The organism is Glycomyces sp. NPDC049804 (genome assembly GCF_040674615.1).
Classification (GTDB): Bacteria; Actinomycetota; Actinomycetes; order Mycobacteriales; family Micromonosporaceae; genus Glycomyces; species Glycomyces niveus.
In genome coordinates, this window is sequence record NZ_JBFAMQ010000002.1 from 56,899 (window position 1) to 113,618 (window position 56,720).

Consider the following 56,720-nt stretch of genomic DNA (forward strand, 5'->3'; position numbering starts at 1 on the left):
AAGGCCGCCTCGTGCTCGCCGACGCGATCTCGCGGGCGCTCGAGGACGAGCCCGACGCGCTCTACGACGTGGCGACGCTCACCGGCGGCCAGCTCATCGCCCTCGGCCGCCGCACCATGGGCCTCATGGGCACCGACACCGAGACCGAGCGGCTGCGCCGCATCGGCGAGACCACCGGCGAGCACGGCTGGCCGATGCCCTTCCCCGAGGACATCGTGAAGCTCATGGAGTCCTCCATCGCCGACGTCTCGCAGTGCGCGACCGGTCTCAAGCGCGACGGGCACATGGTGCAGGGCGGGATCTTCCTGTCCAAGTTCGTGCCCGAGGACCTGCCCTGGGCGCACCTCGACATCGCGGGCCCGGCCGACTCCGACTCGACCTACGGCTACATCGCGAAGGGCGCGACCGGGTTCCCGGTGCGGACCCTCGTGGCGCTGCTCGAGGAGTTCGCCTCGTAATCACCGAGATGCGAAGAAGGGCCCGGCGGCTGCCGGGCCCTTTTTCGCATTCGCGTTCCTCACCACCAAGTGGCGGGACAGTGCGGTGAATATTGCGCAATCGTTGCGTAAGCGAGGGGTGGAAAACCTATTGGCGACGCTGCTGCTCGAGCTTGCGGCGCGCGTCGTAGTCGCGCTTACGCTGCGGATATCCGGTCTTGGCGACCTCGTACACCGGGGTGTTGTACTTGCGGCCCAGGGCGAACGCGCCCGCCGGGCCCTCGACGCGGCGCCGCGTCCACTCGCCGTCGTGGGCGATGAGCATGACCGTCGTCTCGGTGACGGTGGTCTTCGGCTCGAGGTAGGCCTCGACGCCGACGCGCGTCTTGATGAAATCGATCAGGTGCCGCTGGTCAGCGTTGTCAGAGGCACGGTCCAGCGTTCCCTTGCCCTGTTTCTTCTTCCGTCCGAACAAGCCCACGGCCGCTCCCTCCGCACCAGTTGAGGCGTGATTTCCAAGCGTACACACGCGTTGGGACACCTGTGTCCAGCCGCACACGAAGGGGACTTTCCGAATGCTCGCAGCAAGCGGTTGAATGGTGTTGCACACTCCAACCACAGGGTCTGGACGATCACGAGTCGCCCCCGGTGGAAGGATGGGCTCCGAACCTAAGCAGTCACGGCGACGCTTGCGGAGCCGTACATGTGCACCGACTAAGTGGGGAGAGCAATGAGCGACCCGAACGCAGGATACGACGTAGTAATCCTGGGCGGCGGCAGCGGCGGCTACGCCAGCGCGTTCCGCGCGGCTGAGCTGGGGCTGTCGGTGGCCCTGATCGAGAAGGACAAGGTCGGCGGCACCTGCCTGCACCGCGGCTGCATCCCCACCAAGGCGCTGCTCCACGCCGGCGAGGTCGCCGACACCGCGCGCGAGTCCGAGCAGTTCGGCATCCTGGCCGAGTTCAAGGGCGTCGACATGCCGGCGGTCAAGAAGTACAAGGACGACGTCGTGTCGAAGTTGTACAAGGGCCTCCAGGGCCTGGTCAAGGCGCACAAGGTCGAGTTCATCCAGGGCACCGGCACGCTCGTCGGCCCGAACACGATCCAGGTCGACGACGGCACCACGGTGACCGGCCGCAACATCATCCTCGCCACCGGCTCCTACTCCAAGACCCTTCCCGGGCTTGAGATCGACGGCGAGAAGGTCATCACCTCCGAGCACGCGCTCGAGCTCACCGAGCTGCCGAACAAGGCCATCGTCATCGGCGGCGGCGTCATCGGCGTCGAGTTCGCCTCCGCCTGGAAGTCCCTGGGCGTCGAGGTCGAGATCATCGAGGGCCTCCCCCGCCTCATCGCGGCCGAGGACGCCGACTCCTCGAAGCAGCTCGAGCGGGCGTTCCGCAAGCGCGGCATCAAGTTCCACACCGGCAAGTTCTTCGAGAAGGTCGAGAAGTCCGCTTCGGGCGTGCAGGTCACGATCCAGGGCGGCACCGTCGTCGAGGGAGACCTGGTGCTGGTGGCGGTCGGCCGCGGCCCCGTCACCGACGGCATCGGCTACCAGGAGCAGGGCGTCAACATGGACCGGGGCTTCGTCCTGGTCGACGAGAACCTGCGGACGAACCTCCCGAACGTGTACGCCGTCGGCGACATCGTCCCCGGCATCCAGCTCGCGCACCGCGGCTTCCTGCAGGGCATCTTCGTGGCCGAGCACATCGCCGGCCTGAACCCGGCCCCGATCGACGAGACCGGCATCCCGCGCGTCACCTTCACCGAGCCCGAGGTCGCCTCCATGGGCCTCAACGAGGACAAGGCGAAGGAGAAGTACGGGGCCGACAAGATCAAGTCGGTCAACTACAACCTCGCGGGCAACGGCAAGTCGAACATCCTCAAGACCCAGGGCTTCATCAAGCTCGTCGCGGTCGAGGACGGCCCGATCGTCGGCGTCCACATGGTCGGCGCGCGCATCTCCGAGCAGATCGGCGAGGCGGAGCTGATCTACAACTGGGAGGCTTACGCGAACGACGTCGCCCAGCTGATCCACATGCACCCCACCCAGAACGAGGCGATCGGCGAAGCGGCGATGCTGCTGGCCGGCAAGCCGCTGCACGCCCACGACTAATCCACAACCGCAGGAGTTGAACGAACGATGCCGACATCGGTAACGATGCCCGCTCTCGGTGAGTCGGTCACCGAGGGGACTGTCACCCAGTGGCTCAAGAAGGAAGGCGACACCGTCGAGGTCGACGAGCCGCTGCTTGAGGTCTCGACCGACAAGGTCGACACCGAGGTGCCTTCGCCGGTCGCCGGTGTGCTGCTGAAGATCGTGGTCCCCGAGGACACGGATGTCGAGGTCGGCGGCGAGCTGGCGATCATCGGCGACCCGTCCGAGGCTTCCGGGGACGCCCCGGCCGCTCCGGCCCCCGCGCCCGCGCAGGAGCCGCTGCCCGAGCCCGAGGCCCCCAAGGCCGAGGCCGCTCCGGCTCCGGCCGCCCCCGCCGCGGAGGCCCCGGCCTCCTCCGGCGGTGCCGCCGAGGGCACCGAGGTCCTGCTCCCCGAGCTGGGCGAGTCGGTCACCGAGGGCACGGTCACGTCCTGGCTCAAGGCCGTGGGCGACACCGTCGAGGTGGACGAGCCGCTGCTGGAGATCTCGACTGACAAGGTGGACACGGAGATCCCGTCCCCGGCCGCGGGCACGCTGCTGGAGATCCGGGTCGCCGAGGACGAGACCGCCGAGGTCGGTTCCGTGCTCGCGATCGTCGGCTCCGGTGCCGCCGCGGCCGCCGCTCCGGCCCCGGCCGCCGAGCCGACCCCGGCCGTGAAGTCCGAGCCCGAGCCGGAGCCCGCTCCGGCCCAGGCCGAGGGCACGCCGACCAAGCCGGCCCCGGCCGAGCCCGAGACCGCTCCGGCCCCGGCCGCCGCTCCTGCGGCTCCCGCCGCGTCGAAGCCGTCGGGTTCGTATGTGACGCCGCTGGTGCGCAAGCTCGCTTCGGAGAACGGCGTGGACCTTTCCGAGGTCACCGGTTCCGGTGTGGGCGGACGCATCCGCAAGGAGGACGTCCAGGCCGTCATCGACGCGAAGAAGGCCCCGGAGCCCGCTCCGGCCGCCGCTGCCGCTCCCGCGAAGGCTGCTCCGGCTCCGGCCGAGGTCAGCCCGCTGCGCGGCCGCACCGAGAAGATGAGCCGCCTGCGTCAGGCCGCCGCGAAGGCGCTGCTGAACTCGATGCAGTCCACGGCGCAGCTGACGACGGTGCGCGAAGTGGACGTCACGAAGGTGGCGAAGCTCCGCGCGGCGAAGAAGGACGAGTTCCTGGCCCGCCACGGCGTCAAGCTCTCCTTCCTGCCGTTCTTCTCGATCGCCGCGATCGAGGCGCTGCAGCAGTACCCGGTCGTCAACGCCTCCATGAACATGGAGGAGAAGACGATCACCTACCCCGAGGCCGAGCACGTGGGCTTCGCGGTGGACACGCCGAAGGGCCTCATCGTCCCGGTCGTCAAGAACGCCGGCGACCTGAACATCCCGGGCCTGGCCAAGCGGATCGCCGAGATCGCCAAGAAGGCCCGCGACGGCGGCCTGGCGCCCGACGACCTGTTCGGTGCGACGTTCACCATCACCAACACCGGTTCGGTGGGCGCGCTGTTCGACACGCCGATCGTCCCGCTCGGCCAGTCGGCGATCCTCGGCACCGCCGCGATCGTCAAGCGCCCCCGCGTGATCAACGACCCTGAACTGGGCGAGGTCATCGCGGTGCGCTCGGTCATGCACCTGACGCTGAGCTACGACCACCGCCTCATCGACGGCGCCGACGCGGCCCGCTACCTCGAAGCGGTCACGAAGCGGATCGAAGAGGGCAACTTCGAACACCAGCTGGGCCTGTAAGGACGGCGAGCGACACCGGAAGGGGCGCGGCGGGATCCTCCCGCCGCGCCCCTTCCGCATGCGATCGCCGCCGTCCTGCAGCTGCAGGCGGCCTCCACAAGTCGCCACACCTACCCGTAACCGGCAAAGCGTGTCCTCGTTGTTCCTACAACCCACCTTTTGTGACCCCACGCGGAAGTTAGGAACTCGAATGTCTATCGAGTACAACGAACTCCTCGCCATGCTGATGGAGACACGCCCCGAATTCGCCACCGAGCTGTACAACTGGACCGACGGGCCCGACCTCCCCGACCACGACGCCATCGCCGTCTCCCGCAGGACCATCACCCTCCCCGAGCAGCCGAACCGACTCCGCGTCTGCGTCGCCGCCGCGTACTCCAAGGGCGGCGAGCGAGTCGTCGCCCTCCTGTTCGACGCCGTCCTCGAACCCGACCCGGCGCAGGCCGAATCCTGGCTGCGGTTCATGACGGACGCGCAGCGGGCGCTGAGCTGCATGGTCGTGTTCGTGGTGCTGTGCCGGGACGCGCAGACCGCCGACTGGGCGCTCACCTACAGCGCCGTCGGCGACATCGGCTGCTATGTACTGCCGGTGGTGATTCCCTCCTTGCTCGCGAACGCCTAGAATGGAACCCGGCCCTCGCCGCCGTCCCCACCACGGCAGCGAGGGCCGCTCGCATTCCCGGCTCTCGAACCGCCGGGCACGCGATGTCGCACCCGTATGGGACCGTTGAAAACGGAGGCCTCCGCGTGCCCGATTTGATGGCTAGAGCCGGAAATGGAATGACTTCTCGCTTAAACTCGTTGCGGCACCGCCCCGCCCCGGCCACACTCTGACCATGTCCCGATTCGGACCCACGGTCCCCTACGACGCCACTGCCGTCCGCGACACCTGGGCCACGCTCCCGCCGATCGTCCAGGACCGCATCATCGCCGAACTCGGCGGCAAGCCCTCCGACATCAAGATGGCCGGCGGCGGCTTCAGCGGCGCCTTCGCCGCCCGTGTCCGCACCGAATCCGGCGCCGAGCTCTTCGTCAAGGCCGCGGGGCCGGACAGGCCCTTCTCACTCCACGCCCTCCGCCAGGAGGCCCGCGTCAACCCCGCACTCCCCCAAGGCGTCCCGGCTCCGCGCCTCGAGTTCGCCGCCGACATCGACGATTGGATCGTCCTCGGCTTCGAAGTCCTCGACGGCCGCGCCCCGACCCTCCCCATGAGCCCCCGCGACCTCGACCTCATGCTCGACGCCTGGGCCGCGGCCGCCGCGGCGCTCACTCCGGCCCCGCAGCAGCTCCTCGACCTCGGTGTCACGGCGCTCCCCATCCACGATCACCTGCGCCAGTTCAGCCTCATCGCCGCCGGCGACATCGAGCCGTTCCCGCTCCCGCCCGCCCTCGAAGGCCGCATCGACGAGCTCGCGCAGCTCGATCAGCACATCGAGGCCGCCCTGACCGCCGACTCGGTCATGCACTTCGACCTGCGCCCGGACAACATGATCGTCGGCGCCGACCAGGCCTGGATCTGCGACTGGAACTGGGTCCAAGTCCACTCGACCTGGTTCGACACCGCGTGCCTCCTCGTTGCGGCCCACGGCGACGGCCACGACGCCGACGCCCTCTTCTGGGCCCACCCGACCTCGGCGGGCGTCACCCCCGACCAACTCGACACGGGCCTCGCCTCGATCACCGGCTACTACCTCGGCCGCTCGGTCGAACCGCCGTTCCCCGACGTCTCGCCGTACATGCGAGCCCACCAGCGATGGAGCGGCCTCGCCGCCGCCGACTGGCTCGCCCAGCGCCGGGGATGGTCATGACGAGCCCGGTTCCGCTCGACTACGCCGCCACCGCGAACCGGCCCGCGTACGCGACGCTTCCGGATGCTGCGCGCGACCGCATCGCCGCCGAACTCGGCGGGGGTGCGGTCACGGTCACGGTGGCAGGCGGAGGCTTCACCACCGGCTTCGCGGGCCGAGTGCGATCGGAATCGGGCGCCGAACTCTTCATCAAAGCCGCAGGACCGAGGACTCCGGAAGTGCGCGAAGCCTACCGCGACGAAGCCCGCTGCACTGCGGCACTGCCGCCGGGCATTCCCGCCCCGGAAATCCGCTTCCATGCCGACATCGACGACTGGGTCGTGACCGGTTACGAAGCGCTGCAGGGCAAGCCGCTGACCCTGCCGATGACGCCCGCAACCGTCGACCTCATGCTCGACGCCTTCGCGGCCGCAGCGAAAGCCCTCAACCCGCCCACAGCAGACCTCATCGCGAGCGGCATCCGCCCCAAGACCGACGAGAACCTCAGCGTCTTTCGGCGCATCGCGAGCGGCGACGCCCCACCGATCGCATTGCCACCCGCGCTCGACGGCCGCTTGGCGGCTCTGGCCGACATCGAGAGCGGCATCGCCGAGATCCTCGACACCGACCAGGTCTCGCACGGCGATCTGCGCCCAGACAACTTCGTCTTGGGCGACGGGCGCGCCTGGATCTGCGACTGGACCAAACCCCGATATGTGCCACCGTGGATGGACACGGGGAACCTGCTGATCGTGGCGCACGGCGACGGCCATGACGCCGAACGGCGGTTCTGGGAGCACCCGACATCCGACCGCGTCGGCGAAGCGGAGCTCGACACGATGCTGGCCGCGATCACCGGCGCGCTGCTCGACGGCTGGGACGAAGCCCCGGCGAGGATCGTCTCCCCCGCGATCCACACGCACATGCGCTGGGCGGCTTCGGCGGCCGCCGACTGGCTCGCGCAGCGGCGGGGCTGGTGATCATTCGTCGTCGAGCAGTTCCGCTGCGGTCGATACGAACGGGGCCTTGAACAGCCACGACTCGACGAGGGCGTCATCGGTGCACGAGGACAGTCGGGCCCGCTCCTCGTCGCTGAGCCGCACACCGTTCCCGTCGAGGAATGCCAGCACCGCCCGCACGAGCCTCGCCCGCGTCTCGACCCGGACCGTCTGACGACCGGCCTCCCGGGCTTCGGCGCGCAGGTCCATCGGAATATTCACCATGGAATCACGTTAGGTGTCGACCCAACCAAGCCCGGGCATCGCGGCCCGTGTCGTTCGTCAGTTTCGCGACATTTGCGATCCGATTTGCATGATTCCATTATTCAGGAAGTCACTCCCATATAGTAAGCACTCTCCGCTAGAGTCCCCTCATGGCGAAAGAGACCGCGACCTACATCCACGGCCACCACGAATCCGTCCTGCGTTCCCACACTTGGCGGACGGCCGAGAACTCGGCGGCATACCTGCTGCCCGAGCTGCGGCCGGACAGCACGATCCTTGACATCGGCTGCGGCCCAGGCACTATCTCGGCAGACTTCGCCGCGCACGTCCCGGAAGGACACGTCACGGCGGTTGACTACGCACCGGCCATCGTGGACCAGGCCGCGCAGGAGGCCGAAGCCCGCGGACTGGCGAACACGACCTTCGCAGTGGCCGACGTCCACGCTCTCGACTACGCCGACGACACCTTCGACGTCGTCCACGCGCACCAAGTCCTCCAGCATGTGGGCGATCCTGTCCAAGCTTTGAGAGAAATGCGGCGGGTAGCCAAGCCCGGCGGCGTGGTCGCCGTACGCGACAGCGACTACCGGGCCTTCACCTGGTTCCCCGAATCCGACGGCCTCCGCAACTGGCTGGACCTGTACGAAGAGGTCGCCCGCGCGGGCGGCGGCGAACCGGACGCGGGCCGGCGCCTCAAATCCTGGGCGCTGCAGGCCGGATTCGAAGCGCAGTCCATCACGGCGACCTCTACGACCTGGACTTTCAGCGACGAGCGGGACCGAACCTGGTGGGGCGACCTGTGGGCCGACCGCGCCCTGCACTCCGACTTCGCAAAGCAGGCGCTCGCCGGCGGTCACGCCACTCAAGAAGAGCTGCAAGCGATCTCGGACGCCTGGAAGTCCTGGGGAGCGAGCCCCGAAAGCTGGCTGATGATCCCCCACGGAGAAATCCTGGCCAGAGCGTCCTGACACCCTCGGTGGGGGCGGAACGACGTCCGCCCTCACACGCATGCAACCCTCACCAACCCGAACTGTCGGTGGTCGCCTCTACACTTCCCGCAACGAGGCGCAACGCCTCACCACAACTGCACAACAACCGGAGGCCACGATGCCGGCAGTCTCTCCCGAACTCGACAACCTCGCCGAATCCATAACCGCGCTCGCCGGGGCCCGCAAACGCATCCCACTGAGCCACCTGCTCCGCGAGACCGGACTGAACATACTCATCCTCTCCCGCATCGCCTCGAACCGCCTCGAAGACCGCCTCCGCCGCGAGGAGATCGAATCAGCCGCCGACCACTTGGTCACCCAACTCCGCCACGCCGTCTGGGAACTTCCGCCTCCGCACCCAATGGAGGCGCCATCCCCACCCGACCCGGCACCGCCGCCCGCGACCTAGCGGCGGGTCACTGAGACGGCCGCGACTGCTTCGTACCGGCGATGTGGGTCGCGGCCGTCCACTCCAGCAGCCACTCCGGAACCTGCAGGTCGGCCGGGAATCCTCCGACGACCTTCTCCAGCTCGTCGTGCTCGACCGAGCCGCCTGACTTCTTCAGGAACCGCGTCCGTACGAAAGCCCGGGCGTACAGCGCATCGCCGACGCAGAACGTCTGCTCGAGGTACGCCCACCGCTCATCGAAGCCGAGCACCCGCGTCCGCACCTCGAACACCTGCCACGGCTGCAGCGACTTCTTGTACGTGATCGTCTGCCCGGCCACCACCGGATACCAGCCCTGCGCCTTCATCTTCGCCCAGAACCCGGACCGCATCATCAGATCGATCCGGCCCACGTCCATGATCGTCAGGTAGCGCCCGTTCGTCATATGCCCCAGCGGATCCAAATCCGTCGGCACCACCCGGAACCGCGTCACCGCGACATCCCAGAGCGCCAACGCCCCCGCCCGCCGCGAACGCAACCACAGCAGCAACAGCCGAAAGTAAAGATTCACCAGACCACCACCGAATCAACCCACAAGTTACCCGACAGTAGCATGGCTAAGGGCAGCCCTCGACCACCGCAACGCGCACCACACAACACGGCGAGACACCGCTACCTACCTTTCACGGGCCAGCCGACGAACCGACCTTTCTCTTCATAGACCAGTTCGAGACCGACGGACTCGATCAGTCGCTTGAGATCGTCATGGGGAGCCTCCGGAAGAAGGATCGCCAGCGCCGCCGGGCCAGGGTCGATATAGCGCCGGTAGTCGAAGAGCTGTCCGATCGCCAACCGAATCGAGTTCCGGTCGGCCTGCCCTTTGGCTTCGTAGAGGACATTGTCGGAGACATCGAAAAGATCACTCAGCAGCACCGCGTTGAGGCCTGGGATCGGAATCTGGCAGCGCTTCACCTCGTGGCCATCAGCTTCAAGCAGCGTCCGGAATCGATCGACCAGCTCCGCTTCGCGACGCCGAACCACCGTTTCTTCGATGGCCTTACGCACAAAGGCAGACGCGGCATTGTTCTCGGGCTCGACCAACTTGCTCGCGAGCACCTCAACCGGCTCAGGCTCGGCGGTTTCGTGGAAGTCGGTGTAGGTGATGCCTGGCATGACCGGAACCATTTCGATCGAGGGTTCAGCGGTCGGGCCGACCGGTCGAAGCTGGAAGACGATCACCTTCCGGAGCTCACCGTTTTCGTCAGGCGCTTCTGCGTAGATGTGCGTGTTTGACAGGTCGACTTGGTACTCGCCGAGATACTTGTGGAGCCGGGCACTGGACCCGTTGACGTAGCCGACCGCTTCGAAGAGTCGGATCGCGCGACCGTCTTCGTGGTGGTTCAGGATTGCGGCATTGCCGTTGGTGGGTTTCTGGTCGCCCGCGCGGCCTTCGCCGGTGTAGCGGACAAGCGGCCCCTCATCGTCGTAGAGGGCAAGGTCGTCGATATAGCCGTAGGGCCGGCCCTTGGGAGGATCGGAGAAGATCATCACGTTGGGCGTCTTCCTGGAGTGTGCGATCCCGCTGTAGCGGGAGCCTCCCCAGTTGCTGTGGATCTCGTCGCGGTCGTAGATACGGCCAAGTTCGAACTCGGGATCAGTCATGGGAAGTCATCACCTTGCGGGTTGCGACGTGAAGGGGTGCTTCAGCTTATTCGGGCTACGGGCTGCGCGGGGTTCGGGAACGCGACGTCGGTTTTCGGCCAGCACGCGAGGTGGTGGCGCGGGTTGGATTGAGATTCGAACGGAGGACTGGAGGATTTGATGCATGTGAGCGTGGATTTGAAGGTGTTGTACTTCGGGACGCCTGTGGTGCTGCTGGGCACCTGTAATGAGGACGGGTCGGGGAATGTGGCGCCGATGTCGTCGGCGTGGTGGTTGGGGCAGTCGGCAATGTTGGGAATGGGGAACCGGTCGAAGACGATGGGGAACCTGGTGCGGGAGCGGGAGTGCGTGCTGAACCTGGCGTCGTCGGATATGGCGGGGGCGGTGGATCGGCTGGCGCCGCTGACGGGGGCGGATCCGGTGCCGGAGCGGAAGGCCGCCAAGGGGTATCGGTTCGAGAAGGACAAGTTCGGGGCGGCGGGGTTGACGGCGCAGGCGTCGGAGGCCGTGCGGGCGCCGAGGGTCGCGGAGTGTCCGATCCAGCTGGAGTGCGTGGTGGAGCAGGTCCATCCGTTCGGGGAGGGGGCCAGCGCGGTCGAGGTGCGGGTGGTGCGGGCGCATGTCGAGGAGCGGCTGGTGATCCCGGGGACGGATTATGTGGATCCGGTCGGGTGGGATCCGCTGATCATGAAGTTCTGCGAGTTCTTCGGGGGCGGGACGAATGTGCACGCCTCGACGCTGGCGAATGCGTGGAAGATGCCGCACCAGGAGGTGCGCCTGGCGGCGGCTGGTTGACGGTTACGGGCCGTCCTGGCATATTGGCGCTACGCGCCGGTAGGCGTTGTATCTGCTGCTGGGGAGGCGCGGGCGATGGACAGTGACGTCATCGTTGTCGGGGCGGGGCTGGCCGGGTTGGCCGCTGCGTCGGAGTTGGTCCGGCTCGGGAAGACCGTGACCGTGATCGATCAGGAGGGCGAGCAGTCCCTTGGGGGGCAGGCGTTCTGGTCGTTCGGGGGGTTGTTCCTGGTGGATTCGCCCGAGCAGCGGCGGATGGGGATCAAGGACTCGCACGAGCTGGCGTGGCGGGACTGGCTGGGGACGGCCCAGTTCGATCGGCCTGAGGACGAGTGGCCGCGGCGGTGGGCCGAGGCGTATGTGGACTTCGCGGCCGGTGAGAAGCGGGCGTGGCTGCACGCGTTGGGGGTGCGGTTCTTCCCGGTGGTCGGGTGGGCCGAGCGCGGGGGTTATACGGCGCAGGGGCACGGGAATTCGGTGCCGCGCTTCCACATCACGTGGGGCACGGGGCCGGGGATCGTGGCGCCGTTCGCGGAGCGGGTGCGGCAGGCGGAGCGGGACGGCAAGGTGCAGTTCAAGTTCCGGCACCGGGTCGATGGCTTGGCGGTCACTGACGGGGCGGTCACGGGCGTCTCCGGGACGCTGCTGTCGCCGGACGAGTCGGCGCGCGGGGTGGCGACCACGCGGGAGGCGTTGGGCGAGTTCGAGATCGGCGCGGAGGCGGTGGTCGTGACGTCGGGCGGGATCGGGGGGAACTTCGATCTGGTGCGCGAGCACTGGCCGGTGCGGATGGGGCCGGCGCCGAAGCGGCTGATCTCGGGGGTGCCGGCGCATGTGGACGGCCGGATGCTGGGGATCGCGGAGGCGGCCGGGGCGAGCCTGATCAACCGGGACCGGATGTGGCATTACACCGAGGGCATCGAGAACTGGGATCCGATCTGGCCGCACCACGGGATCAGGATCCTGCCGGGGCCGTCGTCGCTGTGGCTGGACGCGACGGGGAAGCGGCTTCCGGCGCCGCTGTTCCCGGGGTTCGACACGCTGGGCACGCTGGAGCACATCATGACGACGGGCCACGAGTACACGTGGTTCGTGCTCACGCAGAAGATCCTGGAGAAGGAGTTCGCCCTCTCGGGCTCGGAGCAGAACCCGGACTTGACGGGCAAGGACGTGAAGCTGCTGCTCAAGCGGGTGCTGCCGGGCGCGCCGGGGCCGGTGGAGGCGTTCAAGAAGCACGGGGCGGACTTCGCGGTGGCGTCGACGCTGCCGGAGCTGGTGGCGAAGATGAACGGGATCACGGGCGAGGGCCTGCTGGAGTACGAGACGGTGCGGGCGGCGGTCGAGGCGCGGGACGCCGAGATGGACAACAAGTTCACGAAGGATTTGCAGGTGACGGCGTTGCGCGGGGCGAGGAACTACCGGGGCGACAAGCTCATCCGGGTGGCGACGCCGCACCGGCTGCTCGATCCGAAGGCGGGGCCGCTGATCGGGGTGCGGCTGCATGTGTTGACGCGGAAGACGCTGGGCGGCTTGCAGACCGATCTGGACGGCCGGGTGCTGCGGGCCGAGGGCTCGCCGCTGCCGGGGCTGTTCGCGGCGGGTGAGGCGGCCGGGTTCGGGGGCGGCGGGATGCACGGGTACCGGTCGCTGGAGGGCACGTTCCTGGGCGGGTGCCTGTTCTCGGGGAGGCAGGCCGCGCGCGGCGTCGCCGGGTGAGGTCCTCTGGGTGAGCGGAGTCACGGCCCGATGGGGGCGCGGGCCCGCGGCTGCGTGAGCAGGCGCGGCCCGCTTCGCGTCCTGAGACGGTGACGGTGTGTACCGGTTCGTCACGTGCGTGCCGGTTGCGGTGTGGCGCTAGCGGTCTAAGGTGGTCGATAAGCGGCCTCCCTCACCCGCGGAACCGAGCACTCCTCGCCTACCGGGCGTGGTCCGCTAACATCCAAGGTTCGGCGGGCGCCAGTCTAATTGCTCCTCAGCGGCGCTCGTCGAAGCCGGTCGCAGGCCGACGCCGCGCCCCGGCACCTCACAACTCGTGGATGGTTGAGCATGAGCGACTTTCAGCACCCTGCCCCGCGCCACCAGGCCGGTCCCCCCTCGGGCCCGCCTTACGGCCCGCCCGCGGGTCCGCCTGCCGGTCCGCCCGCGAACCCGCCGATGCGGCATCCCATGGGGCCGCCCGCCGGGGCGTCGCCTGTCGGACCGCCTCCGGGGAGGGTGCCGGCGGGTCCGCCCGCAGGGGGTCCGCCGGTGGGACCGCCCTCGGTGGCCGGCGGCGGCAACATGGGCCGCGCGTCGGTCGTCGGCGCCGCGAAGCCCAAGGCCGCACCCGGCGCGGCGAAGCGGGGCCGCAAGAAGAAGCGCATGTCCAAGCGCCGCCGCCGCGTCTACGCGGCCCTCATCATGGCGTGCCTGATGATGCTCGGTGCCGTCACTGTCGCCGGATCGTGGTTCTTCCAGCACGTGCCGCCGCCCGAGGACCTCGTCTTCGGCGAATCCACGACCTTCACGCTCAAGGGCAGCGACACCCCGCTCGCCGGGTACGGCGAATACACCCGCAAGCTCGTCGACACCTACGACCAACTCCCCGACGAGGTGATCTGGTCGCTCCTCGCCTTGGAGGACAAGGATTACTTCGAGCACGAGGGCGTCGACTACAAGGGCACCATGCGCGCCCTGGTCAACAACCTCAAGGGCGGCGACACGCAGGGCGCCTCGACCATCAGCCAGCAGTACGCGGGCATGGTCACCGACATCCGCGGCGACATCTCCTACGGCCGCAAGGCCAAGGAGGCCGTCATGGCCATGAAGCTGGAGCAGGACAACTCCAAGGAGACGATCCTCCTCCACTACCTCAACCTCAACTTCTACGGCCGCGGCGCGTACGGCATCGAGGCCGCCGCCGAAGTGTGGTTCAACAAGAAGGTCGAAGACCTCACGTGGGGCGAAGGCATGATGCTCGTCATGCAGGTCAAGGCCGGTGACGGCTCATTCGACCCGCGCATCGTCGGGGAGGAGAGCACCGCCCCGCTCGACCGCTGGACGCACGGCATGAACACACTGCTCACCCTGACCGAGGACCTCAACGACGAGCAGCGGGCCGAGGTCCAGGCGCAGCTCGACGCCGGCATGCCCGAGACCCTCAAAGCCCTGGAGAACCCCGGCACCTGGGGCCACGACACCCCCACCGGCTTCATCACGAACCCGACCGACGGCTACATCTGGGCCGAGCTGGAGAGCCGCTACGGGCTCACCAAGGACGACTTCTACGGCGAGAAGGCGGACACCGGCGGCTACACCGTGGAGCTCACCCTCGACCCCGAGATCCAGGCCGCCGCCCAGACGACCGCCGGGCGCGGCGACCTCGTGCGGAAGAAGAACGACCAGGACCAGTTCGTCGACGACAACGACCAACCGGTCGACGACCCGGCCGCCGCCGCGGAGTACGTCAACGAGGACGGCTACTTCGAGTTCGAGAACAACAACGACAAGGCCGCGCTCGCCGACTACAACCTGTCGATGGCCAGCGCCGTCGTCGCGGTCGAGCCGGGCACCGGCCGGGTGCTGGGCTACTACGGCGGCCAGAACGGCCTCGGCATCGACAAGGCCGGGCTCGAGAACCCGCACCCGCCGTCGTCGACGTTCAAGATGATCACGGCCGCGACCGCGATCAACAACGGCGCTTCGATCGACTCGTGGTGGAACGGCGAGTCGCCGCGCGAGTTCGACTCCCTCGCCGACTTCGAGGACCCGACGATCTCGAACTCGGGCTCGGACACGGGCGGCGCCGATCACATGACGCTCACCGAGGCGGTGCGCAAGTCCAAGAACACCCCGATGTACGCGATCGCCGAGAAGTGGGGCGCGACCGCGATCGTCGAGACCGCGGTCGACATGGGTGTGCGGCAGCTGACTCAGACCGAGGACGGCAAAGAGGTCACCTACCGGTTCTACCGGGACGGCGACGGCACGGTCACATACTCGCGCCACGGCATCATCGAGAACGAGGACGGCTCGTACGTGCTCGACGACCGGGGCAACATCGACATCGACGCGTCGCTGGACGGGTACGAGGACGACGGGAAGACGCCGAAGAAGACCGAGCTGGACGTGAACTCGAAGAACGACCCGTTCTACTACCACGTCAGCTTCGGGCAGTACCCGACCTCGGTGGCGTTCATGGCGAACGTGTACGCGACGATCGCGGCCGACGGCATGTACAACGAGATGCACTACGTGGAGGCCGTGTACGACCGCGACGGCAACAAGATGCCGGAGGAGCGGCCGCTGGAGTCGTACCCGGCCCTGGACTCGAGCGTCGCCCGGAACCTCCAGTTCGTCGGTTCGACCATCACCGGTGAGGGCGAGCAGATCGACGGCGGCCGCCAGCTGACCGGCAAGACCGGTACGTGGCAGGCGGGCGACCAGTACGAGGACGGCGCCAACGCGCACACCTGGTATGTGGGCGCGATCCCGCAGCTGAGCATCGCGGCGTGGGTGGGCAACGCGACCGCCGAGTCGGCGCCGCTGCTGAACACCGAGGGCACGATCGAGGGCACGTTCGGTTCGAAGCTGAGCTATCCGGTGTGGATCCAGTTCATGAACGACGCGATCGAGGCCGAGGGGTACGAGGCGAAGGGCTGGAGCGACGCCTCGCATCAGGGCAGCGAGATGGTGGACGACATCCTCAACGAGAACGGCAAGATCGACGCGAGCAGCGCGTACTGCGTCGCGAAGCCGGGTGACCCGAAATGCGAGCAGGCGCCGCCGCCGCCGGGCGGCCAGACCTGCGATCCGATCTCGGAGTTGATGGGCCTCTGCCAGCCCGGCGGCGGTGGGGGCGGCGGCGGTGGCGGTGGCGGCCGCAATGACGACTGATCGCTGACGAAGGGGCCGGCCCGGTGGGATTCCCACCGGGCCGGCTCTTTCCGTTGCGGCGCTTAGGCGAAGGCGTGGCCTTCGCCGCGGTAGGTGGGGGCCTCGTCGACGAGTTCGCCATTGCGGACCAGGTGGATCGTGTTGACGCGTTCGGCGAGCTCGCCGGCCTTGGCGTGGCGCATCCAGACGCGGTCGCCGATGGCGAGGGCGTCGGCGGCGCGGCCCTTGAGCGGCGTCTGGACCTCGCCGGCGCCTTCGGTCTTGGAGAAGCGCATCCCGGCGGGGAACGTCGGTTTGGGGAGGCGGTCGGGGCCGGGCACGCCGGAGGCGACCCAGCCGCCGCCGAGCGCGGTGACGATGCCCGGGCGCGGGCGGCGGACCACCGGGAGGGCGAAGAACGCGGCCGGGATCGGGCGTATCGAGCGGTAGCCGTCGAAGAGCGCGGGCGAGTACAGGCCGGACCCGGCGGCGATCTCCGTGACCGAGGGGTCGGCGGCGGTCGAGACGACCGAGCCGGTGCCGCCGCCGTTGACGAATTCGAGGTCGGTGACGCGGCGGACCGCGGCGACGGCCTCGGCGCGGCGCTCGGCGAGTTCGGCCCGGGAGACGCGCTGCATGAGCCGCACCAGCGGGTAGCGGAGGGCGGCGGCGGAGAAGGCGTCCTGGACGCCGGCGATCTGGCCTTCGTAGCCCATGATGCCGACGAGGTCGACCCCCGGGCGCTTGTCGATCTCGTGGGCCATGTCGAGGGCGTGCTCGGGGGTGCGCACCGGGGAGCGGTGGGCGCCGATGTGGACGCGGCCGCCGAGCAGTTCGAGGGAGACGTCGAGTTCGAGGCACAGCCGCAGGGGCCGGGACGGGTTCGGCTCGACGTGGCGGCGAAGGAAGTCGAGGTGCTCGACCGAGTCGACCATGAGGGTGATGCGGGAGGCGAGCTCGTCGGAGGCGGCGAGGGCGCGCAGCGCGTCGGTGTCGGCGGTCGGGTAGGCGACCACGATGTCGTCGAATTCCTCTGCGAGCCAGAGCGCTTCGGGGAGCGTGAAGCCGAGGACGCCCTTGAAGCCGGGCTGGGCGAGCGCGCGGCGCATGAGGGCCCGGCAGCGCAGCGACTTGCTGGCGAGGCGCAGGGGCTTGCCTATGGCGTTGCGGCGCAGGATGGCCGCGTTGGTGTCGAAGGCGCCGAGGTCCACGACCGCGAACGGCGGCTGGAGCCCCGCGGTGGCCCGGCCCAGTTCGGCGAAGCGGTGTTCGAGCGCGGCGGGGACATCGACCCCGGTAACTCGCTGGTAGCCCATCCGACTTCCCTTCGGCAGCTCAATTGGGGTTAGATGAAAGCTACCGTGAAGTTCGCCTCACATTCAACCGTCGTAGCTATGGGAGCTGCCGTGGGAATCTCGATCTGGCAGAACTGGTCGGGCACCGAGAACGCCGACCCCGCCCGCACCGTCAGGCCCGCGCGCACGGAGGAGCTGGCCGCCGCGGTGACCGCGGCCGCGTCGGACGGGCTGCGCGTCAAGGCCGTGGGGGCCGGGCACTCGTTCAGCGGGATCGCGGTCGCCGACGGCGTGCAGGTCGACATGAGCGGTCTCGACCAGGTCGTGGCCGTCGAGCAGCGGACCGGACTGGTGACCGTGGAGGCCGGGATGCCGCTGTGGCGGCTGAACGAGGTCCTGGACGCGCACGGGCTCGCGCTGGAGAACATGGGCGACATCGACCGGCAGACGATCTCGGGGGCGATCTCGACCGGGACGCACGGCACCGGGGACCGGTACCGCGGGTTCGCGTGGCAGGTCAAGGGGCTCAAGCTGGTCCTCGCCGACGGCTCGATCGTCCAATGCACGGAGTTCGAGCGGCCGGAGCTGTTCGCCGCGGCGCGGCTCGGCCTCGGGGCGGTCGGGGTGATCGCGGAGGTGACGCTGCAGTGCGTGCCGGCGTTCCGCCTCAAGGCGGACGAGCGGCCCGAGCGGCTGGACGCCGTGCTCGACAACCTCGACGAGCTCGTGTCCGAGAACGACCATTTCGAGTTCTACTGGTTCCCGCACACCGACCGCACGTTGACCAAACGGAACAACCGGTACGCGATGTCCGAGCCGAGCCGGGCCCCCGGCCGTCTCCAGTACTGGTGGAGCGAGGCGTTCACCGAGAACACGCTCTTCGAGGCCAGCAACCGGGTCGGGGTGCGGTTCCCCGGAATGGTCCCGGGCCTCAACCGCCTCGCGGGGCGCGTGTGGAGCGCCCGCGAGTACACGGACGTGTCGCACCGGGTCTTCGCCTCGCCACGCTCGGTCGTGTTCCGGGAGATGGAGTACGCGCTGCCGCGCGAAGCGCTGCCCGGGGTCCTGCGGGAGCTGCACGCGATGGTCGACCGGGAACGCCACCTCGTGTCGTTCCCCGTCGAGGTCCGGTTCGCCGCCGCCGACGACATCTGGCTCTCGACCGCGCAGGGCCGCCGCACCGCCTACGTGGCGGTGCACCAGTACCACAGGCACGACCACGAGGCCTACTTCAAGGACTGCGCCGCGATCTTCGACGCCGCCGAGGGGCGGCCCCACTGGGGCAAGATGCACTCGCTCGACGCCGAGCGCCTGGGCGAGCTGTACGAGCACTTCGACGACTTTCTCGCGGTGAGAAAGGAAGTGGACCCGGACCGGCGGTTCTCGAACCCGTACTTGGAACGCGTCCTCGGCGACTGAGCTAGTCGCTCCAGTCGAACGGGAGGATCTCGAAGGCGTCGAACCCGGCGGTGATCGGTTTGATGGCCCGGAAGTCGCGCTGGTCCAGGGTGAAGATGCGGTTGGTCTCGTATCGGTCGGCAAGCGCGACACCGACAGTATCGGCCAAGTCGAGTTTCAAGCCCCGATAGTCAAGGCGGAGCCGGTTGGCAGTCGCGAAGTCCTCGTAGCGGATCGTGGCGAGCTGGTAACGACCGCGATCGAACCGGACCAGCAGCGACTCGGCGACTTGAACGGCGAAGTCGAAGCCGCCTTCGCGGCGGGCCAGATGATCGAGCTCGGTCATGACGAGCGGTGAGACGAGCAGCGACTCGGTCTCCATGATCCGTTCGGCCGCTTCGTGGAACGGCTGGCTCTCATCGAAGGCGGCGAGCACAGCGGAGGTGTCGGCGACGATGATCATCGCTTCTGTGCGCGCCGTTTCATGCTCTGGTAGATCGCTTCGTCCATCTCTTCGACGGTGAGCGGTCGCTCGCTGCGAAACTTCGGCAGCGGGGGCAGCGGGGGCTCGCTTTCACCGGTGCGGAGCAGTCCTTCGTCAATGAAGCGCCGGATGAGCTCGGCCTTCGAGGCGCCGAGTTTCCGAGCGGCGGCTTCGAGACGCATGTCGGCGGCTTCCTCGATGTAGACGGTGCTCTTCTTGCGACTCATGCCACCGATGGTACCACCCATGAGCTTCCAGCCGCGGCGTTGTCGGGGCCGTGGGCTACGTTGTGGCCGTGGCTGAGGTGGTCTTCCGAAAACTCGATGAACTGACCGACGACGAGGTGTACGCGGCGTACGCGCCGCCCGCCCCCGACTGGCTCAGGGTCAACTTCGTCTCCAGCGCCGACGGCGCGGCGACCCTGGAGGGGCTGTCCGGTCCCCTTTCGGGTGAAGAGGACAAGCGCGTGTTCAAAGTCCTGCGGGCGCGCTGCGACGTGCTCCTGACCGGATCGGGGACCGTGAAGGCCGAAGGGTACGGGCCGCTGGTCCTCTCCCCCGAGCGGATGGCCTGGCGCCGGGCGCAGGGCCTGCCGGAAGTGCCCGTGATGGCGGTCGTCTCGCGCAGCCTCGCGGGGCTCGACCCCGCGATGGGGATCTTCACGCTCGCGCCGAGGCGCCCGATCGTCGTCGTCCCCGCCGATCTCCCCGAGGCGACGGTAGGACCGTTCCGTGAGGTCGCCGACGTGATCGCCGCCGGGACCGGCGCGGTCGACCTCCCCGTGGCGCTCGCGGCGCTGCGCGAGCGCGGACTGCGGCAGATCCTGTGCGAGGGCGGGCCGCGCGTCTTCGGCGAACTCATCGCCGACGACCTCGTCGACGAGCTCGACCTGACCGTCTCCCCGCTCCTGGTCGGGGCCGGTCCCGTGCGGGTCGCCGAAGGGCCGGCCGCGAAGGACGCGCGGCCCCTGGAGCTGCGACACGTCCTCGAAGCCGGGGGCAACCTCATCCTGCGGTATCTGCGAGGATCGACCGATGAGTGAATCGGTGGGCCGCGTGCTCGGCACGGAGGACGCGACGCCCCTGTCGTTCTGGGTCGGGGTCGGGCCCGAGGCGTACGCGCAACTCGACGACGTGCTCACGACCGAGCGCCAGGTGCCCGGGGTCGGCACGGTCCGCATCTCCGGCGTGGTCACCTCGGTGCGCTCGCGCCACGAAGGGGCGCAGTTCGACTCGGACGTGTTCGACATCGCCGGGGGCCTGCTCCCCGCGCAGGTGCAGGAGGCCGCCGAGGTCACCGTGACCCGCGTCGAGCCCGAGGTGTTCGTCCCGCCGCGCCCCGGCGCCGAGGTGCAGCGCGCCGCCGGCGAGGACCGCGACCGGGCGCTGTACTTCGACGGCATGGCCCGCCAAGTGCCCCTGGGGTTCTCGCGCGACGGCCAGCCGGTGTTCCTCAACCCGGACTTCCTCGACGGCACCCGGGGCGCGCACGTCTCCATCTCCGGCATCTCCGGCGTCGCCACGAAGACCTCGTTCGCGACCTGGATGCTCTACTCGCTCCTGCACTCCGGCGCGCTCGGCGCCGAGGCCGCGAACACCAAGGCGCTCATCTTCAACGTCAAGGGCGAGGACCTGCTGCTCCTCGACCACGACAACACGAAGATCGACGAGACCGTGCGCGACTCCTACCGCCGCCTCGGCATGGAGCCCGGCGCGTTCAAGTCCGTGGAAGTGCTCGCGCCGCCGCGCGAGGGCGACTCCAACGGCGTCCCCGACGTGGCCTGCCGGTCCACCGGCGTCGACGCGTTCTACTGGACGCTCGCCGAGTTCTGCCAGCTGGGCCTGCTGCCGTTCGTGTTCGCCGACGGCGACGACGACCGCCAGCAGTACACGATGGTCGTCCACCAGGTCGCCGCCCGGCTCCGCAAAGAGGCCCGCCCCAAGGACAACGGCGCCATCAGCGTCGACGGGCAGCTGCTCACCAGCTACCGCGACCTCGTTGACCTCGTCTGCGAGCGCCTCTCCGACGACGAGACCCGCACCGAATGGGCCGGCTCCGCGATCGGCCTGGGCACGGTGAACGCGTTCATCCGCCGCCTCATCGCCTCCGGGCGCGACATCGGGCGGCTCATCCGCGGCGACCTGCCGCCCAAGGGCGCGGTGCTCACCTCGGATGCGCAGGTCACCGTCGTCGACCTGCACAACCTGCCCGACCGGGCGCAGCGCTTCGTCGTCGGCGTCGTGCTCCGCACCGAGTTCGAGCGCAAGGAGAAGGCCGGCACCGCGCGCCCGCTCCAGTTCGTCGTCCTCGACGAGCTCAACAAGTACGCGCCGCGCGAGGGCACCAGCCCGATCAAGGACATCCTGCTCGACATCGCCGAACGCGGACGATCCCTCGGGGTCATCCTCATCGGCGCCCAGCAGACCGCGTCCGAAGTGGAGCGGCGGATCGCCTCGAACTCCGCGATCCGGGTCGTGGGGCGCCTCGACGCCGCCGAGGCCACCCGCCCCGAGTACGGGTTCCTCACGCAGGCCCAGCGCATGCGGGTGCTCATGGCCAAGCCCGGCACCATGTTCGTGGCCCAGCCCGAACTCCCGGTGCCGCTCGTGGTCAACTTCCCGTTCCCCGCGTGGGCCACCCGCCCCGCCGAAGCCGGGTCCGCCCCGGCCGCCACGGCCCGCTCGGGCAGGGCGATGTCCCCCACCGCCAAGGTCGACCCGTTCGACCTCGCCGGGGACGACGAAGACGACATCCCGTTCTAGGCGATCAGAGGAGCACGCCGTGCGGATTCTCCACACGTCCGACTGGCACGTCGGCGTCACCATGAAGGGCCGCTCGCGCCTCGACGAGCAGCGAGCCGTCTTCAAGCAGATGGTCGACATCGCCCGCGACGAGGCGGTCGACCTCGTCATCGTCGCCGGGGACCTGTTCGACACCGCCTCGCCCTCGGCCGAGTCGCAGCGGCTGCTGTTCTCGGCGCTGTCCGCGCTCCGCGGCACCGGCGCCGAGGTCGTGGTCATCGCCGGGAACCACGACAACGGCAAAGCCCTCGAGGCGCTGCGGCACTGGGCCCACGCCGCGGGCATCCACCTGCGCGGCTCGCTCGGCAAGGCCGCCGACCACCTCGTCACCGGGGAGACCGCGGGCGGCGAGCGCTGGCGCTGCGCGGCCCTGCCGTTCATCGCGCAGCGGCACGCCGTGCGCGCCGCCGAGCTGTTCGAGCTCGGCGCGGCCGGGGCCGAGGCGAACTACGCCGACCACCTGCGCCGCCTCGTCGCCGCGCTGACGCAGGACTTCACCGCCGACACCGTGAACCTCTTCACCGGGCACCTCACCGTGGTGGGCGGCAAGGTGGGCGGCGGCGAGCGCGAGGTCCACACCGTCGCCGACTACGCCGTGCCCGCCGCGATCTTCCCGCCCACCACTTCCTATGTGGCCCTGGGGCACCTGCACAAGGCGCAGTCGATCGTCGGCCCCTGCCCGATCCGCTACTCCGGCGGGCCGCTCGCGGTCGACTTCGGCGAGGAGGACCACACGCCGAGCGTCGCCGTCGTGGACGTGGCACCCGGCGTGCCCGCCCGCGCCCGCACGGTCCCGCTCACCGCGGCCGTGCCGCTCCAGACCGTGCGCGGCAACCTCGAGCAGCTCGCGAAGGCCAAGGTGGACGAGCGGGCCTGGCTGCGGGTGTTCGTCACCGAGCCCGCCCGGGCGGGACTGCGCGGCGAGGTCGCCGACCTCTTCCCGCGCGCCGTCCAGATCCACATCGACCCGGTCATGCGCGCCTCGGACGTCAAACCGCGCGAGCGGCGCTCCGGCCGCAGCCCCGGGGACCTGTTCGCCGCGTACCTCACCGAGCACCAGCACGACGATCCGGCCGTCACCAAGCTCTTCGCCCAGCTCTACGAAGACACCCAGACCGTCACCGAGGAGGCCTGATGCGCCCGCCCGCCAGCCCCCCACCACCCGGACCGGAGTAACCACTGTGCGTCCTATCCGACTGGACCTCCAGGGATTCGGCTCCTACACCGGATCCGAGACCTTCGACTTCACCGACGCGGAGTTCTTCGCGCTCACCGGCCCTACCGGCGCGGGCAAGTCGACCGTGCTCGACGCGATCTGCTTCGCGCTGTACGGCCGCACGCCGCGCTGGCCGAAGTCGGCCACCCAGAACTCCCTCGCGCCGTCCTCAGTGGAGGGCCGGGTGCGGCTGGTGTTCGGCGCGGCGGGCCAGCACTACGTCGCCACGCGCATCCTGCGGCGCGACCGCAACGGCAAGGTCAAGACCACGACGGCCGCGATCGAGCAGCTGCCCGAGGGCGTGGACCCGGCCGTGGACACCGAGCTCGTCGAGGGGCTCGGCAAGGCGTTGGGCGGCAGCCCGAACGAGGTCAACAACGCCGCCGAGCGGATCATCGGCCTGCCGTTCGAGCAGTTCACCAAGTGCGTGCTGCTCCCCCAGGGCGAGTTCGCGGAGTTCCTGCGCGCCTCCTCGGCCGACCGGCGGAACATCCTGGAGAACCTGCTGGGCCACAGCGTGTACCGCGGTATCCAGCAGCGCGCCCGCACCCGGTTCGTCGACGCCGACGCGAAGCGGCAGGCGTACGAGACGCAGCTGGCCGGGATCGCGCCGGTCGCGGAGGAGCGGATCCGGCTCGCCGCCGAGCGCGTGGAGCTACTGGAGAAGCTGTCAGAGCCGGTGCGGGACAAGTCGAACGCGCTCGACGGGCTCGCCGCGGCGGTCGAGACCGCCCGCCGCAGGCTCGCCGACGCGGAGGCCAACCTCGCCTCCCTCACGTACATCAAGCAGCCGTCCGGCGTCGCCGACATCGCCGCGCAGGTCGCCGCCGCGGCGGCCGCGGTGACGGAGAAGGCGGCCGAGGTCGAGGCCACCGAGACCGAGGACGAGCGGCTGCGGTCCGAGCTGGACGGGCTCGACCTGGGCCTGCTCGAGCGGCAGCTCAAGGCGTGGGCCGAGCTCGCCGAGACCGAGTCGAAGCTCAAGACCGGCCTGGAGCTGACCGAGGAGCTGCGCGACCAGTTCGCCGAGGCGAAGGAGCTGGAGGAGGCCGCCTCCGAGGAGGTCGAGATCCAGCACGCCGTGCTCCACAAGGTGCGGATGGCCGAACTCGCCGGGACCCTCAGGGCCGGGCTGGAAGTGGGCGACGAGTGCCCCGTCTGCGACCGTCCCGTCGACGAGGTGCCCGAGCACGACCTCTCGGAGTCCATGCAGCAGGCCGAGGAGGCCTCCCGGACGGCCACCGTCGAGTTCCGGGACGCGCAGGCCGCCGTGGTGGCGCTGCAGACGAAGCTGGAGAACTACGAGGAGCGGCTGACCGAGCTGCAGCTGGCCGAGCGGCGGCTGAAGAAGAAGCTCGAGAACGTGCCCGAGCCGGCGGCGCTGCAGCAGCGGCGGGCCGACTCCGAGGAGGCCCGGCAGCAGCTCGCGGGCACCGGGGCCGCGCTCAAGGCCGCGCGGCGGGCGCTGCGCGAGGCCGAGAAGCGCAAGGCGGCCGCCGACGAGCGGCAGCAGCGGGCCTGGAAGGAGTTCCAGCACGCCCGCGACCAGGTGGCCGTGCTCGGCCCGCCCGCGGCCGGGGACGACCTGGCCGGGAGCTGGGACCAGCTCGTCGCGTGGGCCGCGGCGTCCCTCGAGCGGGCCGCGGCCGAGCGCGAGGCCGCCCGCACCGAGCTCGCCGGCCTCGACGGCCGCGCCGAGACGCTGCGCACCGAGCTGCGGTTCGCCTTGGGCGAGTTCAACGTCGACGTGCCGCGCAACGGCACCGGCGGCGACTACGTGGCCCGGCACGCGACCGCCGTGGAGGCGGCGCGGGCCGACGCGGTGAGCCTCGCGGAGGCGCGGAAGCGGCGCATCGAGCTCGACGCCGAGATGCGGCGCTTCGCCGGAGAGGCCCTGGTGGCCAAGGAGCTCGCGCGCCACCTCGACGCCCGCAAGTTCATGGAGTGGCTCCTGAGCGAAGCGCTCGACGAACTCGTCGAGGGCGCCACCGTCATGCTCAACCGCATCACCGGCGGCCAGTACGACCTGGTCTACCGCGAGCAGGACTTCTGGGTCGTGGACCACCACGACGCGGACATGCCGCGCCCGGCCCGCAGCCTCTCGGGCGGCGAGACGTTCGCGGCCTCGCTGTCGCTGGCGCTCGCGCTGAGCGACCAGCTGGCGAGCCTGTCGCGGCACGGCGCGAGCCTGGAGTCGATCATCCTCGACGAGGGTTTCGGGACACTCGACCCCGAAACGCTCGATGCGGTCGCGAGCACCCTCGAAGCGCTCACCCTCTCGGCCGGGCGCACCGTCGGACTCGTGACGCATGTGACCGAACTCGCAGAACGGGTGCCTGTGCGGTTCCGCGTCACCAAGGACGCCAAAGGGTCCCATGTGGAAAAGACCTGGTCTTAGCGCAGGTCAGCGCCTCTTGACGAATTTTTGACGGCCATGTGGCGCTTCCGCGCGCCTTGATTCTGGCCGTCGCCCCGCGGCGGGAGTAGGTTCACTTCGTTGGCTCCGAAACGCCGCAACGGCACGCAGACCGTTCGCGTTCCGTTCGCGTGCTCGTTGTCTGTTCTGTGCGCAATGTCCGGATATGTCGCAGGCCACATGAGCATGATTCACCTGCAAATGAACTTGAAGGTTCAAGTACTTATGCAGATATGAGCACATTGCACCTCCGCGGCGATCGCCGCACCCTCATCACCGGCGTCGGCACCCTCGGGCTCGGCGCGCTCCTCGTCCCGGCCCTCTCCGCCTGCGGCGGCGATGACGGCGGCATCGGCGGCGCCGACGCCGCCGCCCAGACCCCCGACGTCCCCGACCTCCACGGGCTCGAGTCCGCCGAGGACATCTGGAACGCCCTCCTCGACGGCAACCAGCGCTGGGCCGACGGCGAGCCCGTCCACCCCCACACCGACGCCGAATGGCGCGCCTCCCTCGCCGAAGGTCAGGAACCCGTCGCCGCCGTCTTCAGCTGCGTCGACTCCCGCGTGAGCCCCGAACTCGTCTTCGACACCGGCGTCGGCGACCTCATGGTCACCCGCACCGCCGGGAACGTCTTCGACCCGCTCGTCTCCGAGTCCGTCTCCTACGGCCCGGCCGCCCTCGAAGCCTCCCTCCTGGTCGTCCTCGGCCACCAGAAGTGCGGCGCCGTCACCGCCGCCCACGAGGCCCTGCTCGCCGCCGAAGAGGGCACCGAGCTGGAGGAGCACGAATACGCGCTCCCCGAGACCGTCGAGGCTCTCCGCCCGGCCTACGAGGCCGCCAAAGGCGAGTCCGGCGACCCGGTCGACGCCATGATCAAGGCGAACGTCCTGCTGACGATGCAGGCGCTCAAGGAGCACCCGAACCTCGCCGAGCTCGTCGCCGACGGCGAACTCACCGTGGTCGGCGGCGTCTACTCGCTCGAGACGGGCCTCGTCACCGAGGTTTCATAGGACAGGCTCCTAGCAGTCCGCGCAGGCGTCGACGGCGAGCAGTACGCTGGGCCGCAATCGTTCCCGAAAGCAGGTGCGCCTTGCAGATCACCGTCGACGCCTGGGACCCGTCCTTCGCGGACAACCCCGAATCGCCCTCGCGCGCGAACCAGGCGATCGTGAACGCCGGCGTCGAACTCGAGCCCGCCGACTGGCGGCCGGTCGACGCCCCGGCCTCCGGGCCGCGCCGCATCGTCGTCGTCGACGGCGTGCGCCGCATCGACGCGCGCGTCGAACTGATCGAGGACGGCGAGCGCTGGCCGGGCGTGTGCGTCTCCTGGGCGGCCGGAGCGGTCGCGTGCGACCTCGACGGGCACGCCTCCCCCGAGGCCTCGGTCGTGGAGGTCGCGGTCGAGCGCGGCCTGTTCGCGGCCGTCGACCCCGGCGCGGACTTCGGCCGCTACCCGTTCCGAAAGGCCGAGTCGGCCGACGCCGGCGAGCTCATCGCCACCGCGCAGGCCGCGATGGCCGAACTGGAGGCCAAGGTCTCCTCGCTGGTGACGATGGACGCCGAGCTGTCCGTCCTCGACGGCCCCCTGCGCGGGCGCACCCGCCTGCCGCATTCGGTGGGGTACATCAAGAGCCACCACCGCTCCTACCTCCAAGGGGAGCTGAACGCGGTCGTGGAGCGGCTGCGGCCGGGCCAGCGCACCCCGGTCTTCCACCTCATGTCGGGCTGGCCCCGGTACACGTGGTACCTGCGGCTGCCGGGCACGTCCTCGCGCGGGTGGGCGGGCGTCGCGCGGCTCGAGGCGGCGGACGACCTGAGCGAAGAGGCGGCGATCGCGCTCGCGGACGCCACGGCGGCGGCGCTGCCGCCCCTGGGGTCGGCGGCGCACAAGGACGCGCGGGCGCCGCAGAACCTGACGCCGATCGCGGGGCTGGAGCGGCGCCTGAAGCGGATGCTCGGCGACCCGCGGCTGCTGCTGCGTTCCGTGCGGGCGGCGTCCATGGAGACGAACTGAGCCGTTGGACGTGCGAGAGGCCCGGCGCATCTGCGCCGGGGCCTCTCTCGGGTCAGCGAACTCCGGGTCCGCCTTTCGTTGAGCTTAGGGCGGGGTCTAGTACCAGCCGTTGGACTCGCTGTGCGACCACGCGCCGCAGGGGCTGCCGTAGCGGCCCTCGATGTAGTCGAGGCCCCAGGCGATCTGGGTGGCCGGGTTGGTCTCCCAGTCGTCGCCGTTGGCGGCCATCTTGTCGCCGGGGAGGGACTGCGGGATGCCGTAGGCGCCGGAGCTGGAGTTGTAGGCGCTCTCGTCCCAGCCGGACTCCTTGTCCCACAGGCTGATGAGGCAGCCGACCTCGTCCATGCCCCAGCCGGCCTCGAGGGTCATGGTGCACCCGATGGCCTGGTTGCCGGAGTACTCGGAGCAGTCGGCGGCGATGTCGACGCTGGGACCGGAGGACGAGGACGCGGTGCTCTCCTCGGCCGCGGGCTCCGGTTCGGGCTCGGGGACCTCGGCGGCCTCGCTCTTCTCGACCGGCTCGGCGGGGGCGGCCTCCTGGACGGGCAGGATGCTCTGCATCGGGGCCACTTCGTCCCACTGGCGGTCGGCGCTGCCGGCGTCGGCGACGATCTCGGCGGCGAGCAGCTCCTCGGCGGTCGGGTCGTCGGTGCCGATGATCGCGGCGCTCGCGCTGCTGGCGGTGCCGACGGCGACGAGCACGGCGGCTGCGGAGGCGAGGACGCGCTTGCGGGCGGGGTGCCGCTGGGGGTCCTCGGCGCGGTGCTTCGCGCGGGAAGGCTTCATGCGGGTAAACATCGGGGCAACCCTAGGGGCCCCGGCGCGGCGGGCCGTACCGCTCGGTAATCACGCCAATACGGCACATCTCCACATGCGAGCGAAACTATCGGGTGCCCGTCTCGCCCGATAGCGCCGCTATCGCGCGTTCTGCCCCAGGGCTCCTGGGACCTGACCGCCCGGCCTCCGCCGAACGGCCCATTGACACCCGAACACCCCGGCAGACCTTCTTCCACGGAGGTCCATAGAGATCAATGTCATAGTGGACCGGGAGTTTGACCGGCTTGCCCGGAACGACACGAGTCCGGCCCCGCCTCGCGGCGGGCCGGACTCGTGTCGCGCTACTTCGTGGGCGACTCGCCCGGGGTCGGGGTCGCCGGCTCGGCCGCTTCGGTCGTGGGCTCCTCGGTCGGGCGCTCGCCGCCCGGGGCAGTGGCGGTCGCCCCATCGGCGGGGTCGGCCTCGGCCGTCGCAGCTGGCATGGTCGGCTCGCCCGCGGGGTCGCACAGCGGGTACTGGTAGCCCAGGTCCTCGTCCGTGCTCTCGACGGCCTCCTCGTACTCGTCGTACGGCGGCTCGGTCGCGAACGGGTCGCGGGCGGCGGTCGGGCAGGCGTACGGGTCGCCGAGCCAGAGCGGGTTCCCGTCCTGGTCGAAGAGGTACACGTCGGTGAGCAGGTTGCCCTGCTCGTCGTAGACGCGCACGTCCTGGACGCTCGGCGTGTCGTCGTAGTAGGTCGTGGTCTCGACGTACTGGACCGGGATCGAGAAGCCCAGCCACATGAACTGGTAGCCGGTGAACGCGACGAGCGCGAGCCCGCCCGCCGCGACCCAGCGGCGGCGCCGGGCGCCCCAGTCGGCGGACTTGGCGCCGAAGCGCATCGACGCCCAGACGCAGAACAGGAGCGCGCCGGCGATGAGCAGGAGGCCGGGGATCGAGCCGAAGATCGAGTACCCGGTGACGCCGTACTGGGCGGCGGAGAGCCAGTAGACGAACAGTGCCGCGACGAGCGCGCCGCGCAGGACCCACCAGCCGGGGCGGAGCCGGTCGCGCAGTTCGGCGGCGTCGGTGAAGCCGGAGCTCACGGCGTACCGGTCGGCGGCGCCCTTGAGGCGGGCGAGGGCCGGGGCGGCGGTGTCGGCGAGGCGGCGGCGCATCCGGGTGCCGACGGGCTCCTTGTCGACCTCGGCGGTGTCGCGCAGTTCGCGGGCGTAGGCCTCGGGGCTGCCGAGGAGGTCGCGGAGCGCGTTCCCGGGCGGGAGGTCGGCGGCGACCTCGGTCAGGTGGGCGTCGAGTTCGGACATGAGGTCCTGCCTGATGTGCGTGGGCAGGTCGTTCAGGTGGCGTTCGACCGCGGCCAGGTAGGACGCGATCTCGGTGGACCGGTCGGGTGCGGTGGTCATAGGGCTGCCCTTCTTGGAACCGCGGTGGTCATGGCGAAGTCGTCGTAGTCGTCCTGGTACGGCGCCAGGGACGGGTGGTAGCCGAGGGCTTGCGCGGCGCACTGCTCGGGGCTGCCGAGGCGGTGCTCCAGGGTCTCGCCGGGGCGCAGGTCGGCGGCCGTGTCGGCGAGGTGGGCGCGCAGGCCGGCGGCGATGTCGCGGCGGATCTCGTCGAGGAGCGCGGCGAGGTGGCGCTCGACCGCGTCCCGGTAGGAGGCGGTCCCTGCGGGGGTGTCGGTCATTGTCGGCCTTTCGTGGGCACGTCGAACAGCACTCGCATCTTGTCGCTCACGTCCTCCCAGGCCTCGCGGGCCTGGCGGAGGTACTTCCGGCCGGGTTCGGTGAGCGCGTAGTACTTGCGGTGCGGCCCCGATTCGCTCGGCTGCACGTAGGTGGACAGGTAGCCGGCGCGGTAGAGCCGCCGGAGCGTGCCGTAGACGGAGGCGTCGCCGAGGTCGTCGAAGCCCCCGGCGCGCAGCCGGTTGAGGATCTCGTACCCGTAGCCGTCCTGGCGCTCGAGGACGCGCAGGACGATGATGTCGAGCAGGCCCTTGAGCAGTTGCGATCTGTCCACGCAATCCACAGTACCATGCAATGCACAGTAGTAGGGCCGTGCAAATGCGAGCGGCCCCGCCGCCTCCGTGGACATAGGAGGCGGCGGGGCCGCTGCGCTTGCGCTGCTTAGAAGGTCGCGCGGGCCGCGCGCAGGCGCGCGAGGCTCACGTCCTTGCCGAGGAGTTCCATGGACTCGTACAGCGGCGGCGACACGGCCTTGCCGCTGATCGCCACCCGCACCGGGCCGAAGGCCTTGCGGGGCTTGAGGCCCAGGCCGTCGACGAGGGCGGCCTTGAGGGCCTCCTCGATCGCCGCGGTCGTCCACTCGATGCCCTCGACGGCCGCGATGGAGGCGTCGAGCACCTGCGCCGCATCGTCCTTGAAGGTCTTCTTCGCGCTGTCCTCGTCCAGCTCGACCTCGGTGCCGCAGAACAGGAACCGCAGCATCTCCACGGCCTGCGAGAGGGTCGTGCACCGCTCCTGCACCAGCGGCACGGCCACGTCGAGCACGTGCGACTGCGCCGCGGTGACCTCCGCGCCGAGCAGCCCCGCGTCCTGGAGGCGCGGCACCAGCATCCCGATGAGCTCGCCGGTGTCGACCGCCCGGAAGTGGTCCGAGCAGATCGCGTCGAACTTCTTCTCGTCGAACCTCGCCGGGTTCGACTTCACGTCGTGCAGGTCGAAGGCCTCCAGGAACTCCGCGACGGTGAACACGTCGCGGTCGCCCGAGATCGACCAGCCGAGGGTCGCCACATAGTTGAGCACGCCCTCGGGGAGGTACCCGGCCTCCTTGTACTGCAGGAGGTTCGAGCGCGGGTCGCGCTTCGACATCTTCTTGCCGCGCTCGTCCACGATGAGCGGCAGGTGCGCGTACTCGGGCTCGGCGTCGGCGATGCCCAGCTCGACCAGCGCGCGCCACATGACGATCTGGCGCGGCGTCGAGGGCATCAGGTCCTCGCCGCGGGTGACCATGTTGACCTTCATGATCGCGTCGTCCACCGGGTTGGTGAGCGTGTACAGCGGCGAGCCGTCGCCGCGCGCGATCACGTAGTCGGGCACGGTCCCGGCCGGGGTGGTCACCTCGCCGCGCACGGCGTCGCGGAAGGTGATGTCCTCGTCGGGCATCCGCATCCGGTACACCGGGTGGCGGCCCTCGGAGCGGAAGGCGGCCTTCTGCTCCTCGGTGAGGTCGCGGTCGAAGTTGTCGTAGCCGAGCTTCGGGTCGCGCCCGGCGGCGCGGTGACGGGCCTCGACCTCCTCGTTGGTCGAGAACGCCTCGTAGGCGTAACCGCCGTCGAGGAGCCGCTTGATGACGTCGGCGTAGACGTCGAGCCGCTGCGACTGGCGATAGGGCGCGTACGGGCCGCCGATGTCGGGCCCCTCGTCCCAGGTCATGCCCAGCCATGACAGGGCCTCGAGCAGCTGGTTGTAGGACTCCTCGGTGTCGCGCGCCGCGTCGGTGTCCTCGATGCGGAAGACGAACTCGCCGCCCTTGGCCCTGGCGTACCCCCACGAGAACAGGCAGGTGCGCACCAGGCCCACGTGCGGGGTCCCGGTCGGGCTGGGGCAGAAGCGCGTGCGGACATTACTCACTGGGAACCACCTTGTTGGACAGCGTGCCGATGCCGGCGACGGAAACGGAGACGGTCTCGCCGGCCTGGAGCGGGCCCACTCCGGCGGGGGTGCCGGTGAGCACCACGTCCCCCGGCAGCAGGGTCATCACCTGCGACGCGTAGGCGACGATCGCGGCGGCGTCGAAGACCATGTCCTTGGTCGAGCCGAGCTGGCGCACTTCACCGTCGACCTCGCAGCGGACCTCGGCGTCGGCCATGTCGACCTCCGGCGAGGTCTCGATCCACGGCCCGATCGGGCAGAACGAGTCGAAGCCCTTCGCGCGGGTGAACTGCACGTCCTGGCGCTGGATGTCGCGGGCGGTCACGTCGTTGGCGCAGGTGTACCCGAAGATCGCGCTCTTCGCGGCCTCCCGGTCGAGGCCACGGGCCCCGTGCAGGCCGATCACGACCGCGAGCTCGGCCTCGTGCTCGACCTGGTCGGACACGGCCGGGAGCCGGATGGCCTCGCTCGGGCCGATCACCGACGTGGAGGGCTTGAGGAAGAGCAGGGGCTCTTTCGGGACCTCGTTGCCGAGCTCGGCCGCGTGGTCGGCGTAGTTGCGCCCCACGCACACCACTTTGGACGGCAGGATGGGGGCGAGCAGCCGCACGTCCTCGAGCGCCCAGCGCTGGCCGGTGAGCTTGATCTGCGCGAACGGGTGGCCCTCGATCTCGGCGGCGGTGGCGCCGGGGCCCTCGCCTTCGAGGACGGCGAAGGACATGCCGGTGGGTTGAGCGATCCGCGCGATCCGCACAGTCGGCCCCTCTCTGAGACTGGTTCGAAACCTTGCGGCCCCAGCTTAGTTCCAGAGCAGGGCGGGCTCGACGCACGTAGCGCGGAGCGCGGCGAGATCACGCGGCCGCGCGGCGCGCGAGAGGATCACGCCCTACCGGACGAGCAGGAAGACGCCGCCGAGGAGGAGGGTGCCGACGAGGGCGCCGACGACGATGCCCATGCCCATGCGGCGGACCTTGGCGAACAGGCCGATGAGGAAGCCGAGCGCGCAGGTCAGCGGCGCGGCGAGGAGCAGGGAGATGGCGGTGGCGCCGAAGCGGACCTTCATGGTCTCGCCGAGGTCGCCCACGAGGACGAACCCGAACACGAAGGCCGACACGATGAGGATCACGAGGCCGAGGATGAACCCGGTCATGAAGCGGCGGCGCCCGTACACGGCCGAATCCGCGGCTCTGGCCGCCGCGCGGGCACGATCGGTCTTGTAGGAAGTCACACGTCAACTCTAGTACGAGCGCACCAGTTCGGCGGTGACGGCATTGCCGCCGCACCGGGCCTGGGGGCGCGGTCCGCCCGCTGTCTCCTGTGGAAAGCGCCGTCCCGGTCCGCACGGGGAGTAACGTCACCATGGCGCGCCGCGACGGAATGCGCGCTCAGAGGGGTCGCGCGTGCAAAACTGCCGTATGCGCCGTTTGATCACTCTCTTCGCATTGCTCGGGGCCCTGTTCATAGCCCAGGCGCCCGCCGGAGCGATCGACTCCCATCTGCCGCAGTCGTCCGCTTCCTTCAACGACCAGGTCTACAAGGTGGACTACGACGGCGACGTCGTCTACTCGGGCGGGGTCTTCACCCGCGCCCGCAACACTGACGGCACCTTCGCGAGGCGCCACTACCTGGCGGCCGTGAACTCGGCCACCGGGGCGCTCCTGCCGTTCGCGCCGGTCCTCAACGGATCGGTCCACGAGGTCAAGACCAGCGGCGAGCACCTGTACATCGGCGGCAAGTTCACCGAGGTCGACGGGGTCCCGCGGGCCCGGGTGGCCCGCTTCTGGCTCGACACGGGCAAGCTCGACACCGCCTGGAACCCGAAGCCCTCGGCGACCGTGTACTCGATCGAACCGGTCGGGTCCACGGTGTACCTGGGCGGCACGTTCCAGTCCGTCGGCGGCTTCGCGCAGCCGATCCTGGCGGCGGTTACCGCCGCGACCGGCGCGCCGATCACCGAGTTCAAGCCCACGGTCGCCGAGGGCGCGGTGCGCGACCTCCAGTACGGCCACGATCGCCTGTACGTCGCGGGGGCGTTCTCGATGATCGGCGGCGACAAGAAGTACGGGAAGCTCGGCGCGGTGAACCCGTCCACGGGCGCGGTCGACACCGCGTTCGTGTCCAAGGTGTACGTCCTGACCCGCGAGGTCGAGGTCGCCGGGGAGCGCGTGTACGCGGCCCTCGACGGCCGCGGCGGCGAGATCCGGGCGCTCACCCGCACCGGCGAGACCCTGTGGTACCAGGCCGTCGACGGCGGCATGCAGACCGTCGAGGTGTGGGGCTCCACCGTCATCGGCGGCGGCCACTTCGACAAGGCCTGCGTCACCAACCACGCCGGGCCGCTGGGCCAGTGCGTGGACGGGGTGCGCGCCGAGCGCGGGAAGCTCCTCGCGGTCGACATGAACGGGAAGCTCCTGGACTGGAACCCGGGCGCCAACGGCGTCGTGGGCGCCTGGGACGCGACCGCGCACCCGTCGGGCACGAACCTGGCCGTGGGCGGCTCGTTCACGACCTTCGGGGGCGGCACGCAGGTCCAGAAGCGCCTCGCGGTCTTCGACTAGCGCTGCGACGAGCAAAGGGCCCGACCTGCAGGTCGGGCCCTTTTCACTTGCCCTCCGCACGATCGGCGCGGTCCGGGCGCGGGCCCGGTCTCGTGGACCGGGCCGTGTCGGTGCCGCGCGGCGCCGCTGGTGGGACGCCGCGCGGGTCGGCAGGAGCTAGGACTTTGACGGCTTGCGCCGGTTGAGGCCGTACGCGAGGCCGTCGGCCAGCGCGTTCCAGGACGCCTCGATGAGGTTGGGGGCCACGCCGACGGTGGTCCACTCGGCTTCGCCGTCGCTCATGGAGACGAGGACGCGCGTGACCGCGTCGGTGCCCTTGGAGCCGGCGAGGATGCGGACCTTGAAGTCGGAGAGGGTGAGCTCGGCGAGGCGCGGGTGGCGGGCGGCCAGGGCGCTGCGCAGGGCGGCGTCGAGGGCGTTGACCGGGCCGTTGCCCTGTGCGGTGGCGATGACGCGCTCACCGTCCACGTCGAGGCGGACGGTGGCTTCGGCGACGGTGACGGCGCTCGGGTCGTGGTCGACGATGACGCGGTAGGTGTCGAGTTTGAACGGGCGCGGGAGGCCGCCTTCGACCTCGTCGCGCACGAGCAGCTCGAAGGACGCGTCGGCGGCCTCGAAGGACCAGCCTTTGGACTCGAGTTCCTTGACGCGCTTGGTGATGCGGTCGAGCACGTCCTTGTCGCCGGAGAGGTCGATGCCGAGTTCGCGGCCCTTGAGCTCGACGGAGGCGCGGCCGGCCATCTCGGTGACGAGGATGCGCATGTCGTTGCCGACCACGGCGGGGTCGACGTGGTTGTACAGGGCCGGGTCGGCCTTGATGGCGGAGGCGTGGATGCCGGCCTTGTGCGCGAACGCGGCGTGGCCGGTGTAGGGGGCGTGCTCGTCGGGGATCATGTTGGCGATCTCGGCGATCGCGTGGGAGATGCGGGTCAGCTGCTCGAGGCCGCCGTCGGGGAGGACCTTGCGGCCGAGCTTGGTCTCGAGGTTGGCGATGACGCTGAACAGGTTGGCGTTGCCGGGGCGCTCGCCGTAGCCGTTCGCGGTGCCCTGGACGTGCATGACGCCGGCCTGGACGGCCGCGAGGGTGTTGGCCACGGCGCAGCCGGTGTCGTTCTGGGCGTGCATGCCGAGGCGCACGCGCTCGCGCGGGAGGACCGCTTCGAGGCGGGTGCGCAGGGAGGTGACGACGGCGGTGATGTCGGAGGGGATGCTGCCGCCGTTGGTGTCGCACAGGACGACCGCTTCGGCGCCGGCTTCGAGGGCGGTGCGCACGACGAGGGTGGCGTACTCGGGGTCGTGGCGGAAGCCGTCGAAGAAGTGCTCGCAGTCGATGAAGACCTGGCGGTCGTGCTCGCGGCCGGTGCGCACGGAGTCGGCGATCATCGCCAGGTTCTCTTCGGGGGTGGTCTTGAGGGCCTGCTCGACGTGGCGCATGTCGGACTTGGCGACGAGGCAGAGCACGGGGGCCCGGGAGTCGAGGAGGGCCTGGAAGCCGGGGTCGGCGTCGGCGCTGGAGCCGGCGCGGCGGGTCATGCCGAAGGCGACGAGCTTGGCGTGCTTGAAGTTCAGCTCCTCGGCCGCGCGGGCGAAGAACTCCGTGTCCGAGGGGATCGCGCCGGGCCAGCCGCCCTCGATGTAGTCGACGCCGAGCTCGTCGAGGAGTTCGGCGACGGCGAGCTTGTCGGCGACGGAGTAGCGCAGGCCCTCCATCTGGGCGCCGTCACGGAGTGTGGTGTCGAAGACGTGGAAGTCCCCGCCGCTGTTCGCAGGTTCGCTGCCGGTTTGCGGGTCTGGTTGCGTCACTTGGTGCTCCAGTTTTCTACTGTCTTGGTCCGGCCGCTGCGGGGCCTACCTGAACGTTCGTTTGCCCTGAACGAAAAAGACCCCCTGCGGGCGGCAGGAGGTCTGGCGTTCGGCGGGTGCATCTAACGCTGATGCTCCGCGGAACGCCCGCAGCTAATCACGAGCTGGAAGGTCACGAAAAGTAGTATGCCACCGGCCGATCACGCGAACCACCATTTCCCGCATCGTGGGATTCAGTGTGTCGCGGAGCGCCGTCCGGCCGGGTAGCACGATGGTGGTCCTGAAGGCTTGCGCGTCTTGGGATCTCACCAGTCCGAGCGGAGCGCGCGGCGGCGCTGCCACCACAGGACGAGGGCCGCGCCGACGGCGAGCGCCGTCGCGCCGGAGCCGATGGCGGCGCCGACGGCGGCGCCGGTCGTCGGGAGCGCCGCTGCGGGGACGACCTCGGGCGAGGTCGCCGGGGCGACCTCTTCGGAGGCCGCCCCGTCCGAGGCCGGGTCGCCCGGGTCAGGGTCGCCCGGGTCCGGGTCGGCCGGCGGCGTGGCCTCGCTCTGGGACTCGGTGAGCCATTCGTGGAAGTGCATGCTGTCGCCCGGATCCGAGCGGACGGCGAGGATCTCGGCCCCGTCGACGGCGTCGGCGCGCTCGCGCAGGCCGAGGAGGTAGTCCCCCGCCGCGACGAAGCGGAAGTCCCGGTGGCCCGGGGCCTTGTCGTAGGCGATCGTCCAGGCGATCGCGTTCGCGCAGTCGGCGAGGACCACCGGGACGGTCGCCCCGCCGCCGCTCGTGTCGGCCGTGAGGCACTGCCCCGACGCCTGGTGGACGATCTGGATCTCGCCGAGGTCCTTCAAGGGCGCGGCCTCGCCGCTGAGTTCCCAGAAGTCCCCTTGGTCGGTGAGCCGGGGCGTGCCGTCGACGACGGCCATCGGCAGCTTCGGGTGGTCCTTGAGGAACAGCCTGACCGCGCCGTCGGGGACGGGGTCGGCTTGAGCGGGAGCGGCGGCGGTCAGCAGAATGGCGGCCGAGACTGCGGCGGCCTTGAGCATGAGCGTCTTCATCACAAAATTACATCAAATGAGACAAACTCACCTATTTGCGCACGTGCGGGCGGTGATCGGGTCGACTCAACCGGAGGTCGGAGGGCCGACGCTGCCGCGGATCTCGCTCGCCGCGTCGCCCGCGGCCCGCAGGCGGTCCGCCGCGTCCGTGAGCAGGTCCAAGGTCTCGTCGGCGTGGGCCGACAGCGCCTGCTGCAGCCCGATCGAACCGGCCAGGCACTCCCCCGCCGCGCTCACCATGTCCTCGTACGCGGCCACGCCCGTCTCCAGGCGCTCGACCATCCGGTCGAGGTTCGCGCCCATCCCCGGGCGCTTCACGTCGGGCGCGATCTCGATCGCCGCCTCGACGTCCTTGACGCCCAAGGCGAGCCGGTACAGCTCCTGCCCGGCCTTCGAGGCGCCTGCGAGGATCGCGACCGCCTCGGCGTTCCCGTCGAGCCGCTTCGCCATCTGCTCGGCCGCGATCGAGGCCCGCTCCAGCCGCTCGTACGGCCCCAGCGCGCGGCTGCGGCGGAACTGCGCTCGGATGCGCCCGCGCCGGATCGCCTCGGCGGTCTCGCCGAACAGGCCGCGGGCCTCCTTCGACAGCCGCGTCGGGCCGTGCAGCTCCAGCGAGTCGCGCACGTCCGCCGGGATCACGCGGGCCAGCCGCCGGTAGTCGAACCAGCGGACCACGGCCATCGCGGTCGAGAAGCCGGCCACGGTGATCCAGACCCCGTCGGGCGTGCCGAGACCGGCGTAGGGCGCGAAGAAGGCGCTGCCGGCGGCAGCGCCTCCCGCGAACGCGGTCCAGGACTTGGCGGAGGACAACCGGGAGCGCAGGCGCTTGAGCGCGCGCTTGCGGTCCTTCGCGTCCACCGGGTGCCCCTTCCAGGTCAGCTCTTGGTCTTGTCGGCCTCGGGCTCGGCCGTGCCCTCGTCGTTGCCGAGGGACGCGCGGATGTCCGCGAGGCGGGCGTTCGTGACCGACTCCTTCGACTCGATCGCCGGGCCCGAAGCCTTGCCGCCGGAGAGCTGCTCGCCCTCGAGCGAGGCGCGGATCTGGTCCAGGCGCGAGGCGCCGGCCATGTCGCGGGTGGCGCGGTTGACCTCGAGGAGGCGGCCCTCCACCGAGTTCGAGGCGAGCTCGGCGCGGCCCATCGCGGAGGCGTAGCGGCCCTCGATCTTGTCGCGGATCTCGTCGAAGTTCGGCACGTTGCCGGGGGCGGCGGTCTGCGACATCGACTCCAGCGAGGAGGCGATCGTCTCCTGCATCTTCGCCTGCTCGAGCTGGCCCAGCAGCTTCGTGCGCTCCTGCAGCTTCTGCTGCAGGATCATCTGGTTGTTCTCGACGGCCTTCTTGGCCTGGTCGGCAGCGGTGAGCGCCTGGTCGTGCATCACCTTCATGTCCTCAAGGGACTGTTCGGTGGAGACCAGCTGCCCCGCCAGGATCTCGGCGGTGGACTCGAACTGCTGCGCCTTCTGCTCGTCGCCTTCGGCGCGCGCCTTGTCGGCCAGCACCAGGGCCTGGCGCGCCTGCGCCTGCAGACGCTCCACTTCGGCCATCGAGCGGTTGAGCTTCATCTCCAGCTGGCGCTGGTTCCCGATCACAGAAGCCGCCTGCCCCACCAGCGCCTGGTGCTGCTTCTGCGCTTCCTCGATCGCCTGCTGGATCTGGATCTTGGGGTCGGCGTGCTCGTCGATCTTCGCACCGAAGAGCGCCATCATGTATTTCCAGCCCTTGACGAACGGATTGGCCATTATCGGGGTCCTTCCGGTGCTCCTTGGCGAAGCTTGCGAGCCATAGATTTGTTCTGCAACGCCGACATGCCTCTAGTGTCGGACATCCGCGCCACTCGCGTGGGACAGGGTGACGCCTCAATCGCCAAAACTACATCATCGGTCGCGTCGGGCAGGAGTACAGTCAGGCCGCTGCGCGGACCACCGAATCGGTCACTTCGCCACGGCGGTGCCGGGACCGCACCTGCGCGATCGAAGCGGGCGCCGCCGACAGCGCACGGCGCCGACGCAGCACCTCCTCCTGCACGTCCCCCGCAGGCGGGTTCTCGGTGCGAGGCAGCGGCAGCACCGCGACCTGGCGGCCCGGCTGCTGCTTCTCCTCACCGCGCTCGTGGATCGCCACTTCGCGCGAGACCTCCGCCAGCACCTCGGACAGGCGCACCTGCAGCGCCCCGCACACCGAGGCCAGCAGCTCGCTCGAAGGCTCCTTGTGGCCGCGCTCGATCTCCGACAGGTAGCCGAGGCTCACATTGGCCTGCTTCGACACGTCCCGCAGCGTCCGCTTCTGCGCGCGGCGGCGGCGCCGCAGGGTCTCTCCCAGCAGTTCCCGCAACAACACCATGAGACTCTCCTCCGCGCCGCGATAGCTCAACTGAGCTTAGGTGGGTTCCGCAAGCCTATCTCGTCCGGTTCGGCTCGCTCTTCTTCGTTTTGAATGCTTTCCAGAGGTAATCCATTCCCGTCAGCACGGTGAGGACCAGCGCGGCGCCCATCAGCCACGGCCCGACGGCGTGCAGCGGGGCCGGCCACGGCCACAAGTACCAGGCCACGGCCGTGATCTGCAGGACCGTCTTGAGCTTCCCGCCCCGGTCCGCGGCGATCACCGTGCGCCGCAGCACCGCCATCCGCAGCGCCGTGATCCCCAGCTCGCGCACGAGGATGACCACGGTCACCCACCACGGCAGCACGTCGTAGTAGCTCAGCAGCACCAGCGAGGTCCCGATGAGGACCTTGTCCGCGATCGGGTCGGCGAGCTTCCCGAAATCCGTGACGAGGCCGCGCGAGCGCGCCAGCCAGCCGTCGACGAAGTCGGTGGCGGAGATGAACACGAACAGGGCGCAGGCGGCCATCCGCCAGCCCGCGTGCTCCATCCCCGAGAGGACCACGAAGACCGCGAAGACGGGCACCAGGAAGATCCGGGCCACCGTCACCACATTCGCGATGTTCCACGGCGAGACCGGCCGGTCCTCAGCGGTCACCAGGCCTCCTCGACGAGCTCCGCCACGAGGTCCACGCCGTGCGAGTCGATCACCTTCGCCGTCACGAAGTCGCCGGCCTCCAGGCCCTCGACCTCGCCCACGAGCGCGATCGTGCCGTCGACCTCCGGCGCCTGGTGCGCGCCGCGGCCGTCCACGCCGTCGTCCTCCACGGACTCGACGAGGACCTGCATGACCTCGCCCACGCGGTCGGCGGCGCGCTGGCTCACGAGCTCGTCGACGAGCATGGAGACGCGGGTGTGCCGCTCGGAGATGACGTCCTCGTCCACGTGGCCGTCGAGGCCGACCGCTTCGGTGCCGTCCTCGTCGGAGTAGGCGAACACGCCGGTGGAGTCGAGGCGGGCCTCCTCGAGGAAGCCCATGAGCTCCTGCACGTCCTCCTCGGTCTCGCCGGGGAAGCCGACGATGACGTTGGTGCGGGCGCCGGCGAGCGGGGCGACGTCGCGGATCTGCTTGAGCAGCGCGAGGAAGTTCTCGGTCGAGCCGAAGCGGCGCATCCGGCGCAGCACCTTCGCGGACGAGTGCTGGAAGGACAGGTCGAAGTAGGGAACGACCTTCTCAGTGCGGTGCATCGCCTCGATGAGGCTCGGGCGCAGCTCGGCGGGCTGCAGGTACGACAGGCGGATCCACTCGATGCCGTCGATCGCGGCCATGTTCTCGAGCAGGTGCTCGAGGGCCTGCGAGTCGGCGAGGTCCTTGCCGTACGAGGTGGTGTTCTCGGAGACGAGGTTGAGCTCCTTGACGCCTTCGGAGGCGAGCCAGGCCGCCTCGGCCAGGATCTCCTCGGGCGTGCGGGAGACGAACGAGCCGCGGAAGGACGGGATCGCGCAGAAGGTGCAGCGCCGGTCGCAGCCGGAGGCGAGCTTCAGGTTGGCGACGGGGCCGTCGGTGAGGCGCTTGCGCACGACCGCGAGGTGCTGCGGGGCGCCCGCGCCGAGGGTCGCGGCGTCGGCCTGGGAGGCGCGCGAGTGGCCGGGGACGACGGCGGCGGCGCTCTGGCGCGCGGCCGGGGCCAGCGGCAGGAGCTTGCGGCGGTCCGAGGGCTGGTGGGACTCGACCGTGCGCCCGGCGAGGATGTCGTCGAGGCGGGCGGCCATGTCCGGGTAGTGGTCGAAGCCGAGCACGGCGTCGGCCTCGGGCAGGCTCTCGGCGAGCTCGCGGCCGTAGCGCTCGGCCATGCAGCCGGTCGCGACGACCTTCGCGCCGGTCGCGGAGGCGTCGAGGAGGACGTCGATGGACTCGGTCTTGGCCTGCTCGATGAAACCGCAGGTGTTGACCATGACGACGTCGGCGTTCTCGCCGTCGTCGCTGATGCGCCACCCTCCGGCGGCGAGGCGGGCGGCCAGTTCCTCGGAGTCGGTCTCGTTGCGGGCGCAGCCGAGCGTCAGGAGCGCGACGCTCTTGCCGGCCTCGCGTGCGGTCGATTCCTCGGAACGGGTCGAATGAGCTGCAGACACCAGGAAAGCGTACCTACCGGCGGGCCGCGAATGCCCCCGGCGGCGGGCCGGGCCACAGTGATACAGCTCAGCGCCGCTGCGAAGGCCGGAAGGCCGCATTGCGGAGGGCGTCCCGACAGGGCCCGTACGAGCCGTAGAAAAGGCGACAATTCTCCCCATTGTGACCCGTCTGCGCAGGGACAACAGTGGATCACCGCACGTGGCGGCCATACCCTAGGCTTGTCCTATGTCCCCCAAAGGCATCGCCCCAGCCCATCGCCCTGCCCTCCGAAGGTCGGCATTCGCCCTGCTCGCCACCGCCGCCGTGATGTCGGTCGCCGCGTGCGGCGAGACGCCCACCGGCACGCTCCACACGCGCGCCGGGTACACGCTCACCAGCGACGAGATCCCGGTCTCCGTGTGCCCCGCCGAAGACGCCGCGCGCTTCGCCGACGACGAAGGACTGCTCCTCGGCGCCCACTTCGAGCTGCGCGTCGAGTGCGTCGCGTCCTTCGACGCGCTGCCCGAGGGCTTCCAGCTCGACTACCTCCTCGGCGAGCACGTGAACCTGTACTCGCCCGAGCCCGGCTACGAGTTCACGCTCGTCCAGTTCTCGCACGAGCCCGGCGACGCCGAGCCGTTCAACGCCGAAGCGGGCGAGCTCGCCGCGACGCTGAAGATCGGCGACCGCGCCTGGGACTTCGACGGCGAGGTGCCCGCCCCCGGCGCGGTCTACTTCACCGTGGCGAAGAAGGACGCCCCGATCACCCTCGAGGTGGTCGACGCCGAGCGGACCCAGACGATGGACCTGCGGGAGCGCACCCGCGACGGCCTCATCCAGGCGCTGTACACCGGCAAGGCCTCGGTCGAGACCGAGGCGGCCAAGGGCTCGGTCGACGGCCGCACGACCCAGGGCAGCTACGAGTACTGGTTCGACGACTGGGAGTACGAGACGGTCTTCTACCTCTCCCGGGACGTCTTCCAGCCCGGCACGGGCTGGGTGGCCGAACCGGACCGGGCCCTCCTCACGGTCGAATTCGGCTGGCTCCACTCCGCCAGCGGCCTCGAATGGCCCATCGACCCCAAGAAGGTCCTGAAGGTCTCGGGCCCCGAGGGCGAACTGGCGCCGGTCTCCTCGAACCACGCGGACGAGGACCTCACGGACGCCGTCTGGCGCACCTACACGCTCACCTACGACGTGCCCGCCGACGCGCTCGCGTTCACGCTGAACTTCCACCCCGTGGGTCCGGTCAAGTGGCCCGAGGAGGACGTGTCGCTGCCGCTCTCCGGCGAGAAGAACCACGAGATCGCCGCCAGCTTCGAATAGGCGAACGCGAAGGGCCGGTCCGCTGCGGACCGGCCCTTCGCGTTCCTCGCTCAGCCCTGGAGCGAGGCGATGACGCCGTCCAGTTCCTCGGGCTTGACCAGCACGTCGCGGGCCTTCGTGCCCTCCGAGGGGCCCACGACCCCGCGCGTCTCCATGAGGTCCATGAGCCGCCCGGCCTTCGCGAACCCGACCCGCAGCTTGCGCTGCAGCATCGAGGTCGACCCGAACTGCGTGGTCACGACCTGCTCGATGGCCTGGATGAGCAGTTCCAGGTCGTCGCCGATCTCCGGGTCGATCTCGCGCGTCGAACCCGGCGCCGCGGTGACCTCCTCGATGTACTGGGCGTCCATCTGGGCCTTGACGTGCGCCACGATCGCCTCGATCTCGTCGTCGCCGACCCAGGCCCCCTGGATGCGCTCGGGTTTGGAGGCGCCCATCGGCAGGAACAGGCCGTCGCCTCGACCGACGAGCTTCTCAGCGCCGGGCTGGTCGAGGATGACCCGCGAATCGGCCAGCGAAGAGGTCGAGAACGCGAGCCGGGACGGGACGTTCGCCTTGATGAGGCCGGTGACGACATCAACTGAAGGCCGCTGGGTGGCGAGCACCAGGTGAATGCCCGCTGCGCGGGCCAATTGCGTGATGCGGACGACCGATTCCTCGACATCCCTCGCCGCCACCATCATGAGGTCGGCGAGCTCGTCGACGATCACCAGGAGGTAGGGATGCGGCCGCAACTCGCGGCCCGACGCCGGATCGGTCTTCAATTCACCCGAACGGACCTTGCGGTTGAAGTCGTCCACATGGCGCACACCCGCTTTCGCGAGGTCCTCGTACCGCATGTCCATCTCCTTGACGACCCATTGCAGCGCATCGGACGCCTTCTTCGGGTTGGTGACGATCGGATGGACGAGGTGCGGCACGCCCTCGTAGTTGGTGAGCTCGACCCGTTTCGGGTCGATGAGGAGCAGCCGCACTTCCTCAGGTGTGGCACGGACGAGCATCGACACGAGCAGCGTGTTGATGAGGCTCGAGTTGTGCGTGGGGATCATGGCGCGGCTCGCCAGGAACTGGTGGCTCGGACTGTCCACTTCGATGCACCGCACCGGCACCGGCGGCACTGGCCGGACATCGACGATGTACCGCTCGCGAGTCGTCGAACGCGCGGACTCGACTTGGCGCTCGGCCTTCCGGCGGAGCCTGAACACCCGGTCCGACGTGGTGAACGCGACCGAATAGCAGACCGAGGTCTCGGGCTTGCGGCCCTTGACGTTCCTGGTCGAGACGGTGGCATGGTAGCCCAGACCCCGCACCAGTTCCAGGAAATCGCTTGCGAGCCGCTCGCTCGTCACTGCGAAGGAGATGTTCCCGCTCTTGGAGACCGTGCCGTCGGTGTCGAGCAGGCCTGCCAGCAGGTCGCGACGCTGCGACTCGGACGCCCGCAGGTACTCCTGCGGAATGTGCTTCTCCCCGAGTTCCTTGAACAATGCGCTCATCGATCGATACGGCGTGCGCGCCGGGCTTTCGGGATTGGCGCCGCCGTTGCGGCCGATCGCGAAGCGACCCTTCGCCGCGGCGAACACCGCGGACACTCCGACGCCCTGGTGACGGGCGGCCCGAGTCAGGCCGACGCCCGGGTCCGCCATCCGGATCGCGGACCGGATCCGCTCATCGCGCTCCGGGGCGTTCGAGATCGTGTACTGGAGCCGTGCGCTCGGATGCTTGGTGACGGCGTACCCGTCGGCTCGGATGCCGTCGAGGATCTCCTCATCGGCGGAGGTGAACCCCGCGGATCTGGTTGTGCCATCGCCCAGCCAGCAGCCGAGGGTGTACGGCGCGATCGGCAGGTCCGCAGGTGGAAGAGCCAGCGCGCCGGCGACCGCCACCGCGTGGTTCGCCCACGACTGTCCGCGGCCCTCTACACGCAGCGTTGCGGCGATCTCGGCGGTCGTCTTGATGTGCTGCCGTTCCTGGCGTCGAGCGGACCGCCCTGGCATCAAGACGCGATCGACCAGCGCCTGGTACATGGCGTGGCCGGAGCGCACCGGCGCGCGCATCCGGACGGTCCTCCCGCTGCGCTTGTAGAAGGTGCTGGCTGCGCCCTCGATCACCGGGATGTCCTTGGCGACCTGCAGGAGAAGGGTCTTGTACCGGACTCCGATATCGTCGATGACCTGCGCGGTCGACATCGGAACGTCAGGCAGTCTGAGCACCGAATGAGCGCGCGTCTTGATCCAGAGGATCTCGTCCTCGGACCAGTACGAGTCATCCGTGCGGCGCCGTGCCTTGGAGCGGTCGGAGCGCGTCGTGGTGACCCACTGGTGCTCGGCGTCCGCGACGATGACGGTGCCGTCAGAGAACTCCACCTCGTAGCAGGGCCGGTCCTCCATCACTTCGGTAGCGGCGATGACAGTGCAGGGTGCGCCGTGTTCGTCGAACACGCGATCGCCCACCTGCAGATCACCCATAGTGGACCAGCCTGAAGGCGTCGGGATCGGCTCCAGTAGCGACAAGGCCTTCCCAGAGCCGGTGGCTCCGGCTACCAACAAGTGCGGCGTCTTGGTCAGGTTGGTGAGGACATAGCCGCCTTCGACGTCCTTGCCCAGGCCCACGATCATCGGATGGTCGTCGGAAAGCGCGAGTGGTGATCGCAGGACGTCGCCCAGCGCCACATCGTCGCGGTCGGTGTTCGGGATCTCGACGCCGACGGCACTCTTGCCCGGGATCGGGTTGATGATCCGGATGTCCGAGCTCTTGACGGCATAGGCGATGTTCTTGGAGAGCTGGATGATCCGCTCGACCTTCACGGCCGGGCCGAGCTCCACTTCGTAGCGGGTCACCGTCGGACCGCGCGTGAAGCCGGTGACGGCCGCATCGACCTGGAACTGCGCGAACACTTCCTGGAGCGCCGCGATGACGGAATCGTTGGCTTTGGAGCGCTTCTTAGCGGTCGGCCCGGTCGGAAGCAGGTCGATCGGCGGCAGGCGGTACTCGCCTTCGACAGCCGCACTGCCGTCCGAAAGGGTCGGCTGCTCGATGCGCTTGGGCGGCGGCGAGTGCTTCGGCGGCTCGCGCACCGGCTCGGGCTCGGGGATCGGCACGGAGTCGCGGGCGGAGACGTGCTCCGAGTTGAGCTCGGGCACCTCCTCGGGCGCGAGCCGGGGCAGGACCGTCGTGGGGTGGTGGACCCGGCGGGCCTCCTCCTCCTGAAGCTGCTTCGCCTCGCGGCTGGGTTTGCGGGCCTTCGGCTTCGGCTCGTCCTCCGCTTCCTCGTCGTCATCGTCCTCGTAGGAGTCGACCTTGCCCGTGGCGAGGTCCCAGAGGCGGCCGAGCTTGTACGGCACCTGGTTGAGCGGCGTCGCCGTCACCACCAGGACCCCGAAGAGCAGCAGCAGGATCAGCAGCGGGAACGCCACGTACGCCGAGACGCCCAGCGCGAGCCCCCCGCCGACGAGCCAGCCGATCTGGCCGCCCGCGACCATCCGCTCACCCATGTCGGACGGCAGGCCCGACATCAGGTGCAGCAGGCCGAGGCTCGAGAGCCAGATCGAGGTCCAGCCCACGAGCGAGCGGCCGTGCGCGTCCTCCGGCGGGACCTGCCGCATCACGCGCAGTCCCCACAGGACCAGCAGCACCGGCAGCGCGCGGGTGGCCAGGCCCAGCAGCCAGTCGAGGATGAACGCCAGGCGCTCCCCGATCGGACCGGCCACATCGAACCAGACCGCGCACGCCAGGACGATCGCGATGGCGATGAGGAAGAGCCCGAGGCCGTCTCGGCGGTGCGCGGGGTCGATGTCGCGGGCCGTGGCGGCCTCCTTGCCGACGGAGCGGGCCATCCAGCCCGTGGAACGGGCGGTGCCGACCCAGAGTCCGCGCAGGCCGAGCCCGAGGGCCTCGAGCGGCCCGGGGACCGCGTCCATGCCTTTGCGCTTGGGGGCGGCCTTCTTGGCGGTCCGCTTGGCGGCCTTCTTGGCGGCGGTCTTCTTCGCGGTCGACTTCGCCGCTTTGCGGGCGGCGGGCTTCGCGGGCGATCTGGCGGCGGTGGAGGCGGGCTTGCGGCGCGCCGCGGGCGCACTGCTCTTGCGAACGGTGCCCCCCTTGCGGGCGGCGCCGCCCGAACTGCCGCTCGTCCTGGCCATCATGCCCCATACGTTACCGCCCTCATGCTGAGCGGAGTCGGCCCGAAGGCAACCATGAAAACGGTTAATGTGAGGACATGTCGAAAACGATTCTGGTGACGGGCGCGGGCCGCGGCCTCGGCCGGACCCTCGCCGAGCAGCTCACCGCGCGCGGCGACAAGGTCATCGCGCACGCCCGCAGCGAGTCCGCTCTGGACGGTGTGCCGCACGACCGGAAGCTCGTTTTCGACCTCGCCGAGCCGGAGACGATCGCGGCCGCGGTCGCGGACCTCGGCTTGGAGCGGCTCGACGGCGTGATCCACAATGCCGGGATCGCCCACATAGCGGCCGTCGCGGACCAGCCGCTCGAGCAGTGGCAGCAGACCCTCGCGATCAACGTGACCGCGCCCGCGGAGCTGACCCGGGTGCTGCTCCCGGCGCTGCGCGCCGCGCGCGGCCATGTCGTCTTCGTCAACTCGGGCGCGGGGATCAACGCGGCGCCGAAGTGGAGCTCGTACGCGGCGAGCAAGCACGCGCTGCGGGCGCTGGCGGATTCGCTGCGCGGCGAGGAGCAGCCGAACGGCGTGCGGGTCACGAGCGTGTACCCCTCGCATTTCGCCACCGACATGCAGCGCAGCGTACGCGAGCAGTACGGCGCGGACTACGACCCGGCCCGCGCCACGAGCCCGGAGTCGATCGCGCAGACCATCATCGGCCTGCTCGACACCCCGGAGGACATGGTGGTGAACGAGCTCCGCCTGGAGCCCCCGAACCCGCTGCCGATCCGTTCACGAAACTAGGCGAATCCCGCTTTAAGTCGATAAATCCCCCTTAAGGGACCCCTGGCACAAAAATAGCGCGCGGGTACGACATTTTCCGTACCCGCAGGTCAGCATCCTCGCAACACGAAAACGAAGAAGGCTCGCGTCACTGGCGGGCACCCCTTAGGATGCTCTGTCGGATACCCGTGTCCCGCAAGGTGACCCGTCTTCACCTTGATGCTCAGCCCATCGGATACCAGAGTTAGGTGTGATCTCTCTCTTGAGCGACCCCGCAGCCCAGTACCCGCAGTACGCCTCGCAGCCCCAGGCCCAGCCGAGTCAGCCGCAGCAGCAGCCCGCGTACCAGCAGCTCCTCCCCAGCGGCCCGGACCGCCCGACGCCCGTCGGGCTCGGGCTCGCCGGGGCGGGCCTCCTGCTCCTCGCGGTCGGCTCGCTGCTCCCCCAGATCTCGTTCAGCGGCAGCGACGCCGACGAGGTCGGCGGTTTCGGCATCGACACCGCCGGCGTCGGCCTCCCCGGCCTCGCGCCCGCGCTCGTCCTCATCGTCCTCGTCGGCTGGGCCGCCGCCGGGGTCAAGCCCGGCCTCGCCTGGGCCGCCAAGCTCGGCGGCATCGGCCTCGCCGCGATCACCGTCGCCGCCGCGCTCCACCCGGTCATCGAACTCAACGCCGCCTTCAACGGCGACGCCTGGGAGGACGCCGACCTCGATGTGAGCGCCACCGCCGGCGGCGGCATCTGGCTGTACATCCTGGCCGCCGCGCTGCTGGCCGGCAGCATCTTCCTGATGCGCTGGGCGCCCCCGAAGCAGCAGCCCGCCCAGCCCCAGTACGCGCCGCAGCCGTACCAGCAGCAGGCCCCGCAGACCACCCAGCTGCAGGTCCCGCCGCAGCAGGCCCAGCAGCCCAACACGTGGCCGGGCCACAACCCCTAAACGCGCCAGAGCAACAACGGCGGGGCCGCTCCCTCGAGAAGGGGAGCGGCCCCGCCGCGTTCGTTCGCGGGCCTCAGACTTCGAGGACGTGAGGCACGATCATCGGGCGGCGGCGGTAGGTGTCGTTGACCCACTTGCCGACCGTGCGCCGCAGGATCTGCTGGAGCTGGTGCGGGTCGGTGATGCCGTCCTGCGCCGCGCGCTCCATCGCGTCGTCGATGAGCGGCAGCACCCCGTCGAAGGCCTTGGGGTCCTCCGAGAAGCCCTTCGCCGACACCGTCGGGCCGCCGACGACCTTGCCGTTCTCGGAGTCGATCACCACGGTCGCGGCGATGAAGCCGCCGTCGCCGAGGACGCGGCGCTCGCTGAGCACCGGCTCGCCGACGTCGCCCACCGAGAGGCCGTCCACATAGATCAGGTTGTTCGGGACGTGCCCCACGAGCCGCGCGCGGCCGTCGATCAGGTCGACCACGTCGCCGTTCTCGATGACGATGACCTGGTCGGCCGGGACCCCGGACTCGATCGCGAGGCGCGCGTGCGCCTGCAGGTGCCGGGCCTCGCCGTGGACCGGGATCATGTTGGAGGGCTTGACGACGTTGAGCACGTACAGCAGCTCCCCCGCCGGGGCGTGGCCCGAGACGTGGACCTTCGCGACGTCCTTGTGGATCACCGTGGCGCCGGTGCGCGCGAGGCGGTTGATCACGCCGTACACGGCGGTCTCGTTGCCGGGCACCAGCGACGAGGCCAGGATGATCGTGTCCTCGGGCTCGACCGCGATGTGCCGGTGGTCGCCGGAGGCCATGCGGCCCAAGGCGCTCATCGGCTCGCCCTGCGAACCGGTGGACATGTACACGATCTCGTCGGCGGGCAGGCGCACCGCCTCGTCCATGCTCACCAGCAGGCCGTCGGGGACCTGCATGAGGCCGAGGTCGCGGGCGATCGCCATGTTGCGCACCATCGAGCGGCCCACGAACGCGACCTTGCGGCCGTGCGCGTGAGCGGCGTCCATGACCTGCTGCACGCGGTGCACGTGGCTGGCGAAGGACGCGACGATGATGCGGCCCTTCACATCCTCGAAGAGCTTGTCGAGCACGGGCCCGATCTGGCGCTCGGAGGTCACGAAGCCGGGGATCTCGGCGTTCGTCGAGTCCGAGAGCAGCAGGTCCACGCCCTGGTCGCCCAGGCGCGCGAACCCGGCGAGGTCGGTGATGCGCCCGTCGAGCGGCAGCTGGTCCATCTTGAAGTCGCCGGTGTGCAGCACCAGGCCGGCCTCGGTGCGGATCGCGACGGCGAGCGCGTCCGGGATCGAGTGGTTCACGGCCAGGAACTCGAGGCCGAACGGGCCGAGCTGCAGCGTCTCGTTCTCGGCCACGACGATCCCGGCGGGCTTGATGCGCCGCTCGCGGAGCTTGGCCTCCACCAGGGCGACCGAGAACTTCGAGCCGACGACCGGGATGTCGTTCTTGTGCTCGAGCAGGTACGGGATCGCGCCGATGTGGTCCTCGTGGCCGTGGGTCACGACGATGGCCTCGATGTCGTCGAGGCGGTCGAGGATCTGCGTGAAGTCCGGCAGGATCAGGTCCACGCCGGGCTGGTCGACGTCGGGGAAGAGCACCCCGCAGTCGACGATGAGCAGGCGGCCCTCGTACTCGAAGAGGGTCATGTTGCGGCCGATGGCGCCGAGGCCGCCGAGGGGGATGACGCGCAGCGCCCCCTCGGGGAGGGCGCCGGGCGCGCCGAGGTTCTTCGGTCGGGTCAGACCCATCAGGCCTCCTTCAGGTCGGCGAGGGCGGTGGCGATGCGGGCGCTGAGCTCGGCGTCGGCCGGGACGTGCGGCAGGCGCGGGTCGCCCGCGGGCAGGCCGAGGCCCTTGAGGCCGGCCTTGACGCCGACGAGCCCGGGGTTCTCGAAGAGGACTTCGGTGACCGGCAGGAGCGCGTCGTTGATCGCCGAGGCCTTCGCGATGTCGCCTTCGTCGAAGGCGTCGAACATGGCGTTGAGCTGGCGTCCGATGAGGTGGGCGGTGACGGAGACGATGCCGACCTGCCCGGTGGCGTACGCGGCGAGGTTGATCTCGTCGACGCCGCAGTAGACGGCGAGGCCGGTGGCGAGGCGGAGGCGCTGGCCGTGGACGACGTCGCCCGTGGCGTCCTTGACGGCGATGATGCGCTCGTGGCGGGCCAGGCGCTCGTAGGTGGCGTCGGCGATGCCGATGACCGAGCGGGGCGGGATGTCGTAGAGCATGACCGGCAGCTCGGTGGCGTCGGCGATGGCCTCGAAGTGCGCGGCGACGCCGTCCTGGGTGGGCTTGTTGTAGTAGGGGGTGACGAGCAGGAGCCCGTGGGCGCCGGCCTGCGCGGCGGCCTGGGCGAGGCGCACCGAGTGGCGCGTGTCGTACGTGGAGGCGCCGGCGATGACGTGGGCGCGGTCGCCGACGGCCTCGAGGACGGCCTCGATGACCTGGGTCTTCTCGGCGTCGGTGGTGACAGGGGATTCACCGGTCGTGCCGTTCACGACGAGGCCTTCGCAGCCCTGCTCGTCGACGAGGTGGCGGGCGAGGGCGGCGGTGCCGGGGACGTCGAGTTCGCCCGAGGGCGTGAACGGCGTGATCATGGCCGCGAGTGTTCGCCCGAAGGGGCGCGTTGCGTTGCGCATGTTGCTTTCACCAATGCTGGGTCCGGCGGCCGGGGCGCCTGCGCCCGGCCGCTCGCTGCGTTTTGTAACTGTCTCAAGTTTTTCCGCCGCACCACTGCGGTTCGGCGCTCGCGGCGGTGCCGGCGAGCCTTCCGAGCGGTGCGCGGATATGCGTCCGCGGCTCTAGCCCTCGGTGACGTAGGGGCTGGAGGCGACCTCGGTGCCGTCGTCGAGCTTCGTGATCTGGAAGTCGGCGAAGACGTTGGCGGCCTTCTCTTTGAGCTGCTTGAGGCATGCGATGGCCAGCGCCCGGATCTCGACGTCGGCGTGCTCGGAGGCGCGCATGGCGATGAAGTGCCGCCAGGCGCGGTAGTTGCCGGTCACGACGATGCGGGTCTCGGTGGCGTTGGGGAGTACTGAACGCGCCGCTTGGCGCGCTTGCTTTCGGCGCAGCGTGGGGTTGGCGACGTCGGCGAACTGCTTCTCGAGGCCTTCGAGGAGGTCGTTGTAGGCGCTCTGGGCGGCTTCGGCGGCGGCGAGGAAGCGCGCGTGGAGTTCGGGGTCGTTCGCGATGACGTCGGGTTCGACCATGGCGGCGTCGCGTTCGGGGACGTAGCGCTGGGAGAGCTGGGAGTACGAGAAGTGGCGGTGGCGGATCAGCTCGTGGGTGAGGGAGCGGGAGATGCCGCTGAGGTAGAAGCTGACGGTGCCGTGCTCGAGGACGGAGAGGTGGCCGACCTGGAGGATGTGCTCGAGGTATCCGGCGTTGGTGGCCGTCTTGGGGTTGGGCTTGGTCCAGGACTGGTAGCAGGCGCGGCCGGCGAATTCGGCGAGGGCTTGGCCGCCGTCGGCGTCGGTGTCCCAGGGGACGTCGGCCGGGGACTCGAAGTGCGTCCAGGCGATGAGTCGGACGTCCATCGGTACGATTTCGGGCATCCCCGCTCCCCCTCGTTTCATGTGCAATGCCTGTTAGTGCTGGTGCTCGACTCCCTGAGGGTACTCGGCTGCGGAGTGTGGTCCGGCACGCGCCCGGGTTCGGGCGGTGTCGGGGGGTGTGCGGGCGGTGGTGGTGGTTCGGATCGCAGTACCTGGTTTCACAGCGCCGCTTGACAGACGTCAGAAATGATGTCACCATGGTGTCATGGACTTGACGCCGTATATCGAATCGCTCCGCCGGAGCCTCACCGCTGCCGCCGCGCCCGGCGGCGAGGATGCCGCGCGGACCGCTGAACTGCTGGCCGAGGCGCTCGATGCGGGCGCTCGTCTGGCGCTCATGGAAGCACTCTCGGAGGCCGCCGCGGAGATCACCGCGGGGCTCGACCAGGCCGGTTCCTCGGCCTCGGTCGATCTGCGCGTGCGCGGCCGGGAAGTGGACCTGCAGGTGCGCGGCGGCGAGACCGCCGAGGCCGCGCCGCCGCCGGCCCCGCCGGTGGACGACGACGTCGCCCGCATCACGCTGCGTCTTCCCGAGTCGCTGAAGGAGGACGTCGAGAAGGCGGCCTCCTCCGACGGCGCCTCCGTCAACGCCTGGCTGGTGCGTGCGATCAACAACGCCGTCCACGCCTCGCGCACTTCGGGGCAGCCCGCCGGCGCGAAGTACAGCCAGCGCATCACCGGCTACGCCAGGGCTTAGGAGCACCGAGCAATGAACGAGTACACCGAATTCACCCATGACGGGCCGGTCACGGCGGCGATCACCCTCGCCGACGGGTCGGTCACCGTCACCGCGCACGAGCTCGACACCGTGCTCGTGGAGGTCAAGCCCGCGCAGCGCCGCTCGGAGGGCGACGCGGACGCCGCGGACCTGGCGCGCGTGGAGTTCGAGAATGGGCACCTGCGGGTCGTGGCGCCGGAGAAGGCGCAGAACTGGTTCTTCCGCAAGGAGATCGGCGTGCACCTCTCGGTGAAGGTGCCGGTCCGCTCGGAGGTCTCGGTCAAGACGACGTCGGCGCCGATCAGCCTGCACGGCAGGCTGGGCGCGGTCTCGATCAACACGGTCGCCGGTTCGGCGACGGTGGAGAACGCGACGAGCGTCCGCGCGAACACGGTCTCGGGTTCGATCAGCGTCATCGACGCGGTCGAGGACTTCCGGGCGAACACGGCTTCGGGACAGGTGCGGGCCGACCACGTCGGCGGGGACTTCTCCGCCAAGACGGTGGCCGGTTCGATCACGGCCGAGCGGGTCGACTCGAACGCGAACGTGAACACGCTGTCGGGCGGGATCGAGTTGAGCGCGCTGCGGTCCGGTTCGGTGCGGGCGAACACGGTCTCGGGCCGGATCAGCCTCGGGGTCGTGCCGGGCACGGACATCTGGGTGGACCTGGACGCCAAGGCGGGCTCGGTCACTTCCGAGCTGGCCACGGGCGACACGTCCCCGGCGCCGTCGAGCACGGGCACGAGCCTGGAGGTGCGGGCGCGCTCGGTCTCGGGCGACATCTACCTGCACCGGGCGAGCGCTTACGCGTAGCGCATCGATCAACACCCGCGAGAGGACCCGGTCGCCCGAGGCGGCCGGGTCTTTTCTCATACGTAGAAGAAGCTGAACGGCTCCCACGGCAGGTTGCGGGCGATGAAGAAGACGCCCCAGACGATGAGGAAGCCGGTGAGGGCGTTCGGGGTGAGGTGGAAGGTGGGGAGGCGCCAGGTGCGGCGCGCGACGAGGCGCGGCAGGGCCCAGGCGAGGTACATCCAGACGATGAACGGGGCGGCGAAGACGGCCATGAGGTGGTGGCGGGCGGCTTCGGGCAGGTTGAGGGTGGCGAGGTAGTAGAACGCGCGGGTGCCGCCGCAGCCGGGGCAGTCGAAGCCGGTGGCGACCTTGAACAGGCAGGTGCTCGGGCCGGTGTTGTCGGTCGGGTCCGTGACGACGATCCCGGCGGCGGCCGCCGAGACGCAGCCGAGGATCGCGAGCGGCGCGAACGCCGGGTGCCCGACGACGCCGGCGATCCAGCGCTGCACCGGGTTGCCGCGCTTGGGTTCCGGGGCCGGGCCGGGTTCCGGCGCCAGCGTGGCCTCATCGACTGCGCACACATCGCCTCCTCTCCGCAAAGCGTAGCGGGAGGAGGCGGGCGGGGTGGTTTCGCGGGCGAGGCGAGCGCGATCGGCGGCGTGCGGCCCCGTCGTTCGGCGCCTCGGGCGGACCCTCGGGTGCCGGTGCGCAGCGGCCCCGATACCAGGGTTGCGGACGGGGGCGACACCGGCTCCCGCGAGTCGGGCGAAAGCGCCGAATCAGCGCTTTATCGGGCCTAGGCTCGGGGCATGCTGGGTCTGCTCACTCGCCGCGTGCTCCTCGCCGCCGCCGCGCTCGGACTGCTCGTCACCACGTCCGGGTGCCTCCGGCTCGACCTCGGCCTGCAGGTGCGGCCCGACGACACCGTGGGCGGCGAGTTCACCGCCGCATGGAGCGACGAGTTCGTGGCCCGGGCGGCCGACCAGGGACTCGACCAGGCGCAGCTCGACGCGTTCCTCGACGCCCTCCTCGACGGCGTCCCCGGCACGGATCGCACCCCTTACGCCGAGGGCGGCTACACCGGTTACACCGCGACCTTCACGAACCGTCCCATCGCCGACTTCGCCGACTTCGGCGGCGACGACTGGGGCTACCTCCGCCTCGACCACAGCGGCCGCGAGTACACCCTCGACAGCCACTGGGACCTCCGCGCCGCCGGGTTCCTCGACCCGGCCGCGTTCGAGGACGCCGAGATCCTGCTCAGCGTCGACTTCCCCGCCCGCGTCACCGAGCACAACGGCGAGCTCGAGGGCCGCACCGTCACGTGGACCATGACGCCCGGCGACGAGTACGACCTCTCCGCCACCGCCGTCGAGAACGACGGGCGCGCGTTCCTCATCATCGGCATCGGGTTCGTGCTGGTCGCATGCGGTCTGCTGTGGCTGTGGCAGTGGCGGCGTTTGCGCCGCTTCTCGGTCGGCAACCCGTCCGCACAAGGCCGTTAGCTCAAGCACAAACCGTAGCCGTCTCCTGCACGGCCCGTATTCTGGTGAGCCTGTCGGCGTAACGGATCTATAACACCAGCGGGGAGGGCCGGTGACTCAATACGAGTCGAAGAGCAAGGGGCACAAGCAACACGACCCCGCGATGGAGTTGAGCATCGGGCAGGTGCTCGCCGCCGCGGGCGCCACCGTCCTCGGCGCGGTCCTCGCGAAACTCCTCGGCCTGTGGGGCACCCTCGCCGGCACCGCCGTCCTCAGCGTCTGCTCCTCCATCGGCGCGGTCCTCATCCTCCGCGCCATGCGCCGCACCGGCGAGAAGATCAAAGCGCAGATCACCGCGCTCGCCCCCGCCGCTCGAGGCAGGGCCCCGGCCGTGACCGTTCGGGTCGAGCCCGGCCGCGCCACCGCGACCGCGAAGATCCCCGACACCGAACGCCTTGCGGCGCTTCGGGACGAGACCGCCGTCCGCGACGGCGTCGCCCCCGAGGACACCGACGAGATCGTCGTCCCCGCAGCGCCCGCCCCCGAAGGCCACATCACGAAGACCCAGTCCAACAAGCGGACCCTCGTGGCCATCCTCGTCTCGAGCGTCCTCGTCTTCGGCCTCACCGTCGCCGCGCTCTACCTCATCGGTGCGCTCACCGGCGACCCCGAGCGGTTCGTCAGCGACGGCTCCGAGACCACCGTCATCGAGACGCAGGTCGAGAGCAGCGGACCCGAGACCACGACGACCACGGTGGCGCCCAGCGAATCCGCGAGCCCGAGCGAGCAGGCCACTTCGGAGTCGCCCTCCGCGAGCCCCAGCCCCAGCGAGTCCGCGACCGCCACCGAGTCGCCCAGCGCCTCCCCCACCCCCGACACCGGCACCGGCGGCTCCGACGAGACCGCCAGCCCCGCGCCGCAGACCAGCGCCACCCCCGAAAGCCCCGCCGCCGAATGAGCAGGCGAAAAGGGCGGCCCGCCGAAGCGGGCCGCCCTTGTCCACTCGCCTAGTCCAGGAGGTCGTCGAGGCCGATCGTCAGGCCCGGGCGCCCCAGGACCTCGCGCACCGCGAGCAGCACGCCGGGCATGAACGAGGCCCGGTCGAGCGAGTCGTGGCTGATCGC

The 56,720-nt window shown here is 70.0% G+C and carries 53 protein-coding genes (2 of these 53 only partly in view); 26 read left to right on the plus strand and 27 right to left on the minus strand.

All coding sequences use genetic code 11. From position 1 onward, the window contains the following. Positions 1 to 458, plus strand: partial view of a leucyl aminopeptidase gene (locus tag AB0K52_RS02710; RefSeq protein WP_363525194.1) — the 3' portion only. The gene continues 1,000 nt to the left of window position 1, outside the view; 458 of the gene's 1,458 nt are visible here — the last part of the coding sequence; its start codon lies beyond the left edge, outside the window; it ends in the stop codon at positions 456 to 458. Positions 459 to 585: 127 nt separating this feature from the next. Here the strand turns inward: AB0K52_RS02710 and AB0K52_RS02715 are convergent, their stop codons facing one another. Further along, the gene (locus AB0K52_RS02715) at positions 586 to 918 is read right to left on the minus strand and encodes an oxidoreductase (RefSeq protein ID WP_363525197.1); all 333 of its coding nucleotides are present in this window, start codon (positions 916 to 918) and stop codon (positions 586 to 588) included. A 249-nt stretch (positions 919 to 1,167) separates the two neighbouring features. On the opposite strand from AB0K52_RS02715, the gene lpdA reads away from it, so the two are divergent. The 5 genes from lpdA (at position 1,168) to AB0K52_RS02740 (ending at position 7,081) form a co-directional block, all read left to right on the plus strand. Then, positions 1,168 to 2,556, plus strand: a complete 1,389-nt coding sequence (gene lpdA, locus AB0K52_RS02720; RefSeq protein WP_363525200.1) for a dihydrolipoyl dehydrogenase — start codon at positions 1,168 to 1,170, stop codon at positions 2,554 to 2,556. Between the two features lie 27 nt (positions 2,557 to 2,583). Next, positions 2,584 to 4,314, plus strand: coding sequence for a 2-oxoglutarate dehydrogenase, E2 component, dihydrolipoamide succinyltransferase (gene sucB / locus AB0K52_RS02725; protein ID WP_363525203.1), 1,731 nt, complete (start codon positions 2,584 to 2,586; stop codon positions 4,312 to 4,314). Between the two features lie 190 nt (positions 4,315 to 4,504). Beyond that, a complete protein-coding gene (locus AB0K52_RS02730) occupies positions 4,505 to 4,936 on the plus strand; it encodes a hypothetical protein (protein WP_363525205.1) in 432 nt (143 codons plus the stop codon). Positions 4,937 to 5,150: 214 nt separating this feature from the next. Continuing rightward, a complete protein-coding gene (locus AB0K52_RS02735; protein ID WP_363525208.1) occupies positions 5,151 to 6,122 on the plus strand; it encodes an aminoglycoside phosphotransferase family protein in 972 nt (323 codons plus the stop codon). Further along, positions 6,119 to 7,081, plus strand: coding sequence for a phosphotransferase (locus AB0K52_RS02740; protein WP_363525211.1), 963 nt, complete (start codon positions 6,119 to 6,121; stop codon positions 7,079 to 7,081). Before AB0K52_RS02735 ends, AB0K52_RS02740 begins: the two co-directional genes overlap by 4 nt. Here the strand turns inward: AB0K52_RS02740 and AB0K52_RS02745 are convergent, their stop codons facing one another. Further along, positions 7,082 to 7,324, minus strand: a complete 243-nt coding sequence (locus AB0K52_RS02745) for a hypothetical protein (RefSeq protein WP_363525214.1) — start codon at positions 7,322 to 7,324, stop codon at positions 7,082 to 7,084. Positions 7,325 to 7,473: 149 nt separating this feature from the next. Here AB0K52_RS02745 and AB0K52_RS02750 point away from each other — a divergent pair, with 149 nt between their 5' ends. Continuing rightward, on the plus strand, positions 7,474 to 8,292 hold the full coding sequence (locus AB0K52_RS02750; RefSeq protein ID WP_363525217.1) for a class I SAM-dependent methyltransferase: 819 nt from the start codon (positions 7,474 to 7,476) through the stop codon (positions 8,290 to 8,292). Positions 8,293 to 8,431: 139 nt separating this feature from the next. Then, positions 8,432 to 8,722 (plus strand): hypothetical protein, encoded by a 291-nt coding sequence (locus AB0K52_RS02755; protein ID WP_363525220.1) that lies wholly within the window; start codon positions 8,432 to 8,434, stop codon positions 8,720 to 8,722. A gap of 7 nt (positions 8,723 to 8,729) precedes the next feature. On the opposite strand, the gene AB0K52_RS02760 is transcribed toward AB0K52_RS02755, so the two are convergent. Beyond that, positions 8,730 to 9,251, minus strand: coding sequence for an acyl-CoA thioesterase (locus AB0K52_RS02760; protein ID WP_363525223.1), 522 nt, complete (start codon positions 9,249 to 9,251; stop codon positions 8,730 to 8,732). 122 nt (positions 9,252 to 9,373) lie between these two features. Continuing rightward, positions 9,374 to 10,363, minus strand: a complete 990-nt coding sequence (locus AB0K52_RS02765; RefSeq protein WP_363525226.1) for a hypothetical protein — start codon at positions 10,361 to 10,363, stop codon at positions 9,374 to 9,376. A gap of 159 nt (positions 10,364 to 10,522) precedes the next feature. Here AB0K52_RS02765 and AB0K52_RS02770 point away from each other — a divergent pair, with 159 nt between their 5' ends. From AB0K52_RS02770 to AB0K52_RS02780, 3 genes are all read left to right on the plus strand, one after another. Further along, positions 10,523 to 11,158, plus strand: coding sequence for a flavin reductase family protein (locus AB0K52_RS02770; protein ID WP_363525228.1), 636 nt, complete (start codon positions 10,523 to 10,525; stop codon positions 11,156 to 11,158). Between the two features lie 75 nt (positions 11,159 to 11,233). Further along, entirely contained in the window at positions 11,234 to 12,874 is a 1,641-nt protein-coding gene (locus AB0K52_RS02775; RefSeq protein ID WP_363525231.1) for an FAD-binding dehydrogenase, read from the plus strand. 531 nt (positions 12,875 to 13,405) lie between these two features. Next, positions 13,406 to 16,033 (plus strand): transglycosylase domain-containing protein, encoded by a 2,628-nt coding sequence (locus AB0K52_RS02780; protein WP_363525234.1) that lies wholly within the window; start codon positions 13,406 to 13,408, stop codon positions 16,031 to 16,033. A gap of 62 nt (positions 16,034 to 16,095) precedes the next feature. Here the strand turns inward: AB0K52_RS02780 and AB0K52_RS02785 are convergent, their stop codons facing one another. Further along, positions 16,096 to 17,328: an amino acid deaminase/aldolase gene (locus tag AB0K52_RS02785; protein WP_363525237.1), complete on the minus strand. Its 1,233-nt coding sequence runs from the start codon at positions 17,326 to 17,328 to the stop codon at positions 16,096 to 16,098. Positions 17,329 to 17,424: 96 nt separating this feature from the next. Between AB0K52_RS02785 and AB0K52_RS02790 the strand changes: the two genes are divergently transcribed. Beyond that, positions 17,425 to 18,726: a D-arabinono-1,4-lactone oxidase gene (locus AB0K52_RS02790; RefSeq protein WP_363526154.1), complete on the plus strand. Its 1,302-nt coding sequence runs from the start codon at positions 17,425 to 17,427 to the stop codon at positions 18,724 to 18,726. A 1-nt stretch (position 18,727) separates the two neighbouring features. Here the strand turns inward: AB0K52_RS02790 and AB0K52_RS02795 are convergent, their stop codons facing one another. Together AB0K52_RS02795 and AB0K52_RS02800 are read right to left on the minus strand one after the other, a co-directional pair. Continuing rightward, the gene (locus AB0K52_RS02795) at positions 18,728 to 19,168 is read right to left on the minus strand and encodes a PIN domain-containing protein (protein ID WP_243901069.1); all 441 of its coding nucleotides are present in this window, start codon (positions 19,166 to 19,168) and stop codon (positions 18,728 to 18,730) included. Further along, positions 19,165 to 19,416: a ribbon-helix-helix protein, CopG family gene (locus AB0K52_RS02800; protein WP_363525240.1), complete on the minus strand. Its 252-nt coding sequence runs from the start codon at positions 19,414 to 19,416 to the stop codon at positions 19,165 to 19,167. The genes AB0K52_RS02795 and AB0K52_RS02800 overlap by 4 nt, the downstream gene beginning before the upstream one ends. A 68-nt stretch (positions 19,417 to 19,484) precedes the next feature. Here AB0K52_RS02800 and AB0K52_RS02805 point away from each other — a divergent pair, with 68 nt between their 5' ends. From AB0K52_RS02805 to AB0K52_RS02830, 6 genes are all read left to right on the plus strand, one after another. Continuing rightward, a complete protein-coding gene (locus tag AB0K52_RS02805; RefSeq protein WP_363525243.1) occupies positions 19,485 to 20,231 on the plus strand; it encodes a pyrimidine reductase family protein in 747 nt (248 codons plus the stop codon). Beyond that, positions 20,224 to 21,951 carry an ATP-binding protein gene (locus AB0K52_RS02810; RefSeq protein WP_363525246.1) on the plus strand — a complete coding sequence of 576 codons (1,728 nt, stop codon included), beginning with the start codon at positions 20,224 to 20,226 and terminating at the stop codon, positions 21,949 to 21,951. Before AB0K52_RS02805 ends, AB0K52_RS02810 begins: the two co-directional genes overlap by 8 nt. A gap of 19 nt (positions 21,952 to 21,970) precedes the next feature. Further along, a complete protein-coding gene (locus tag AB0K52_RS02815; protein WP_363525250.1) occupies positions 21,971 to 23,125 on the plus strand; it encodes an exonuclease SbcCD subunit D in 1,155 nt (384 codons plus the stop codon). Between the two features lie 46 nt (positions 23,126 to 23,171). After that, the gene (locus tag AB0K52_RS02820) at positions 23,172 to 25,604 is read left to right on the plus strand and encodes an SMC family ATPase (RefSeq protein WP_363525252.1); all 2,433 of its coding nucleotides are present in this window, start codon (positions 23,172 to 23,174) and stop codon (positions 25,602 to 25,604) included. Between the two features lie 251 nt (positions 25,605 to 25,855). Then, positions 25,856 to 26,632, plus strand: a complete 777-nt coding sequence (locus tag AB0K52_RS02825; protein ID WP_363525255.1) for a carbonic anhydrase — start codon at positions 25,856 to 25,858, stop codon at positions 26,630 to 26,632. An 80-nt stretch (positions 26,633 to 26,712) separates the two neighbouring features. Beyond that, positions 26,713 to 27,636: a hypothetical protein gene (locus tag AB0K52_RS02830; protein ID WP_363525258.1), complete on the plus strand. Its 924-nt coding sequence runs from the start codon at positions 26,713 to 26,715 to the stop codon at positions 27,634 to 27,636. Positions 27,637 to 27,732: 96 nt separating this feature from the next. Here the strand turns inward: AB0K52_RS02830 and AB0K52_RS02835 are convergent, their stop codons facing one another. The 7 genes from AB0K52_RS02835 to AB0K52_RS02865 all read right to left on the minus strand — a co-directional run bounded on the left by AB0K52_RS02835 (position 27,733) and on the right by AB0K52_RS02865 (position 33,252). Then, positions 27,733 to 28,422, minus strand: coding sequence for a lytic transglycosylase domain-containing protein (locus tag AB0K52_RS02835; RefSeq protein ID WP_363525260.1), 690 nt, complete (start codon positions 28,420 to 28,422; stop codon positions 27,733 to 27,735). A gap of 332 nt (positions 28,423 to 28,754) precedes the next feature. Further along, on the minus strand, positions 28,755 to 29,816 hold the full coding sequence (locus AB0K52_RS02840; RefSeq protein ID WP_363525263.1) for a hypothetical protein: 1,062 nt from the start codon (positions 29,814 to 29,816) through the stop codon (positions 28,755 to 28,757). Continuing rightward, positions 29,813 to 30,097 carry a hypothetical protein gene (locus tag AB0K52_RS02845; RefSeq protein WP_363525266.1) on the minus strand — a complete coding sequence of 95 codons (285 nt, stop codon included), beginning with the start codon at positions 30,095 to 30,097 and terminating at the stop codon, positions 29,813 to 29,815. The genes AB0K52_RS02840 and AB0K52_RS02845 overlap by 4 nt, the downstream gene beginning before the upstream one ends. Next, positions 30,094 to 30,429, minus strand: a complete 336-nt coding sequence (locus tag AB0K52_RS02850) for a PadR family transcriptional regulator (RefSeq protein ID WP_363525269.1) — start codon at positions 30,427 to 30,429, stop codon at positions 30,094 to 30,096. The genes AB0K52_RS02845 and AB0K52_RS02850 overlap by 4 nt, the downstream gene beginning before the upstream one ends. Before the next feature lie 107 nt (positions 30,430 to 30,536). Next, the gene (gene gltX, locus AB0K52_RS02855) at positions 30,537 to 32,003 is read right to left on the minus strand and encodes a glutamate--tRNA ligase (protein ID WP_363525272.1); all 1,467 of its coding nucleotides are present in this window, start codon (positions 32,001 to 32,003) and stop codon (positions 30,537 to 30,539) included. After that, a complete protein-coding gene (locus AB0K52_RS02860) occupies positions 31,996 to 32,778 on the minus strand; it encodes a fumarylacetoacetate hydrolase family protein (protein WP_363525275.1) in 783 nt (260 codons plus the stop codon). Before AB0K52_RS02860 ends, gltX begins: the two co-directional genes overlap by 8 nt. A gap of 132 nt (positions 32,779 to 32,910) precedes the next feature. Next, a complete protein-coding gene (locus AB0K52_RS02865) occupies positions 32,911 to 33,252 on the minus strand; it encodes a hypothetical protein (protein ID WP_363525278.1) in 342 nt (113 codons plus the stop codon). Between the two features lie 214 nt (positions 33,253 to 33,466). On the opposite strand from AB0K52_RS02865, the gene AB0K52_RS02870 reads away from it, so the two are divergent. Then, positions 33,467 to 34,582: a hypothetical protein gene (locus tag AB0K52_RS02870; RefSeq protein ID WP_363525280.1), complete on the plus strand. Its 1,116-nt coding sequence runs from the start codon at positions 33,467 to 33,469 to the stop codon at positions 34,580 to 34,582. A 156-nt stretch (positions 34,583 to 34,738) separates the two neighbouring features. On the opposite strand, the gene cimA is transcribed toward AB0K52_RS02870, so the two are convergent. From cimA to rimO, 7 genes are all read right to left on the minus strand, one after another. Continuing rightward, positions 34,739 to 36,385, minus strand: a complete 1,647-nt coding sequence (cimA, locus tag AB0K52_RS02875) for a citramalate synthase (protein WP_363525283.1) — start codon at positions 36,383 to 36,385, stop codon at positions 34,739 to 34,741. Between the two features lie 305 nt (positions 36,386 to 36,690). Beyond that, complete coding sequence (locus tag AB0K52_RS02880; protein WP_363525285.1) at positions 36,691 to 37,443, minus strand: hypothetical protein; 753 nt, start codon at positions 37,441 to 37,443, stop codon at positions 36,691 to 36,693. A 66-nt stretch (positions 37,444 to 37,509) separates the two neighbouring features. Then, the gene (locus tag AB0K52_RS02885) at positions 37,510 to 38,301 is read right to left on the minus strand and encodes a hypothetical protein (RefSeq protein ID WP_363525287.1); all 792 of its coding nucleotides are present in this window, start codon (positions 38,299 to 38,301) and stop codon (positions 37,510 to 37,512) included. A 17-nt stretch (positions 38,302 to 38,318) separates the two neighbouring features. Beyond that, positions 38,319 to 39,182 (minus strand): PspA/IM30 family protein, encoded by an 864-nt coding sequence (locus tag AB0K52_RS02890; protein WP_208496534.1) that lies wholly within the window; start codon positions 39,180 to 39,182, stop codon positions 38,319 to 38,321. Positions 39,183 to 39,345: 163 nt separating this feature from the next. Then, positions 39,346 to 39,783, minus strand: coding sequence for a helix-turn-helix transcriptional regulator (locus tag AB0K52_RS02895; protein WP_363525290.1), 438 nt, complete (start codon positions 39,781 to 39,783; stop codon positions 39,346 to 39,348). A gap of 55 nt (positions 39,784 to 39,838) precedes the next feature. Then, the gene (pgsA, locus tag AB0K52_RS02900; RefSeq protein WP_363525292.1) at positions 39,839 to 40,420 is read right to left on the minus strand and encodes a CDP-diacylglycerol--glycerol-3-phosphate 3-phosphatidyltransferase; all 582 of its coding nucleotides are present in this window, start codon (positions 40,418 to 40,420) and stop codon (positions 39,839 to 39,841) included. Next, complete coding sequence (rimO, locus tag AB0K52_RS02905) at positions 40,417 to 41,895, minus strand: 30S ribosomal protein S12 methylthiotransferase RimO (protein ID WP_363525295.1); 1,479 nt, start codon at positions 41,893 to 41,895, stop codon at positions 40,417 to 40,419. Before rimO ends, pgsA begins: the two co-directional genes overlap by 4 nt. Positions 41,896 to 42,121: 226 nt before the next feature. On the opposite strand from rimO, the gene AB0K52_RS02910 reads away from it, so the two are divergent. Next, positions 42,122 to 43,201, plus strand: a complete 1,080-nt coding sequence (locus AB0K52_RS02910) for a hypothetical protein (protein ID WP_363525298.1) — start codon at positions 42,122 to 42,124, stop codon at positions 43,199 to 43,201. 50 nt (positions 43,202 to 43,251) lie between these two features. Here AB0K52_RS02910 and AB0K52_RS02915 read toward each other — a convergent pair whose 3' ends face one another. Beyond that, positions 43,252 to 47,340 (minus strand): DNA translocase FtsK 4TM domain-containing protein, encoded by a 4,089-nt coding sequence (locus AB0K52_RS02915; RefSeq protein ID WP_363525301.1) that lies wholly within the window; start codon positions 47,338 to 47,340, stop codon positions 43,252 to 43,254. A gap of 74 nt (positions 47,341 to 47,414) precedes the next feature. On the opposite strand from AB0K52_RS02915, the gene AB0K52_RS02920 reads away from it, so the two are divergent. Both AB0K52_RS02920 and AB0K52_RS02925 read left to right on the plus strand, forming a co-directional pair. After that, positions 47,415 to 48,116: an SDR family oxidoreductase gene (locus tag AB0K52_RS02920; RefSeq protein ID WP_363525304.1), complete on the plus strand. Its 702-nt coding sequence runs from the start codon at positions 47,415 to 47,417 to the stop codon at positions 48,114 to 48,116. A 241-nt stretch (positions 48,117 to 48,357) separates the two neighbouring features. Beyond that, on the plus strand, positions 48,358 to 49,029 hold the full coding sequence (locus tag AB0K52_RS02925) for a hypothetical protein (RefSeq protein WP_363525307.1): 672 nt from the start codon (positions 48,358 to 48,360) through the stop codon (positions 49,027 to 49,029). Between the two features lie 73 nt (positions 49,030 to 49,102). Here AB0K52_RS02925 and AB0K52_RS02930 read toward each other — a convergent pair whose 3' ends face one another. The 3 genes from AB0K52_RS02930 to thyX form a co-directional block, all read right to left on the minus strand. Continuing rightward, positions 49,103 to 50,794: a ribonuclease J gene (locus AB0K52_RS02930; protein WP_363525310.1), complete on the minus strand. Its 1,692-nt coding sequence runs from the start codon at positions 50,792 to 50,794 to the stop codon at positions 49,103 to 49,105. Further along, on the minus strand, positions 50,794 to 51,642 hold the full coding sequence (dapA, locus tag AB0K52_RS02935) for a 4-hydroxy-tetrahydrodipicolinate synthase (protein ID WP_363525315.1): 849 nt from the start codon (positions 51,640 to 51,642) through the stop codon (positions 50,794 to 50,796). Before dapA ends, AB0K52_RS02930 begins: the two co-directional genes overlap by 1 nt. A 204-nt stretch (positions 51,643 to 51,846) precedes the next feature. Next, a complete protein-coding gene (gene thyX, locus AB0K52_RS02940) occupies positions 51,847 to 52,599 on the minus strand; it encodes an FAD-dependent thymidylate synthase (protein WP_363525318.1) in 753 nt (250 codons plus the stop codon). 205 nt (positions 52,600 to 52,804) lie between these two features. On the opposite strand from thyX, the gene AB0K52_RS02945 reads away from it, so the two are divergent. Together AB0K52_RS02945 and AB0K52_RS02950 are read left to right on the plus strand one after the other, a co-directional pair. After that, entirely contained in the window at positions 52,805 to 53,296 is a 492-nt protein-coding gene (locus AB0K52_RS02945; RefSeq protein WP_208496523.1) for a hypothetical protein, read from the plus strand. A 12-nt stretch (positions 53,297 to 53,308) separates the two neighbouring features. After that, the gene (locus AB0K52_RS02950; RefSeq protein WP_363525320.1) at positions 53,309 to 54,130 is read left to right on the plus strand and encodes a DUF4097 family beta strand repeat-containing protein; all 822 of its coding nucleotides are present in this window, start codon (positions 53,309 to 53,311) and stop codon (positions 54,128 to 54,130) included. Positions 54,131 to 54,186: 56 nt separating this feature from the next. On the opposite strand, the gene AB0K52_RS02955 is transcribed toward AB0K52_RS02950, so the two are convergent. Continuing rightward, a complete protein-coding gene (locus AB0K52_RS02955; RefSeq protein WP_363525323.1) occupies positions 54,187 to 54,693 on the minus strand; it encodes a DUF2752 domain-containing protein in 507 nt (168 codons plus the stop codon). 228 nt (positions 54,694 to 54,921) lie between these two features. Between AB0K52_RS02955 and AB0K52_RS02960 the strand changes: the two genes are divergently transcribed. Then, the gene (locus AB0K52_RS02960) at positions 54,922 to 55,617 is read left to right on the plus strand and encodes a hypothetical protein (RefSeq protein ID WP_363525325.1); all 696 of its coding nucleotides are present in this window, start codon (positions 54,922 to 54,924) and stop codon (positions 55,615 to 55,617) included. 91 nt (positions 55,618 to 55,708) lie between these two features. Continuing rightward, positions 55,709 to 56,554, plus strand: a complete 846-nt coding sequence (locus AB0K52_RS02965) for a hypothetical protein (RefSeq protein ID WP_363525328.1) — start codon at positions 55,709 to 55,711, stop codon at positions 56,552 to 56,554. 49 nt (positions 56,555 to 56,603) lie between these two features. On the opposite strand, the gene dapB is transcribed toward AB0K52_RS02965, so the two are convergent. Then, positions 56,604 to 56,720, minus strand: the 3' portion of a protein-coding gene (dapB, locus tag AB0K52_RS02970; RefSeq protein WP_363525331.1) for a 4-hydroxy-tetrahydrodipicolinate reductase. The gene runs 618 nt beyond the window's last position; 117 of the gene's 735 nt are visible here — the last part of the coding sequence; its start codon lies beyond the right edge, outside the window; the stop codon is at positions 56,604 to 56,606.

Bases quoted from the DNA above. Each gene is read 5' to 3' on its own strand.
- AB0K52_RS02755 (WP_363525220.1), top strand. From the start codon at position 8,432: ATGCCGGCAGTCTCTCCCGAACTCGACAACCTCGCCGAATCCATAACC.
- AB0K52_RS02945 (WP_208496523.1), top strand. From the start codon at position 52,805: ATGGACTTGACGCCGTATATCGAATCGCTCCGCCGGAGCCTCACCGCT.
- AB0K52_RS02775 (WP_363525231.1), top strand. From the start codon at position 11,234: ATGGACAGTGACGTCATCGTTGTCGGGGCGGGGCTGGCCGGGTTGGCC.
- AB0K52_RS02770 (WP_363525228.1), top strand. From the start codon at position 10,523: ATGCATGTGAGCGTGGATTTGAAGGTGTTGTACTTCGGGACGCCTGTG.
- AB0K52_RS02800 (WP_363525240.1), bottom strand. From the start codon at position 19,416: ATGAGTCGCAAGAAGAGCACCGTCTACATCGAGGAAGCCGCCGACATG.
- AB0K52_RS02880 (WP_363525285.1), bottom strand. From the start codon at position 37,443: ATGAAGACGCTCATGCTCAAGGCCGCCGCAGTCTCGGCCGCCATTCTG.
- AB0K52_RS02920 (WP_363525304.1), top strand. From the start codon at position 47,415: ATGTCGAAAACGATTCTGGTGACGGGCGCGGGCCGCGGCCTCGGCCGG.
- AB0K52_RS02765 (WP_363525226.1), bottom strand. From the start codon at position 10,363: ATGACTGATCCCGAGTTCGAACTTGGCCGTATCTACGACCGCGACGAG.
- dapA (WP_363525315.1), bottom strand. From the start codon at position 51,642: ATGATCACGCCGTTCACGCCCTCGGGCGAACTCGACGTCCCCGGCACC.
- AB0K52_RS02835 (WP_363525260.1), bottom strand. From the start codon at position 28,422: ATGAAGCCTTCCCGCGCGAAGCACCGCGCCGAGGACCCCCAGCGGCAC.
- AB0K52_RS02960 (WP_363525325.1), top strand. From the start codon at position 54,922: ATGCTGGGTCTGCTCACTCGCCGCGTGCTCCTCGCCGCCGCCGCGCTC.
- AB0K52_RS02915 (WP_363525301.1), bottom strand. From the start codon at position 47,340: ATGATGGCCAGGACGAGCGGCAGTTCGGGCGGCGCCGCCCGCAAGGGG.
- AB0K52_RS02930 (WP_363525310.1), bottom strand. From the start codon at position 50,794: ATGGGTCTGACCCGACCGAAGAACCTCGGCGCGCCCGGCGCCCTCCCC.
- AB0K52_RS02840 (WP_363525263.1), bottom strand. From the start codon at position 29,816: ATGACCACCGCACCCGACCGGTCCACCGAGATCGCGTCCTACCTGGCC.
- AB0K52_RS02745 (WP_363525214.1), bottom strand. From the start codon at position 7,324: ATGGTGAATATTCCGATGGACCTGCGCGCCGAAGCCCGGGAGGCCGGT.
- AB0K52_RS02810 (WP_363525246.1), top strand. From the start codon at position 20,224: ATGAGTGAATCGGTGGGCCGCGTGCTCGGCACGGAGGACGCGACGCCC.
- AB0K52_RS02895 (WP_363525290.1), bottom strand. From the start codon at position 39,783: ATGGTGTTGTTGCGGGAACTGCTGGGAGAGACCCTGCGGCGCCGCCGC.
- sucB (WP_363525203.1), top strand. From the start codon at position 2,584: ATGCCGACATCGGTAACGATGCCCGCTCTCGGTGAGTCGGTCACCGAG.
- AB0K52_RS02890 (WP_208496534.1), bottom strand. From the start codon at position 39,182: ATGGCCAATCCGTTCGTCAAGGGCTGGAAATACATGATGGCGCTCTTC.
- AB0K52_RS02795 (WP_243901069.1), bottom strand. From the start codon at position 19,168: ATGATCATCGTCGCCGACACCTCCGCTGTGCTCGCCGCCTTCGATGAG.
- AB0K52_RS02910 (WP_363525298.1), top strand. From the start codon at position 42,122: ATGTCCCCCAAAGGCATCGCCCCAGCCCATCGCCCTGCCCTCCGAAGG.
- AB0K52_RS02750 (WP_363525217.1), top strand. From the start codon at position 7,474: ATGGCGAAAGAGACCGCGACCTACATCCACGGCCACCACGAATCCGTC.
- AB0K52_RS02735 (WP_363525208.1), top strand. From the start codon at position 5,151: ATGTCCCGATTCGGACCCACGGTCCCCTACGACGCCACTGCCGTCCGC.
- thyX (WP_363525318.1), bottom strand. From the start codon at position 52,599: ATGCCCGAAATCGTACCGATGGACGTCCGACTCATCGCCTGGACGCAC.
- lpdA (WP_363525200.1), top strand. From the start codon at position 1,168: ATGAGCGACCCGAACGCAGGATACGACGTAGTAATCCTGGGCGGCGGC.
- AB0K52_RS02730 (WP_363525205.1), top strand. From the start codon at position 4,505: ATGTCTATCGAGTACAACGAACTCCTCGCCATGCTGATGGAGACACGC.
- AB0K52_RS02740 (WP_363525211.1), top strand. From the start codon at position 6,119: ATGACGAGCCCGGTTCCGCTCGACTACGCCGCCACCGCGAACCGGCCC.
- AB0K52_RS02950 (WP_363525320.1), top strand. From the start codon at position 53,309: ATGAACGAGTACACCGAATTCACCCATGACGGGCCGGTCACGGCGGCG.
- AB0K52_RS02845 (WP_363525266.1), bottom strand. From the start codon at position 30,097: ATGACCGACACCCCCGCAGGGACCGCCTCCTACCGGGACGCGGTCGAG.
- AB0K52_RS02825 (WP_363525255.1), top strand. From the start codon at position 25,856: ATGAGCACATTGCACCTCCGCGGCGATCGCCGCACCCTCATCACCGGC.
- AB0K52_RS02785 (WP_363525237.1), bottom strand. From the start codon at position 17,328: ATGGGCTACCAGCGAGTTACCGGGGTCGATGTCCCCGCCGCGCTCGAA.